A 57,671-nucleotide genomic window follows, 5' to 3' on the forward strand; every position below is an offset into this window, starting at 1 on the left:
ATAAAATTCAAATTAAAGGTTTAGAGGCAATGGGTGCCACACCAACACCATTACCTTTAGCTGAAGTTTATACTGCACTTAATCTTAAAATTATTGATGGTGCAGAAAACCCAATTCCAGTGCTATATGGGCAAAAACACCATGAAGCTGCTAAATTCTTAATTCTAACGGGCCATGTAGAAAACGTAACCAACTTAGTCATGGGCAGCAAAACCTACGCTAAATTACCTGAAAATATTCAGCAGGCTTTAGTTGAATCAGGAAATGAAGCTGGGCAATTTTTAACAGATTTAGTCTTACAACAAGAAAAAGAGATTATTGAAAAAATGAAAAGTGAAGGTGTTACTGTTGTTGAAGTAGACAGAGCGCTCTTCAAAGAAAAATCTAAGCCTTTCTATAATGAATTCCCTGAATGGTCTGCGAATTTATATCAACAAACTCAAGATATTATTAATAATTAACCCTATTACTTGGCGGTTAACACCGCCAATATTTTTACAATACAAATGGTTGACTATTATTCTCGCAAGGATCTTTTATGTTTAAATTTCTGGGGAAATTAAGTGATATAGTGGCTTCGCTTGCCGTTGCCGCTATCGTCATTATTACCATTCTTGCTGTATTCATGCGTTGGCTTCTTAATGACCCTTTAATGTGGAGTGAGGAAGTTTTAATTATTTGCTACATATGGTTGGTTATGATTGGAGCAGCATCCGCTGCGGGTAAAAGAATGCACGTCAGTATTGATGCTATTACCTCTTTATTTCCTGAAAAAGTACAATTAGCTATCGCGGTCATTACGCATATTATGGCCATTATTGCTTTATCAATTTTTGGGTATCTTGGATATGAACTCTCGATTATCGCAGAAGATAAAATAACACCAATTATTGGTGTTTCTTATTACTATATCGACCTTTCTGTTCCCATTGGCGCATCCATCATGGTGTTATTTTCTATCCAACATTTACTGGAAGACATGAGTAAATTAATAAAAGGAGATAAACCATGTCAGTAATTATCGCCTGTATTGTATTAATATTCTGCTTTTTAATTAATGTTCCCATTTTTTTAAGTGTGCTAATTGCATTACTCACTTATTTCTTTTCTGCTGGTGATATATCTCCTCTTATTGCAGTTCAGCGCATTATTGGTGCAGGAGAAAATGTCACGTTACTTGCTATTCCTTTTTTCATTCTGTTAGGTAACCTTTTGAATTACACGGGTATCACTAGCCGAATGTTAAAATTTACTGGCACACTGTCTGGGCACTACCCAGGGGGACTTGCCCAATCTAACGTATTATTAAGTACAATGATGGGCGGGCTCTCTGCATCTAACCTTGCTGACTGTGCCATGTTATCTAAAATGTTAGTACCCGAAATGACCAAATTAGGTTATGGGAAAAGCTTCTCTGCCGCTGTCACTGCTGCAGGATCATTAATAACACCTATAATTCCACCGGGTATTGCATTAATCATCTATGGATTTGTTGCCGATGTCTCTATTGGTAAGATGTTTATGGCTGCAATCATTCCTGGTTTAATGTGCTGCGTTGCTTTAATGGTTACAATTTATCTTATTGCCAAAAAACGTGGATACAAACCTGCTAGAGACAAAGCGCCTACATTTGCTGAAGTTTACCAAACAGGTAAAGGAGCAATGTCAGCTTTCCTCTTAGTCCTCGTTATTATTGGCGGAATTCGCTTTGGTATTTTTACACCGACAGAAGCTGGTGCTATTGCTGTACTTTACGTTATTGTAATTGGTACCTTCTTTTATCGTGAAATGAAGTTAAAAGACATTGCGGCCTCATTTTTAGAAACAGCTCGTTCAACAGCAAGCATAATGCTCATTATTATGACTTGTTCTGCGTTAGCATGGGTATTGACGAACGAGCAAGTGGCACAAGATGTTGCCAAAATGATGACCAGTTTCTCTGATAATCCATATGTCTTCTTAATGATTGTCAATGCGGTGCTTTTAATTCTAGGTATGTTTATTGAAGGTAATGCAGCAATTATTGTCCTTGTTCCATTATTAATGCCTACAGTAAAACTTTTAGGAATTGACCCTATCCATTTTGGGATTGTCATGATCCTTAATTTAGCTATCGGATGTTTAACACCCCCTATGGGAACGGTAATGTTTGTTGCCACATCGATTACTGGTGTACGTATTTCAGACTTTATTCGTGAGGTCATGCCACTGTTCTTTGCATTAATTATCGTATTACTCTTAGTCACTTTTATGCCTGTATTTACGACTTTCCTACCTAGCTTATAAGATAAAATTATATCTCAATGGCAAGTCATTAACTATGACTTGCCATTTTATTATCAATTAATTTTTTATAAATTAAATTTTATTTAATTTCACAAATTAATATTACTTTTGTTTATTGTTAAGTTAATTGATCTTTATCCTTGTCACAATAACATGCACAACAAGAAATACTCAAAAAGATAAACTACCAACCATCAAAAATTACACTTATTACGAGTCAACATAAAGTAATTAGAAAAACAATATCACATTAAATTCATACATATAAAAAAGACACTAATCTCATTAAATATTTTTTTATTTTTAATTTGAAAAAAATATATTTTATATCTAGCATAAAATAACACAGCTAATTTACATTCAGCTGTTAATCAAAGTTATATCACTTTATTTTACTTTGACCTTATGGGGTTAATTATGTCTAGATATATACTACCTCTGTCTTTACTTTCGTTATCTGTTATATCAGGTTCAGCACTTGCAATAACTAACAGTGCTGGAGGAATTATTTCAATTTCTGGAGCAATAAGCGATACAACTTGTACTATTAATGGCGGAAATAGTGCCGATATGACTGTTGTTCTTGACCCAATAACCGTAACAGATGCAGGGACCACTGCCGCGACGGTTATTTCTAAAAATCAAAAACAATTTTCTTTAACTTTCTCTGATTGTGCACCTGCGAGCACTCCTGTAAGTAATCTGAAATTACACTTTTATTCGTCAAGTAATATTTCCCCTTCCGGTTTGTATTTAGTGAATACTTCCGTCAATGAAAATGATGCTTCCGTTGCTAAAAATGTTGGATTTAGTTTATCTAAAACCAGCACTCCAACAACCGCAATTCCACTCAATGTGGCCTTTGATACTAACCTTACAGGGGCTGACACTGGTGGCGCGACAGGCGCTACACTCAATTTAATAGCCAGTTATTATAAAACTAATGCAACTGCTGCCAAAGTCGGTCTTTTGCAATCAAATGTAATATATACAGTTTCCTATTTATAATTATGACTTAGCCAGGCTTTTATTAGCCTGGCTTTAAATGGATACTATTATGAAAACTCTAGTTTTATTACTCACTATTTTATTTTCGAGCTCAACATTATCTAATGTTATTATTACAGGCACTCGAATTATATATCCTGCTGACGCTGATAGTATTACTGTACAATTAACCAATAATAGCAAAACATCGTCTCTTGTTCAGTCATGGATTGATAACGGTGATGAAAATTCCACACCTGAGAACTCTGAAGCGCCTTTTTATTTGTCCCCTCCTATTGTTAAAATTGAAGGTTTACAAGGTCAGCAATTAAAAATAAAAAAAATACCCGGAAAACTTTCTGACAATGTTGAAAGTGTATTTTTCTTAAATGTTTTAGATATTCCTAAAACGCCAGAATCTGCTAAAGGCAAAAATGCAATTCAGCTAGCCACACGCTCACGAATTAAAATTTTTTATCGTCCTATTGGGCTAAATGAATCCCCCGATGAAGTCATTAATCATGCGAGCTACCAGATTAAAAATAATAACATATTAGTTAAAAATAACTCGCAATACCATTTAACTATTGCAGCTATCACATCATCGGATGATAAAAATAATTCATTAATTGATTCTGCGATGATTGCCCCTATGTCTGAAAAAGAATTACCTATTAAAGGAACAATGAAAAGCCACGATCTTATTCTAATGTATGTGGATGACTATGGTGTTTTCAAATCTAAAAACATTAAACTTTAATAGAAGAAATCATCGTGAAAAAAGAAAATTATCTCTACCTCCTAATCTTAATAGGACTACAAAGTCATCAAAAGAACTCAATAGCGGACGAGTTTGAGACTTCCCTATTGGTAGGCAAATCTGCACAAGGAGATATTTCACGATTCTATACCGACAGTAAAATTCCATCAGGTAAACAATTAGCCGACCTTTATGTAAATAATAATTGGAAAGGCCAATTTGAAATTGATATCAATAATGATGGTAAACTGATTAGCCTTGCTGCTGATGATGTGCAGAAATTAAACCTGAATTTATCTTCTGAGGTGATTGAACAAACCAAACAACAGTCATTTATTCCTATTGATGATTTAGTGGCCAATATAAAATATAAATTCAATATCAACGACCTACGACTCGATATTACCGTCCCTCAAGTCGCTCTGAAACAACTCGAAGCTAACTATGTTGACCCCAGTCTCTGGAATTATGGCGAACCTGCAATTATTTTTTCTTATAATGCAAATTATTATAGTTACAAAGAGAAAAAAAACTCTAAAACCAGCAGTGACAATTTTTTTGCTACCTTAAATTCAGGCGTTAATCTAGGCGCTTGGCAATTTAGAGATGAATCCAGCTATCGACATAGCTCTCATAGTAGCCAAAAATGGAAAAACAATACCCGTTATGTTTATCGTCCTCTTAGTACAATCAAATCCGGGTTGAAATTAGGTGATTTTTATACACCCGCAGCCCTATTTAATAGTATTCGAGTTCGAGGGATTGCATTGGCAACAGAAGCTAGTATGTTGCCAAATTCAAGTCAAAATTTTGTACCTATTATACGCGGTGTCGCTCAAACAAATGCCTTAGTCAGCGTGTACCAAAATAATAATCTGGTTTATCAAGAAAGCGTTCCCCCTGGTGAGTTTGCATTTAATGACCTGCAGCCTAGTGCTGGTGGAGGTGACTTATTCGTCGTTGTCCAAGAAGCTGATGGAAGGCAAGAAACCTTTACTGTGCCCTATTCTGCTGTACCTGACATGCTCAAACAGGGCGTTTATAATTACAGCCTTATTGCTGGGCAAACTAAAATCGACAATACCCATTATCAACCCAAATTTACTCAAGGTGAGTTTCACTATGGATTAAATAATTTAGTGACACTTTATGCAGGAATGCTATTTAGCGAAAAATACTATTCTGGCGTTATAGGGAGTGGTTGGAATTTTAGTTTTGGGGCCATTTCAGCTGACATTACGCAAGCAAATACTAAATTGGATTCAGGAAATCACAGTGGGCAAAGCTACCGCCTGACTTATAACAAATATATTAATGCAACATCGACCAATTTAACCTTGGCGTCATATCGTTATTCCACTAGTGGTTACTATAGCTTTATTGATGCCATTTATTCCCAAGATAATTATCGCGCTTGGAAAGCTTATCAAGACCAGTTATCAGAAAAACTCGGCAATAATATTCCACCTGAGCTTTCACTCACTAATTATGACGCTTTACGTGGTTCACGTGCTAAAAACACATTTACGTTGAATTTAAACCAACAATTAGCTGATGGTTATGGTTCGGTATTCATATCGGGTACACACCGTGATTATTGGAATGCAAACGGTAATAGCCGTGAATATCAAGCCGGTTATGCAAACAATTATAACGATATTTCCTATAGTGTGTCTGTTTCACGTGTTCGCAATTACGACAGCGAAGAAGAAACTCGTATTTATGCCAACTTTAGTGTTCCTTTTTCTTTATTTGAAAAACGCGCCAATATTAGTATGGGAAGCTATTTCACCGACTCTCGTTATCAACAAACTACGCTGAGTGTCAGTGGTATTGCAGGTAAAAATGACCAAGTCAATTATACGCTAACTGCAACGAACCAAAGCGGTGGTAATAACTTAGTTGGTGGGAACGTCAGCTATCAGCTTCCCTCTAGCACGCTTTCAGGATCTTACACAGAGGCCAATAATTACCGCCAAACGGGTTTAGGTGCCAAAGGAACTCTGGTTGCTATTCCTGGACATATTGTTTTTTCAGGAGAAACAGGACAGACCTACACCATCATTGATGCTCCAATGGCCAGTGACATGATGGTCAATGCCGATAAAACCACTTTAACTAATCAACAAGGTGTTGTTTTAGTCGCTAACTCCACACCCTATAGAACCAATACCTATACCTTGACAGATACAGAGAAAACCGCAGGCGCTGAGGTGCTCGGTAATATGGCAAATGTAAGTCCATATCAAGGGGCGGTAAATTACATCAAACTCGAGACCGATACTCGACAAACTTATATCATCCGTGGCGCTCTTGCTAATGGCGATAGCTTACCTTTTGGAACAGAAATCACAGATGCTAAACAACAGAGTATTGGTTATGTCGGCCAATCTGGCGTGATGTATATCAAAAGTGAGCAATTACCGATGGCATTACACATAAAGCTTAAAGGGAAACAGACATGTGTTATTGAGCCACTACTCAACACGATGGATAAGAACAAAAACCTCTGTCGATAAAGGAAAATATGATGAAAAAAATCACTTTAGCACTGATGTTTTCCAGTATATTGGCTTACAGCCAGTTTTCCTCAGCACATTGTAGACAAACTTCTACTGTGACGGCTCCCGCTCTTGCTTTTGATTTATCGACAGAGCTCACCAGTACATCGACTCAAGTTAGTAAAAATAGTAGAACCATCTACCCTGGGACTTTTACCTGTACTGCAAGAGGGATACTTTTTCCTAACTCTATTGGTATCGCATCTCCTTTCCAAGGCAGAACCGCCACTATTGGTTTTAATGGTGGAAAGCAGTTTGTCTCAATTACAGTCACTGCATTAGAAAAAGATAGGGTTATCGGCCTTACGGAAGGTGTACATCAAGGTAGTGAACTCGATACAAATTTTACCGTTCAATTTAATTTGCTTGCGACTAAACCCGGAACCAACTATGTCGAAGTATCAGGAAGCACCGCCACAGTTACCCCTATCGTACTCGCCTCTGATGCATCCAGCTTGGGAATTTTACAGTGGCTATTAGATATTGTATCTAAATTAGTCACTTTTCTGTTAACGCTGCAATGGCCAACCAGTGCTGATGATATCTACTTACAACCAATTACCTTAACTTATAATCCAATCCTCACTACCTGTAATTTTGTTAACCAAGGTTTAGTCGTTTCGCTACCCCCAGTAAGCATCAATGCAGTGAAAACTGCAACCAGAGCGGGCTACACGCCATTCACACTTAATTTTACTTGCCAAGACTTTTTAGCAGGCGGTAATGCTTCTCGTGATGTATCTATTTTTTTATCCAGTAGCAATTTGCTCTCAAATGATAAAACAACATTGAATAATACCATTAGCCAAGGCGCTAAAGGCGTTGGCTTCCGATTAGTTAGTGCAAGTAATCTCAATACACCGTTAGTGCTTTCAGATAGCGTGGCAGCTAAAAATGGAGCGACAAATATTTTTACTATCCTCAAGGGAAATCCAATCTCTCCTTCTTTTTCAGTAAATTTAGGAGCTTATTACCATGCATACAACACAAATAGTGTCACTCAAGGGCAAGTCTCAAGTACGGCAACAGTAGTGATGTCATATAATTAACAAGGAAAATACCATGGTGGAATTCATTAAAATTACAGGGTTCGCTACATTACTATTTTTTAGCTTCCAAACAAGTGCAAGTCTTGTTTTGCAAGGAACACGAATTATTTTTCCTAGTGATAAAAAATCCGTCGGAATTCAACTTACTAATTACAGTGAACAAGCCACATTAACTCAAAGCTGGGTGGATGAAGGTAATCCGGACTCGACACCAGAAACGACGAACGCACCATTTATTGTAACGCCCCCCGTCACTAAAATCGCAGCAAATGACGGAGTTCAATTACAAATACGTTTTATTGGTGACAAACTCCCTACGAATAAAGAGTCTGTATTTTATTTAAATGTATTAGATATTGCGCCAAAGCCAAAGCAAATAAATAGTGCCAATATGCTACAGTTTGCCATTCAAACACGAATTAAAGTTTTTTATCGCCCTACAAACCTCACAGAAAAGCCAAACAATGTCATCAAAAACATCCAATTTCATTTAGCTAAAGACGGTATTGTCGTCAACAACCCGACCCCTTATTTTTTAAATATTGCCAATATCTATCTGGCTAATAATAAAAGTCGTTCTATTGCAAAAAGCTCGATGGTAGAGCCATTTTCATCACAAACTTACTTTTCAACCGCTGATATTAATCACGGAGAAAATATAACAATGATTTATATTGACGATACTGGAAAACAAATTCAATACCAAACCAAGCTATAAAATAGGCTTAACCGCTTCTATAACTTGGCAGGTGAATATTAAGATTGAGCCACCACTTTAGGGCGGATAAACACGGCAGGTACAGCGAGAAGAGCCATTAAGTAAAACACCACACCATGATGAGCAGGCACTCGCTCATAAATGTATCCGACAATAATAGTCAGTACGGCTAACCCGCCGCCAGTTGCGAGTGCGGAGTAAACACCTTGTAATGGGATAATTTCATTTTCTTTTCTTGCACTAATAAAGCGCATTGCGGCTAGGTGGCAAATTGTAAAAGTACCACTGTGAAGAATTTGTACCACGATTAATACCGGTAATGCAGTAAACGCTCCCATCAAGCCCCAACGAATAATTCCACAGAAGGCAGATAACAACAGTAAATTTCGAGCGCTCCAACGCCTAAATAAACGGTGGCTTAACATAAATACAATGACTTCAGCAACCACACCGAGCGACCATAAATTACCGATAACTAAATCTGAATAGCCGGCTTCTTTCCAAAATAGGGAAGCAAAACCATAATAAGCCGCATGAGCCCCTTGCAGTAACGTAACACAGATAAGAAACCTAACGACGTTTTTATCCGCAATCAATTGTTTAAACGTAACCTTATTACCACCATCCGCTTTCGCTGCCCCCATTGGCATAATTGCTGGTTTCAGCATTGCGCCTAGTAATAATGCTAAACAGCTTACTATCAAGGCCACCATGATGGCTTTATTTCCCCAAACACCGGCTAAATACCCCATCAGTGAGGAACCAATAATAAAAGCTATCGAACCCCAAACGCGAATTTTGCCGTAGTCAAAGGTAAATTGTTTTTGCCATGTCCCCGCCAGTGAATCACCCAGTGGAACCATTGGTGCAAAAAATAAGTTAAACCCAATCATTACAAACAACAGCCATGCCCAGTGAGAACCCAGAGCAAAACCGACAGAAAAAATAAGTGAAAGCCCTGCGAGTAAGCGTAGAGCAGTAATAAGTTTCGAGGGCTCTTTAACTAAAGGAGTAATAAACATCGCACCAAGGAAACGGGCTGCTAGCCCTACCCCTAACAAAACACCAATCATTTCTGCATCAATTCCCTCACCTTGTAACCAAACTGACCAAAATGGCAAGAAAATACTGTAGGCAAAAAAGTAGGTAAAATAATCAATAGCTAGCCAACGCGTTGATGGAATGACCATCACTCCTCCGTTTTTTCAATGCAAAAAACCCGCTCATACATACATGTAGAAGCGGGTTTCAGTAATTAATAATACGTTATGTTATGCGTAAACTGGGTATTTTTTGCAAATTGCTAATACTTTTTGCTTCACGCTCTCAATGGTCGCTTCGTCATTGAGGTTGTCTAGAATATCACACATCCAGCCAGCTAGCTCACCCGCTTCTGCTTCTTTGAAGCCACGACGCGTAATCGCAGGAGAACCAATACGTACACCAGACGTTACAAATGGGCTCTTAGGGTCGTTCGGTACACTGTTTTTGTTAACAGTGATATTCGCACGGCCAAGTGCAGCATCTGCATCTTTACCTGTAATGTCTTTATCAACCAAATCAACTAAGAATAAGTGGTTTTCAGTTCCGCCAGATACCACTTTGTAGCCACGTTTTTGGAAAACATCGACCATTGCCTTCGCATTCTTAGCAACTTGCTGTTGATAAACTTTGAATTCAGGTTCCATCGCTTCTTTCAGAGCAACCGCTTTACCTGCAATAACATGCATTAAAGGGCCACCTTGAGATCCAGGGAATACCGCTGAGTTGATTTTTTTGTACAACTCTTCGTCACCACCTTTAGCTAAAATTAACCCACCACGTGGACCCGCTAAAGTTTTATGCGTTGTTGTTGTCACAACGTGTGCATGAGGAACTGGGTTTGGATAAACACCCGCAGCAATCAAACCTGCAACGTGAGCCATATCAACAAACAGGTAAGCGCCAATACCATCTGCGATTTCACGCATTTTAGCCCAATCAACGACACCTGAGTACGCAGAGAAACCACCGATAATCATTTTTGGTTTGTGTTTTTCCGCTTGCGCTTTGATATCGTCGTAGTCAATTTTACCGCTTTCATCAATACCGTAAGGCACGATGTTGTACAGTTTACCTGAGAAGTTAACCGGTGAACCGTGAGTTAAGTGACCACCATGTGCTAGGTTCATTCCCAGAACGGTATCACCTGGCTGTAGTAACGCCATGTAAACTGCAGCGTTAGCTTGCGAACCTGAGTGCGGCTGCACGTTCGCATAGTCAGCACCAAATAGTTCTTTCGCACGGTCAATCGCTAATTGCTCTACCACGTCAACATACTCACAACCGCCATAGTAGCGTTTGCCTGGGTAGCCTTCTGCATATTTATTGGTTAGCTGAGAACCTTGAGCCTGCATGACTCGTGGACTGGTATAGTTTTCAGAAGCAATTAATTCAATGTGTTCTTCTTGACGTTGTACTTCTTGCTCCATTGCTTCCCATAATTTCGGATCGTAGTCAGCAATATTCATTTCACGCTTTAACATTCGCTTCTCCTGCCTCAGCAATTCAATAGGTTGAAAATCGATTCATCGCAATGACACACAGTGTAAACTCTTTTTCTCTCTTGAGATAGCCCTAAAGAAAAAATATACGCAAACGATTGCATTAATTTTTTTCACTTCATTTGCTTCTGAAGGCTTCATTATAAAATAGCTCAAATTTTAATTTTTAACGGACAAACATCCAGATTTGCTATTCCCTTCTCATTATGTGCCTAAATCCACCCTATTTTTCCGATTTGAGTCTTTACATAAACACGTAAATATTATAAGTTGTATTTAAAATACATCTTTATAATCACCTTCATCGTTCGCAAAAAAATAGGGGTTAGCTGAGATGAAATAAATTTATCTAACTAATCTACAAAGGAATATTTTTAGATCGCAAAAATTTGCCCTTTGCCATAACTATAATGAGAACATGAAAATAATTCAGGAGCACCTGTATGCTAGATAGCCAAACCATTGCCATTGTTAAATCAACCATTCCTGCCATTGCTGAAACAGGGCCAAAACTGACCGCGCATTTTTATGATCGGATGTTTAAACAGCATCCTGAATTAAAAGATATTTTCAACATGACTCACCAAGTGAATGGGGACCAACGAGAAGCCCTTTTCAACGCTATCTGCGCATATGCTGTGCATATTGAAACTCCTGAGGCTCTTATTTCAGCTGTCGAAAAAATCGCCCAAAAACATGTAAGCTTAAATATTAAACCTGAGCACTATCCAATCGTCGGGGAAAACTTACTCGCGGCTATTGATGAACTCCTCAACCCAGGCCAAGAGGTTCTTGATGCATGGGGAAGAGCTTACGGTGTTTTAGCCGATATTTTTATTGGTAGAGAAGCTGCAATTTACCAAGAAAATGCGGATAAAAATGGGGGTTGGGAAGGCTTACGTGAGTTTAAATTAGCGCAAAAACAACCACAAAGTGATGTGATTACAAGTTTTGAATTTGTTCCTGTCGATGGGCAACCTGTCGCTGATTACCGCCCAGGCCAATATATCACTATTTATGTCAACAACCAGGGATTTGAAAACCAAGAAATCCGCCAATACTCTCTGACCACTGCACCTAATGGCCGTAGCTACCGTATTGCGGTAAAACGTGAAGAACAAGGCTCCGTTTCTAATTTCTTACATCAACAATTAAATGAAGGTGATAGTGTACTGCTCGCACCTCCATGTGGTGATTTCTTTATTGATGTTGATGGTCAGACACCTGTTACCTTGATCTCTGCTGGCGTTGGTTTAACTCCAATGCTGAGCATGTTAAATCATCTAACAGAACAAGGTCACAACGCACAAGTTAATTGGTTCCATGCCGCTGAAAATGGTGCCGTTCATGCCTTTAGGCACGAAATTCAACAACTATTAGCAAAACAGCAAACCAGCCAATCCGCGATTTGGTTTAATCAACCAAGAGAGGAAGATCGTCTCGGGTTTGATTACCAATATGAAGGTTTAATGAATTTAGAATTGGTACGTGAATGGATTGAGCAACCGAATATGCAATTCTATTTCTGTGGCCCTGTTGGGTTTATGCAGCACGTAGGTAAGCAGCTAATTGCAATGGGTGTCGATACCAGTGCTATTCACTATGAATGTTTTGGACCACACAAGGTATTACCCCTCAATTAATTCACAAAAAATGCTCTTCTGTTTAGAAGAGCATTCTATGAAACATATTAACTGAAGAAAATGGGTTAACTAGTTAAATATTCGTAGTTTTCTAATTTAGCGGTAACGGGCTCGCATAATAAATACACAATTCTAATCCCATTCCTGTGTATTTTCCGTTACCGCATTTTCATACAAACTTAATTTATTAAATTGCTTCTTCGTCTTGCTCACCAGTTCGAATACGGATCACTCGAGCGACATCATAAACAAAGATCTTTCCATCACCAATTTTGCCAGTTTGTGCAGTTTGCATAATGGTTTCGACGCAGTTTTCAACGATGTCATCAGGTACTACAATTTCAATTTTTACCTTAGGTAAAAAATCAACCATATACTCTGCGCCACGGTAAAGTTCAGTATGCCCTTTTTGACGTCCAAAACCTTTCACTTCAGTCACTGTCATTCCAGTAATGCCCACTTCTGCCAGCGCTTCACGAACATCATCAAGTTTGAATGGCTTTATAATTGCATCAATTTTTTTCATAAATAATTCCTGTTATGACCAGTTTTTACGGCCAAAACCTGAGGTGATCGGATAACGACGGTCTTTGCCAAAATTGCGCATCGTAATACGTGGCCCAACAGGCGCCTGACGACGTTTATATTCATTAATATCAACAAGGCGCACAACTTTGCGTACCACGTCTTTATCAAAACCAAGTTTGATTAGGTCATTAACTGACAAGTCTTTTTCCACATAGCCTTCTAATAATGCATCTAACACATCATAAGGTGGCAAACTGTCTTGATCTAATTGCCCTGGCGCAAGTTCTGCTGATGGCGGCCTATCAATCACACGTTGTGGGATTGCTGGAGAGATAGTATTACGGTATTTAGCCAACTCAAAGACAAGGGTTTTAGGCACATCTTTTAACACGTCAAAACCACCCGCCATATCACCATACAATGTCGAGTAGCCAACCGCTGACTCACTTTTATTACTGGTAGTCAAAACTAAGCGACGACGTTTATTTGACATCGCCATTAAAATAACGGCTCGGCAACGCGCTTGTAAGTTTTCCTCAGTTGTATCAACCGCGGTTCCTTCAAACATAGGCGTTAACTGTGCCATAAAAGCATCAAACATCGGTTCGATAGATACGATATCGAATTCAACACCAAGCAAATCAGCTTGTTCTTTAGCGTCGTGGATACTCATCTCAGAAGTATAGCGGAATGGCATCATGACCGCTTGAACGTGCTCTTTCCCTATTGCATCAACGGCAATAGCCACTGTTAACCCTGAATCAATCCCGCCTGATAGCCCTAAAATAGCCCCATTAAAACCATTTTTATTGATGTAATCGCGAGTAGACATGACTAAAGCTTGGTATACCTGCGCCACAGGGTCATTCTCAATAAATACGCTACCTTCGCTCACCAATGCAAGTTCATCAAATTGCACTGTGATAACCTGCTCTTTAAATTCTTCCAATTTAAAGGTTTGCTTGCCTTTGTTTGCAATGATTTTTGAGCCACCATCAAACACCAATTCGTCTTGCCCGCCAACTTGATTGAGATACACAATTGGCATATGAGTGCGTTTACAATGATCGACTAATAAATCAGTTCGAATATGTTCTTTATTAATATCATAAGGAGATGCATTGATTGTCAGTAATATTTCAGCGCCAGCCCCTTTTACTGCATCAACCGGTTCGTCATACCAAATATCTTCGCAAATCAATAAGCCGAGCTGGTAACCTTTAAATTCAACAACACAGGTTTTTTCATCTGCGGTGAAATAACGAGGCTCATCAAACACGCCGTAATTTGGTAATTCTTGTTTAAAATAACGTGCATGCAATTTACCTTGATAGAAAAAAGACAATGCATTATAGATATCATCCCCTTCATACCATGGATGACCAACAATAATTGCCGTTTCTTGGCTGGCTTTTTGCAAACGGTCGAGTTGTACTAAACAGCGGTCCTCAAAATCAGCTCGGAAAATTAAATCCTCTGGTGGGTACCCTGTCAAAGACAGCTCTGAAAACATGACAATATCTGTGTTTGGTGCTTGTTCACTCACAACTTGCAACATGCGATCGCAGTTGCCTTCGATGTCACCGACTAACCAATTAAGTTGTGCTAGTGAAATATTAAGCTTACGGCTCATAAGGTGTTTTTTCTCCCGGAGCGTGAATATGAATTGCCTTATTCCACATAATGTAATCGATAACAACTATGTGGTAAATAATTCTTATTTATTCTTTAAAATCATTGGCTTCTAAATCGTGTCGACCAAGTAATTTGTAAAATTCTGTGCGGTTTCGCCCTGCCATTCGGGCAGCTTGGGTGACATTCCCTTTTGTCATTTGTAATAACTTACGTAAATAATTCAATTCAAATTGATTACGAGCTTCAACAAATGTCGGCAAGGCCGTATTTTCACCTTGAAGTGCTTGGCTGACGAGTGCTTCACTGATAACAGGAGACGTTGTTAATGCAACACATTGTTCAATAACATTAACTAATTGACGAACATTGCCCGGCCAACTCGCTGTTATTAAGCACTTCATGGCGTCACTGGAAAAACTACGCACGAAAGGTTTATGCCGTGATGCAGATTCACGCAATAGATGATTTGCTAATAATGGAATATCTTCAGAACGTTCATTTAACGCAGGAATACGCAGATTAACCACATTTAAGCGATAGTAGAGGTCCTCACGAAACTCATTTTTTTCCATCGCTTTAGGCAAATTACGGTGAGTTGCGGAGAGAATTCGCACGTCAATATCTAAATCGCGGTTACTACCTAAAGGGCGAACTTTGCGTTCTTGCAATACTCGCAATAATTTAACCTGCAATGGCATTGGCATATCGCCAATCTCATCTAAAAATAACGTACCACCGCTGGCTGCAAAGAATAACCCTTCGCGGTTACTTACTGCGCCGGTAAAAGCCCCTTTAGCATGACCAAATAATTCAGACTCTAATAATTGTTCAGGTAATGCACCGCAGTTAATGGCAATAAACGGCTTACGTGCCCTAGGGCTGGCTTTATGAATAGCCTGAGCTAAAACTTCTTTACCTGTACCACTTTGCCCATTAATTAGCACGCTAACATCAGATTGTGCCACCATATGCGCTTGTTCTAATAGCCGAATCATTAAGGGGCTACGCGTGACTATACCAGCGCTCCACTCCTCATCGCTAATTGGTGTCGAAGAGAGCGCGAGAGCTTCATCGATTGCTTTATATAATGCATCTTTATCTACTGGCTTAGTTAAAAAACTAAATACGCCTCGTTGTGTTGCCGCGACGGCATCAGGGATAGAACCATGAGCAGTGAGTATGATAACTGGCATGTTTGGATGGGCTTTTTGTATCTCATCGAAAAGCGCCATACCATCCATTTCATCCATGCGTAAATCGCTGATCACTAAATCTAATTTTTCTTTTTGTAAGATTTTTAGTGCTTCAGGACCGCTTTCTGCTGTAGTGACTTTAAAACCTTCACTACTCAAGCGCATACCTAACAGTTTAAGAAGGCTCGGGTCATCGTCAACTAGCAATAAATTTGCTGACTTACGATTCGTCATTTTTGTTCATTCTCCGATGAATTTTGCTCTACTGGAGAAGATGCGCTGCTATCAGGCTTTGGCTCTTCTGAGGAAATAGGCTTATCTCCTTCAACCCCATTCTCTACATCTTTTTCGGTTTCGTTGGTGCTTTTCTTACGAGAAGAAAGCTGGCGTTCAATGTCCGTTAAATTTTCAAGCTTACGGGAGGTTGTATTCAGTTCAAAAGCCAATTTAGCATTATCTTCCTTTAGACGGTCGAGTTTTGTATCCATTTCTTGCTGTAGGCGTTTATAACGAACCCCTACATCTGACAGATTGATAATTTGTACTTGTTGCTCACGCCATAATTGTAATAATGGACGTACCCCTGTGGGAAAATTCAAACTGTACGTATTTATGCTATCAAGCATTTTACGGCGCTCTGCAATAGACGGGTCAGCAGAATTCAACAAAATATTTTGTTGAAATGCACTCGACCAATTTGTTACGTCTATTTTACCTGCATCTTCACGTGCTTGACTGGTTTCCGTGCGATCTGCGCAGTCCATCATTCGTAACCAAAATAATGCATTTTCCCGTGCAGTTGGCTGGTCATTGTTCCAAATAGATTCACATGATGTATAACGGTAGTCTGTGACTTTAACTTCAGGCACAACAACTTGCGCCAGAGTTTCGAGTGGTGACTGACCATTTTTTACTACACATCCACTTAAAATTAGGGAAAATAAAACCGCCCCAAAATTGAGCCCTGTACGTCTCATCACATAAGGTACTCTTTGGTTATATTTACTTAACGATGCGTTACGGTAAAGTACCGCCCAAACACCTGTAGACCGATTTACCATTATTCATTCTCTGCGGTTAGAGGCAGTTCAATTCTAAAACAGACATCTGCTGATTTGTTGGGAACGAGAGAAAGTTCTCCCCCCATTTGTTTAATACAATCTTGCGCAATACTCAGCCCTAGCCCACTTCCTTTGACAGCACCTTTTCTTTGTAGTGAACCTTGATAGAACGGCTCAAAAATCATACTTTGCTCAGACTCAGGAATTGGCGTCCCCGTATTCGCAACTTCAATCAGAAGCTTATTACCTGTTTGGCGACTAGAGATCCAAATATTACCTGATTCGCCACCATAGTGCACCGCATTGGAGTAGATATTATCAATAACTCGTCCTAAAAGTGAGGGTTCGGCTAAACAGCTGTCCACTTTTAAACGCACTTCTGTTTTAATATTTTTAGCCCGTGCCGGTAAATTATGTGCTTTAACAATATCTTCAATGAGTTTTTGTAAATCAACAATTTGTGCTTCTGGCGGGTCATCGACAAGCTTACGATTATAATCAAGTAATTGCTCAATAAGTTGCTGAAGATGCTTACTACTGTGATCAAGAATTTCTACAACTTCTTTTTGAGACACCGTTAATGGCCCTGCCACCTCATCAGCGAGTAATTCTGTTCCTTCACGCATGCTTGCAAGAGGTGTTTTTAATTCATGTGAAATATGGCGTAGAAACTCGTGGCGCTGTGATTCAAGCCATGCGAGTCGTTCACTTAGCCAAATAATCCGCTGTGCGATTGTCCGTAGCTCCCTAGGGCCTTTAAAGCGTTCAATATTATTCGCAATTGTACGCCCAGTACCGAGACGGTTAATCATTCGTTCGATAGCTTTAACTGGGCCAATAATCATCCGAGTAAATAATGCCACTAGCAATGCGCTTAATAAGAATAAAATTAAGCTTTGCCAACCAAATAATTGGCCTTTATTCGCAATCGCTTTTTGCAGCTGTTCCCCACGGCTAAAAATCACATCACGAGTTTCTTGCACTAATGAGGCATTTTCGGCAGAAAATTGTTCTAAAGCCCGTGTGATTTTTTCTGTCGGTTCATTGTTTTCACACACAACCGTTTTAAGTACATCCAAAGTCTTAGTCAATGCAGAAGTGTCTGACGAGGTAGGTAAGATCGTTCGCTGACGTTCAAACATTTGCTGGTAGTCTGCAAACTGTTTCTGATATTGAGTATGCAATGTAGCATCTTGCAAAACACAATATTGACGATAGCTCCGTTCCATTTCTAAGGCGAGGCTACTCATCACTTCACTACGCCGTGCGTCAAGTAACGTGGTTTTATTGATATTGGCAGCTTGGTTACTCAGTTGCTCTAGGCTTTGATATGCCTGATAGGCTAATACTAATAAAGGAAGTAATACAAGCCAGAATGCCATCACAACTAGTTGACGCAAGGAGCGAGGGAAAAAACGCCATTTACTCAATACATTCATCTCATACCCATTAAACGTATTGCAATGGTAGCAGAACTCCCTGTAATGCGAAAAGCACAATCCAAATTCTGTGTCCCATAGCGTTAAAATCAGACTAAGTGTAACAATCAAAAAGCAATGAACGTGCCAAGTTAATTGGTAAAAAATGATAATTTTCAGATAGGTATGTTCAACGCTCCGGATGTTCCTTTTTCGCATAAACGAAAGCATAAAAGAATCGATAGGTCTTACTAAATGAATTCTTTCGTCTTTTCTTTAGTTTTTTCTTTAAAAATAAAACACTAAGCTATGCCCTAAATAATTCGGATTGCAGCTAGGCTGCCAAGTGAAGATATCTCTATGAAACATACAAAAGTATGTGACTAGAGTAGCTGAACGCAGGTAACAACACTGCGGTTCGAAGTATGACGGGCATAGGGCGGCAAGAGAAGATATCTCTAGGAGCATACAAAAGTATGTGACTAGAGTGGCTGAACGCAGGTAACAACGCTGCGGTTCGAAGTATGACGGTCATAAAACAGGAAGGCGGGATGAAGTATTGACCTTCACCCCGCCAGCGATAACAACTTCTATAATGCTTTTTATATGATTATGTCTTTACATTAAAGATAATCATATAGGTGGTGCCTCACTCCACGTGTCGCCCTGTGTTTGATAAGGCCCGAAGGCGAATATCTATGCTGTTGGACGGTAGGCACCTTACTTTGGCGTCATTCTTGGTTTATGTGGTATGTACCCAACTAATTTTGGACCTACATAAGAAGTTGAATGAGCAACTGAATATTATTATGCACAAGCCGTGCCAACTTTTCAAGAAATTTTATATCTACATGATTAAAAACAAAATTTATTTTTAATCCCACTTTAGCTACTTTTTAATACACCGTACCCGCTTACTGTTTTTTCTTAAGTGTCGCTAATTTATGACACCCGATTAGCTCATTTTCAAATACCTTAAATATCAATAAGATAAATGTCGCCTTTTGGAGACACGGCTATAGTGTGTTTGTCTCTTATTTAAGACACTGTCGTTTAATCACACATTAAATATACACTTAATATAAATTAAATTAGAATAATTAATGATTTACCGTAAGGCACTAATTAAGATAGAGAGCAAGACAACAATATATAATTGATATATTTGACTTTGGTTAAATCCATCTATAATAAAAACAGCAGAGATACTTTACCAATCATTATATTTTATTGTTACTTTCTCGTTTAAGGTGTATTCATGAATAAAATGCCCTCATTACCTATGCAGGATCTTCAACCAGCTTTACATATTTTAGAGCAATCTATTGGCTATTTATACCAAGCTGCACTACGTGCCGCGGTGAAACTGCGTATTGCAGAAGCATTACAATCAGGTTCCAAAACAGCTGAAGAACTCGCCAAAGAAACGGGAGCAAATCCCCGAGAACTCACTCGATTATTACGATTATTAGCCACTAAAGATATTTTTAAGCTAACCCCTGATAACAAATTTGACCTCACACCCGCCGCACAATATTTATCTGAAAAGAATACGTTTTCATTACGGCAAGCGGTATTGATGTTTACTGACCCTTCGTTCTGGTTACCCGCAGGCGAGTTACACCGCAGCGCGTTTGAACCCCATTTGTTTAACAGCATGTTTGGAATGAGTTTTTATGAATATTGGGATGAACGAATTACTGATAGTGATAATTTCCACGAAGGCATTTCGTCTGTAAGTAAATTAGAAAATGCATTTGTCGTAGAAAGTTATAGTTTCCCAGATAACGCTCTCGTTGCAGACATTGGCGGCGGCTGTGGTGGGTTACTTTTAGAGGTTATGAAAGCAAATTTAACATTAAAAGGCATATTATTTGATAAAGCCCAAGTATTAGAAAAACATATTTTTAATCAACTAGATGACCCCTCACGTTGGAGTATCCAAGCTGGCTCATTTCTTGAAGCCTGCCCTGAAGCTGATATTTATTTACTCAAGTATATTACTCATAATTGGTCAGATACTGTTGCAATAAAGATACTTAAAACAATTAGAAAGTCGATGAGTCCTAACTCTAAGTTACTAATCATTGAAAATATTGTTACCAACGACAATCACCCCCACTTCAGTAAAAATATGGATTTAGTACAGATGGTTTTATTTGATGAAGGCCATGAACGCACAGAAACTGAGTTCAATTCACTGCTAAATCAAGCAAACTTACAATTAAAACAAATTATTTCAACACAATGTCATATTTCCATTATTGAAGCATACCCCATTTAACGTCCGCTATCCTGCTTTATACAATCAAAGCACTAAAGCAGGATAATGAAAGAAAATACCTGATGAATATCAGAATTTTAAATTATGTTAGTAGCTTATCCCTGTTCGTCTTGCTATAAGATTTGCCAATACCCTACTCATCAAATTGATAAAAATATGATAAAAATCGCGTTAGTTGATGACCATATCGTTGTGCGTTCTGGCTTCGCACAGCTATTAACACTTGAACCTGATATTTCGGTTATCGGGCAATATGCTAATGCTCAAGAAGCTTGGCCTAATTTGCTTAATTTAGATATTGATGTTGCCATCATGGATATTTCGATGCCAGATGAGAACGGCCTGCAACTTTTATCACGGTTGCGCCAAAAAAAGCCGGATTTTCGCACCATTATCTTGAGTATTTATGATACCCCCGCTTTTGTGCAAAGTGCTTTAGATGCTGGAGCCAGTGCGTATTTAACTAAACGCTGTGGCCCTGAAGAATTAGTGCAAGCGGTTCGCTCAGTACACCAAGGAGGCTGCTACCTATGCGCCGATGCCATGAGAGCGTTACGCCACTCACCCCAACAGCAGCAAAGTCTACAAGAACTCACGCCTCGGGAACGGGAAGTGTTTGATTTATTAGTTGCTGGCTTGAGTGTAAAAGTGATCGCAGAGCAACTTGAATTAAGCCATAAAACTGTGCATGTGCATCGTGCAAATATATTAGGCAAATTACAATGCGAAAATACCATCGACCTTGTTCATTACGCGTTAGAGCATAACCTAATATCAAGGTAATTTCGGCATGAATAAAAGCTTACGTTTAACACTGCAGTCCATCTTTCTATTTTTTACCTATTCTCTGTTATGGATTGGGTTGTGGATCATCGGCTTTTATTTAAGTCAAAACAGTTTTCAAGCAACTTTATTTCTTCCACAAGGCTTGCGCCTAGCATTGATGATTATCCTGTGGCGACGTTACTGGCCAACACTACTACTCAGCGAAGGGATATTAAATTTTTGGTTATCATCAGAGCAACTGCTCTTCCAACCTGTTTTACTGTTATCTCCATTATTAAGTCTCGGTGTTGCCTTCGTCATTCAAAACATTTGGTGGCGCTATACGTTATATTGGCAACGATTACTATTATTGCTCGCAGGTGTCGCCGCAAATAGTGTATTACACGCTTTATTATTCAGTGGGTTATCATCTTATTCCATTAGCCAATTATTCCTAACAACATTCACCGGAGGAATACTTCTCTCTCCTTTTGTTTATCTCATTTATGAGTATCTCCACGAGCAGCACTACCAAATGCTCCTTGATTATGGAACGCCAGATAAACAATTACGAACCTCTTTAATAGTTTGGTGTTTTCTATTCTGTGTCGTTGGGTTGAGTGCCCAAGTCTTTTTTGCCCCCGAAATTGAGCGGTTAATTGTCCTACTCGTCTTTATTCCTAATGTTTTTATGGCTTATCGCTATGGTTGGCAGGGCGGCGTACTTTCTGCATTATTAGGCAGTTTAATTATTACTTTTGCACGGCAATTTCACGGTGCCTTTGTTGATTTAGAAGAGCTAGAAATGTTTCTCAGTTCCCAAGCCTTAATTGGCATTGGGCTTGGGATAGCAATTAGCCGACAAAAACAACTGGCGAGTAACCTACAACGCTACCGACAACGCTTAGAGCAAGAGCTAAAAGCGCGACGCGACTTAATGTTACAACTCGTTCATACCGAGGAAGATATCAAAAAAGCGATTGCTCGCGAGTTGCATGATGAAATTGGGCAAAATATTACTGCCATCCAAATTCAGTCAATGCTAGTGAAAAAAACAGCATCTGACGACATCAGCCACCAAGCAGCAAGTCAAATAAATGAACTAGCTCAGCAAATTCACCAATCTACGCGGCAATTATTGCGCCAATTGCGCCCTCCCGTATTGGATGAAATGTCCCTTGAAAATGCACTTAAGCACTTAATTACTGAATTTTCTTTTCCACAGAATAATATTCAATGTCACTTTCATTATGGCTTACAAGAAACGCCGATCAATGAAACGGTTTTATTTACACTTTATCGCCTCGTCCAAGAATTACTTAACAATATCAGTAAACATGCAAAAGCCACACAAATTCACATATCTCTTAAGCAAATAGGTGACTCGATCCAGCTAGTTGTTGATGACAATGGTGTTGGTATTCCATTTAGCAAACGCACGAGTGGCTTTGGTTTGCGCGGTATTGAGGAGCGAGTTCGAGCCTTAGGTGGTGACTGGACATTGACCACACAAAACGGAACACAAATAAGTGTTAACTTGCCCACATTTTGAGATAAAACATCGCAAAACTAGGAATAATTCCTAGTCCCCTAATACCTTCTCTCATCCTTTTTGTTAAAAACTTGATTACATTTTGCCTAACAAGAGAAACCGCCCTATGACAGGTAAAGACACCTTGAGTCTGGATAACACGTATCGTTTTTGGCGTCGCCGCTTAATGCTATCAATGATTATTGGTTATGCCACTTTTTACCTTACGCGAAAGAGTTTTAACTTCGTGATGCCTGTCATGCAAAACGAGCTGTTTCTCGATAAAAGCGATATTGGCTGGATAGCGACTGCATTTTATTTAACCTACGGTATTTCTAAGTTTTTATCGGGAATTTTCCACGATATCACCGGATACCGTTGGTTTATGGGTGTCGGCTTAGTGATGACAGGGCTGCTAAATATTATTTTTGCCTATTGCTTATCGTTTCCGGCGTTATTAATCGTGTGGACACTAAATGGCTTTTTTCAAGGCTGGGGCTGGCCACCTTGCGCACGCATTCTAACGCACTGGTATTCACGCAATGAACGTGGGTTTTGGTGGGGGCTGTGGAATATTTCCATCAACCTAGGGGGAATGTTACTGCCTCTGCTAACGGCATTATTGGCAACCCAGTACAGCTGGCAAATGGCATTAATTGTCCCTGGCGTTATTGGAGTCATCATTGGGTTATGGCTGTGCCGCCAATTACGTGGCACACCACAAGAAGAACAGCTTCCAAGCGTGGGGCAATGGCGACAAGATGTGTTGGAGTTACGCCAAGAGCGTTTGTCCCCTCCCATGCCAATGTTAACGATTTTAAAAGATGCCATTATTTTTAACCGTATGATTTGGTTACTGGGTTTCTCCTATATTTTGGTTTATCTCATTCGCATGGCGATAAACGATTGGGGGAATTTATGGTTAACAGAGAAACATGGCACTAATTTACTCAGTGCAAATGCAACATTATCGTTATTTGAATTGGGGGGATTATTAGGTGCTCTCTGCTCTGGCTGGGGCTCTGATATCCTATTTCGCGGCCAACGAGCGCCAATGATCCTACTGTTTTCTTTGGGGCTTTGTGTCTCAGTTAGCGCCTTATGGTTAACACCAATTCATCACTACGCTTTATTGGCTGTATGTTTCTTTGCTATCGGATTTTTTGTGTTTGGACCGCAAATGTTAATCGGCTTAGCTGCAACAGAATATTGTCATAAAAAAGCAGCTGGGGCGGTAACGGGCTATCTTGGATTGTACGCCTATTTAGGGGCGGCAATTGCGGGATGGCCACTCTCTCAAGTCATTGCACATTATGGTTGGTCAGGGATGTTTTCTTTACTGGCCAGTGCTGCGGCTTTGATGGGATTACTGCTAATGCCTCTATTGATTGCCAATGTCAGCAAGCGAGAGCATTTAGCAGGCACTGTTTCACCCTCTGATAATAAAACCTGAATAAAGGACTGAAAATGAAACTGAAAACTCTCTCTACGCTTATCGCTGCTGGTTTATCACTAGCGGCTATTTCTACCACTGCAAATGCTGCGGGCCGTTTGGTTGTTTACTGTAGCGCCACTAACGCCATGTGCGAAACTGAAACGCAAGCTTTTGCGAAAAAATACGATGTCAAAACCACATTTGTACGTAATGGTTCTGGCAGTACTTTAGCCAAAATTGAGGCCGAAAAACGTAACCCACAAGCTGACGTGTGGTATGGCGGTACATTAGACCCTCATTCACAAGCAGGAGAAATGGATTTACTTGAGCCATACAAGTCGCCAAATCTGTCTGAAATTATGCCGCAGTTCCAAGACCCAGCAAAACGTAAAGGTAACTATTCTTCCGCAGTTTACATCGGTATTTTAGGCTTCGGTGTCAATAAAGACCGCTTAAAAGAAAAAGGTTTGCCGATCCCAACTTGCTGGAAAGATTTAACAAAACCTGAGTATAAAGGCGAAATTCAAATCGCAGACCCACAAAGTTCAGGGACAGCTTATACTGCATTAGCCACTTTCGACCAATTATGGGGAAATGAGCAAGCCTTTGATTATCTAAAAAAATTAAATGCTAACATATCACAATATACCAAGTCAGGTATTGCTCCAGCACGTAATGCGGCTCGTGGTGAGTCGGCAATTGGTATTGGCTTCTTACATGATTATTCATTAGAAGTGGAAAACGGTGCGCCGTTAGAACTCATCGCTCCTTGTGAAGGAACAGGTTATGAAATCGGCGGGATCAGTATCCTGAAAAACGCACGTAATATGGACAACGCCAAATTATTCGTTGATTTCGTCTTATCGAAAGAAGCTCAAGAGCTGAGCTGGAAAGAAGGGAAATCTTACCAAATCTTAACCAACACAACGGCAGAGTCCTCGCCTATTTCATTAAAACTCAATGAGTTGAACCTAATTAATTACGATATGGATAAATACGGTGATGCTGATGTCCGTAAAAACCTTATCAATAAATGGGTTACTGAAGTCAAAATGAGCAAATAGCATTAAGTGCGGCGTTAACTCGCCGCACTGAGCACTTACTTAACTAAAATAAAAAATTAATTTAATTAAGCTTCGAGTTATGAGCGTTGTCACTAGGCGGCAAGTGACGTTATCCCTAGGAGCATACATAAGTATGTGACTAGGGTAACGGAGTGAAGCCAATACCGTGACAGCGCAAAATATGACGAGCTTAGGGGGAACTATGTCTCAAACCCTAACCTTATCGACCCCAACCAAAAAGGATAGCATATTCTTTTGGTTGCTGATTGCATGGCTAGGTTTCGCGTTACTACCTTCTTGGAGCCTAGACTATGGCGTACTTGATTCAACACAAGACGAGATCATAGCGGCTTACGGTTGGAGTAGCCTAAACATTAGTTGGCTTTGGTATTTATTACCTTCTATTTTATTTATTCGCCCGTTAACACCAGCGGATCGTTATCATAGAACACGGCATTACGTCGATATTGGCGTGGCTGTTATCACCGCCGCCGTGGTGATTTTAACCTCCTACTTTGAAGGGAAAGGGTTAGGTTACTCAGCTATTGTGCTATTTATCGCCTTGGGAATGGTGATGACATTGGCGTTAACCCGCCTTGAGTGGCTCGGTGGAGACCAGTTTGTTATTGGCTCACTGATCACCGTTGTTGCTTTAATAACCCTGTTTATTGTGTTCCCAAGTGTCGCTATTTTTATCCCAATGTTTACTGATGGAAATGGAGACTTTGCACCATTCGCCTTTGTGGCAATTTTGACACAATCGCATATTGTCCAAGTTATTATTAACTCTGTATTTTTATCGTTAGCAGTAGGGGCTGGCTGTACTTTCTTTGGTTTAATTTTAGCCATTTATACGACGCGTATTGCTAAACGCTCCGCCATCATTGGCCGTGTTTTTTCTATTTTGCCTATCGTCACTCCCCCATTTGTCGTCGGTCTAGGGGTCACATTGATGATGGGGCGTTCAGGGTATATTACCGAATTCCTTGCGACCTATATGGGCCTTGAAAATACCAACTGGCTATATGGCTTTACGGGAATTTGGTTAGCGCAAGTGCTAGCATTCACCCCGATGTCATTCATGATTTTAGATGGTGCGATTAAAACTATTCACCCATCTTTAGAAGAAGCGTCTTATACATTGCGTGCCAACCGTTACCAAACTTTCTTTAATGTGTTTATGCCATTACTGAAACCTGCTTTGGCAAACGCATTTTTAATCGTCATAGTGCAATCATTGGCTGACTTTAGTAACCCATTAGTTTTAGGCGGAAACTTTGACGTATTAGCGACGCAAATTTACTTCTATATCACTGGGTCACAGTTAGATTATCAAGCCGCCAGTACCTTGGGTGCGTCACTACTAGTGTTCTCACTATTAGTATTCTGCGTTCAGTATATGTGGATAGGCAAACGCTCCTATGTCACTGTGTCCGGGAAATCTTACCGTGGTGATGTTCAGCCGTTACCAACATCGTTAATTGCCACTGTAACGACCTTCTTAGCTATTTGGGTTGCATTTAACATATTGTTATACGGTAGCATTTTCTACGGTAGCTTTACCGTGAACTGGGGTGTTGATTACACATTAACCTTAGATAATTTTATTAAATTATTTGGTCAGGGTATGAGCGATGGTGCATGGCCGTCACTGTTAGATACGCTTCTGTATGCAGGTATTGCGGCACCTATTACCGCGATCCTTGGTTTACTAATTGCCTATATCGTAGTTCGCCAAGACTTCCGTGGTAAAAAGACCATCGAATTCACGACGATGTTGTGTTTTGCTGTTCCAGGTACCGTGGCAGGTGTGTCATACATTTTAGCCTTTAACGACTCACCGTTTTATTTAACGGGAACGGCTGCCATCGTCATTATTTCAATGACCATGCGTAACGTCCCTGTGGGTATCCGTGCTGGTATTGCAGGTTTAGGGCAAATTGATAAATCATTGGATGAAGCGTCACTCAGCTTACGAGCGGGTTCAATGCGTACCATCTTCTTTATCCTATTACCCTTGTTGCGTCCAGCCATTTTATCAGCGTTGATTTATAGCTTTGTCCGCGCGATCACCACTGTCAGTGCGATTGTATTCTTGGTTACTCCAGATACTCGCGTCGCAACGGCTTATATTTTGAACCGTGTTGAAGACGGTGAATATGGTGTTGCCATTGCCTATGGCTCAATCCTGATTGTCGTAATGTTGGCAATTATTTTCTTATTTGACTATTTGATTGGCGAAGCCCGTGTTTCACGTTCCAAAGCCAAAAATGCACAGTAATCATGGAGTAACTGACATGACACAACATCATTTTGTTGAACTAAAAAATGTGACTAAACGCTTTGGCAACAATACCGTCATCGATGATTTAAGTCTTTCAATCCCTCAAGGTAGCATGGTGACCCTACTCGGCCCATCAGGCTGCGGTAAAACCACCGTATTGCGTTTAGTGGCTGGCTTAGAAAAACCGACTGAAGGCCGCATGTTTATTGACGGTGAAGATGTGACAGACCGTTCCATTCAACAACGCGATATCTGTATGGTTTTCCAATCTTACGCCCTGTTCCCGCATATGTCCTTGGGGGACAACGTGGGTTATGGCTTAAAAATGTTAGGATTACCCAAAGCCGAAATAAAAAAACGAGTTGACGAGGCATTAGAATTAGTTGATTTAGCTGGTTTTGCTGACCGCTTTGTCGACCAAATTTCTGGGGGACAACAGCAACGAGTTGCCTTAGCTCGCGCATTGATCCTTAAGCCAAAAGTGCTGTTATTCGATGAGCCATTAAGTAACTTGGATGCAAATTTACGTCGTAGCATGCGTGAAAAAATCCGTGAGTTACAGCAGCAGTTTAATATCACCTCTTTGTATGTTACCCATGACCAAAGCGAGGCCTTTGCGGTTTCGGATATGGTGTTGGTCATGAATAAAGGGAAAATCATGCAACTCGGCTCACCGCAAGAGCTCTACCGCCAGCCAGCGTCAAAATTTATGGCCAGCTTTATGGGGGATGCCAATATTTTCCCTGCGACACTCAGTGCGGATTCCGTGGATATTTTCAATTATCGCTTACCACGCCCAGAACAGTTTGTTACTGATAAAACCGCGGTAACTGTGGGGGTTCGTCCCGAAGCTATCACGCTGAGTTTACAAGGTGAAGACAGCCAACGCTGTACAGTGACTCATGTTGCTTATATGGGGCCTCAATATGAAGTCACTGTTGATTGGCATGGCCAATCAATGTTGCTGCAAATTAATGCCACTCAATTACAACCTTCTGTCGGGGAAAACCTCTATTTGCAGATCCACCCATACGGCATGTTTATTCTTGAGTAATATCCCACTCTTTGAATAATACAAAATGTCATTAGGTAACAAGGGAAACTTAGCATTGTGAATAGCACATTCTCCCTTCGCCCATAAGGGCGGAGGGGGAATGTGCCCCATAAGAAAATAATCACTAAAAGCATATTATCGGTGACTTCAATATCAATTTTTATTTTTTTCTGAAAGTACAATTAACATACTTAACAAAATAAATAACATACCGATTATCATCGAAATTGTCATTGTCTCATCTAAAAGATAGGATGAAATCATCACACTAATGATTGGTGAAATAAGAATTGAGTATGATGAAAGCTTTGCGCCACCATACTCTATCATATAATACCAAAGAACATAAACAATCACGCCATTAGCTATCCCCATATAGATAATTGGTATATATACACTCATAAAAAATTCAGAATGTATATTACTCAATATGTTTAAATCAACATTTAAAAATGGAATTAATAAAATAAAAAAGACAAATGATACTATATTTTGATAAAATACTTTTGAAGTTAGGTTTATTTTCATGGTAATTTTTTCAGATAAAATAGTTCCTAGTGCCCACATAAATGCACTTAATAAAATTATCATTTCACCAATACTTATACCAACTGGTGATATAAAGATAAAAATACCACTAATGCATAACAAAGATACAAATACTGACCGAGTTTCAATATGTTTATTTATTACACCCAATACAACTGTTGCCATTACTGGCATTGTATAAACAAGTACAGATGCCTTTACCGCTTCTGTATACTTTAACGCCAAACTATTTAATATAGGAACTAAAAAAATATTTAAAAAACCAAGTGGGATACTGTTTACAAACTCTCGAAAATTAAACCGACACCGACTAAAAAAGAAAAAAACAAAGCACAAAAAAATAACTGAAATAATTAGGGAGTAGATTCTAAAAGCCCAAACACCTACTTGGTCAATCGCTAGTTTTGATATAGGAAATGCACTCCCCCATATGAATGATATTAAAATAGCACAAAGAAGTACTTTAATTTGCTTCATTATACCTCACAACTAATGCCATTCTTTTACTTGTTCTATTAGATGTCACTGTGGAAACGAAATGTGGGATTTTTCTTTTTTTTGTATCAAAAATTAAAATATTTAAATATGACGGGATAAAAGTATCTAAAATTGTCTTTTTATCCTTATCTAAAATCATCGTTAATCCTCCATAATTTGCTTCCCATTCCTTTGTTAGGTTAATTACAATACCTATCCCATCATCGGAGTCACAATGTGTAGTTAGAAAATCATCTTTATCAAACTTGCTTAAGTACATGTTTGATATAATATTTACTTTACTTCCTGTTAGGTTTTCTAAAAAGTTTTTAAATTTAACATCATTAACAACTGAAATTAAATCAGCAAAAATTATTTTTATTGAATCAGATAAGTTATCTACATTGATAACACTAACATTAGAAAATATTAAATTAAGACAGTCAACGTCAGTAGATTAATAAAAAATAATGCCACATAGATAATAAATATATTGGCAGCACATATTATTTGAATATATATATTTTTTAAATACAATAAAAAACAGCGTCTAAGTTTCCTTAAACGCTGCTTTTAATTGCAGGATTAATTATAAAAACGCTTTATATGGCAGTTCAGGTTCATTTTTGAAAATATCACTAAAGCCGCGGAAATGCTGATAGTGCATACGGTCTTTATCTGTTGGATAAGTATATTTCCCGCCCACTTGCCAGAAGAACGGGGCAAATTTATATTGCAAACGCTCTTTTTTCATATTCCACAAGACTTCAATTTCCCGCGGATCATTTTGGAAGTTAGCCCAAATATCATGGTGGAATGGAATAACACGCTCGCAATCTAATGACTCTGCCGCACGTAAAATATCGGATGAGGTCATTTTATCGGTCACACCACGTGGGTTCTCACCATAGGAAAGCAATGCCACATCAATCTGATAACGGTTACCATGAGCCGCATAATAGTTTGAATAATGTGAATCGCCCGAATGGTAAATAGAGCCACCCGTTGTTTCAATCAGGTAATTCACTGCACGTGAATCCATACCATCTAAAATTTGCTTATCATAAGAAGAAACACCCTGTGGCAATGTCACTAGTGCCGTGCGGTCAAATGAGTCTAACACACGGATTTTCATATCCCCCACTTCCAGTACATCACCGACTTTGGCAACAACGCAACGTTCGGTTGGTACTCCCCATTTTATCCATAAATCCACACAAGCTTGAGGGCCAATAAATTTAACGTGGTCACCACAGTTTTGCATTACCGCAGCAGCGACATTGACATCGATATGGTCAGCATGGTCATGAGAGGCTAAAATTGCATCAACTTCTTTAATCGCAAACGGATCTAAAGGGAAAATCGCAGTACGTAAGTTTGGTTGTAGCGCTTCAACACCGCCCATACGCATCATTTGGTGTTGCTTATTCATGAGTGGATTTTTTTGCGTTTTTTTCCCTGTTCCACACCAAAAATCGATACAAACATTGGTATTTCCCTCACTCTTTAACCAAATACCTGTGCACCCCAGCCACCACATTGAAAAGGTATTGGGTTCAACAACCGTTTTTTCAATTTCTTCATTTAGCCACGTTCCCCACTCAGGAAACGTACTTAAAATCCAAGATTCACGTGTGATTTCATTTACTTTGCTCATAGTAACAATACCTTTTCTAGAATTTTAGATGTAGGGAGCCTGATGCCTTAATCGAGAAATTAAGGCATGGCAGCTGAATTTGTCTATATTAAAAAATCAGGTATTCGACGGAATTAAACCAGTATCACTCGCGTGCCCTGCTCGGCAATCGCTTTGATAACCTCAGCATTGGCATTTCTTCCAGTGATAAGAACATCTATCTTATTAGCTGGGCAAAATAACATTCCCGTTCGATGACCCACTTTGGAACTGTCTACAACAACGACTAATTTATCAATTTGATCAAGCATTTGCTGCTCTGCTACCGCAGTTAACATATCCGCTTTGTATAAGCCAGCTTCCGTTAATCCTTTACCTGAAGTAAACATCCAGTTACCGGCATAGCCCATTAACGTGTTCAAAGCAGGATTCAAAAAAATGTTTTGTGCTTTGTTATACTGCCCACCGATTAAAATGACGTCATCATGGTCTTGGTCAATCAAATAACTCGCTAATGGAAAATAATTCGTCACAATTTGCACGTTTTTACCGCACAACTGCTGCCCTAACATAAACGCGGTTGAACCACAGTTAATTACAGCGCTTTCTCCCGGAAGACAAAGTTCTGCCGCTTTAATTGCGATTTCAGACTTTTCTTCATAGTGCTCAGTACTATTGATGTTTAACGGTGTCCACTTACGCTTTTTATTTTCAATACGTTCTGCGCCATTACGGACTTTTCGCAATTTACCTTGCTCATCTAACTTTGAAATATCACGACGAGCAGTTGCAGGAGACACACTAAATTGTTCGGTTATATGAGAAACATTGATCACTCGATGCGTTTCCAATAACGACAATATTTCATTGTGTCTTTGCACTTCATTCATAATCATCGCCTTATTAGTTAATAATCACGACCATGATGACATATGACTCAAAATGATTACTAGTGATTAGTTTTGATTCTATTTATCTCATCTAATATTGTCAACCTTTGCTTATGCAAAAAAACAATATTTGATTCAAGTAAAAATATCACATTGATATATATGGATACTTTAAATTTTACGTGATCAAGTCGCCATTTATTTATTTTTTTACTGGTAAAAAAACAGACAAATGCAAACAATCATAAAAGAGCAATTCGTGATTACATATGATCACATTTGATTTTTGCGGGATTGTTTAACCCCTTTAAATGATTATATCGCAATAACACCAGATACGATCAATATGAATCATCTCTGACCCAGATAAATTACAAATACAATTTGATTAGAGGTAAAAATATGGATTTTTTATACGACGCTTTCTATATTTTTTACAGCCAAGTAATGACAAAAGCGCCTCTATTATTAGGCTTAGTCACATTTATTGGTTATTGGCTATTAAAGCGCGATGGCACGACAATCCTCAAAGGGACAATCAAAACGATTGTTGGTTTTATGCTAGTTGGCGTTGGAGCCAGTACTTTAGTTTCCAGTTTTAAACCCGTAATAGAAAAAATGTCTGAATACCATGGACTTACGGGCTCAGTTATTGATCCATATACGTCAATGATGGCGACAATGGAAGCCATGGGTGATAACTATTCTTGGGTGGGCTATACCGTTTTATTAGCTCTCGCAATTAATATTGTTTTAGTCCTTTTTCGCCGCGTCACGGGTATTCGTACCATTATGTTGACAGGGCATATTATGTTTCAACAAGCAGGCCTAATCGCTGTTTTCTATTTTGTGCTCGGCTCAAGCATGTGGGAAACCATTTTGTATTCTGCGGTATTAATGGCGCTGTATTGGGGAATTTCTTCCAATATTATGTTTAAGCCAACGCAAGAAGTCACTGGCGGTGCCGGTTTTTCTATCGGCCACCAGCAGCAGTTTGCCTCATGGATAGCAACCAAAGTTTCCCCGAAATTGGGGGATAGAAAAGACAGTGTTGATAATTTAAAACTGCCCAAATGGCTGCATATCTTCCATGACAGTATTTCCGCTACTGCCATTGTGATGACCTTATTCTTTGGTGTGATCTTAATTTCCTTTGGTATACCTAATCTGCAAACCATGGCAGGGACCACCCACTGGACCATTTATATTATTGAAACAGGTTTAAAATTTGCCGTTGCTATCCAAATCATTGTTACGGGTGTGCGAATGTTTGTTGCCGAGCTTTCTGAGGCCTTTAAAGGGATCTCCGAACGTGTCATTCCCAACGCTGTGCTCGCTATCGATTGTGCGGCAATCTACGCTTTCTCACCTAATGCGATGGTGTTTGGCTTTATGTGGGGGGCAATTGGGCAATTTGTTGCCGTTCTGGGTATGTTGGCATTTAACTCGCCAATTATGATTATTCCTGGTTTTATCCCAATGTTTTTCTCCAACGCCACTATTGGTATCTTTGCAAACCATTTTGGCGGCTGGAAAGCGGTTATGAAAGTCTGTTTTGTCATGGGCGTTATCGAGATATTAGGTTCCGCTTGGGCCATTGATCTTATCAATCGACAAGGTACTGAATTTAGCGGTTGGATGGGAATGGCCGACTGGGCATTAGCTTTCCCTGTCATTATGCAAGGTTTGTCTTTCTCTAAAATGTTCTTCTTTGTGGTTGTCGCCCTCTCCTTTGTCTATATGTACTTTGCCGCAAAAAAATTACGCGCTGAAGAAGACGCACAAAGTCCAACCAAAACTGAAATTCAGATCAATGAGAAAGCTGAAGCAGCCCCACTTGAAAATAGCGGCGCTAAACCTGTACGTATCTTAGCAGTTTGCGGTAATGGACAAGGCTCGTCAATGATGATGAAAATGAAAATTGGCCAGTATCTTGAGAAAAAAGGGATCCCACACATCATGGACTCCTGCGCCGTATCTGACTATAAATCAAAATTAACAGCCACTGATATTATCGTTTCCTCTAAGCATTTAAGCTCAGAAATGGACCCCGGTGATGGGAAATTTGTGCTTGGCGTACAAAATATGCTCAACCCTAACTCATTCGGTGATGAACTACTCGATATCATACATACTAATTTTATCGGAAATAAATAGCCTAAGTCATAGGAATAGATATCGCTCATAACGGTATCTACTCCCTTAACGTTGAAAAATAGGAAGGCAATGATGGGATTTAAACAATCACTAATCGACAATAATTCGATACAGCTAAAAGCATCCGCTGATAACTGGCGTGATGCTATTAAGATAGGTACAGACCTGCTCATCGCTTCGGGGGCGATAAAACCCAGTTATCATGAGGCAATCATCAGCAGCGTCGAAAAACTTGGGCCTTATATTTGTATCGCGCCTAATTTGGCCCTTCCCCATGCAAGACCTGAAGATGGTGTACTAAAAACAGCCTTTGCTTTAGTCACTCTAGACAAACCCATTATTTTTGATGGCGAGGATGAACCCGTTGATGTGCTGATCACCTTAGCGGGTAGCTCATCAGATGAACATATGGAAGGCTTGATGGAAGTGACTCGCGTTCTCGATGATGAAAACAGTGAAACCGGTGTCGATCTTGATAAATTACGTCGCTGCCGCACCATTGATGATGTTTATCAGGTTATTGACCAAGCATTATGCTAATTTAATGATAATAAAAAAGAATCATTAATTAGCAATAGAGGTAATCAACTATGTATAACGTATTAGCGCTTGATTTAGATGGCACAGTTTTAACTCAAGAACACACTATCCACCCAGCCGTCAAACAAGCCATTCACAAAGCAGCAAAACAATGCCATGTCATGATAGTCACGGGTCGCCATCATACCGCAGCTCGCCCCTATTATGATGAGCTTGGTTTAACCACGCCAATTATTTGTTGCAATGGTACTTATATTTATGATTACCAAAATGAAAAAGTTCTCACACACAATGCTCTCACCAAAGAGAACGCGCTCACTTTTATTGAACTGGCGCAACAGGACAAACTGAAAATGGTGATGTATATCACCGATGCCATGGTGTATTCAAAAATCGATCCCATCGATTACATGAGCGCGATGGAGCAATGGGCTAACAACCCAACCATGGCCCATCCGCCAAAAATTTATCGCATTGATTCATTTGAAGAACAAGTCCAGCACGCTGACTATATTTGGAAATTTGTCGTCGAAGGTGAACCGGCTACGTTAGAGCGCTTCTTAAACTCACCTTGGATAAAACAAACTTTTAATGCAGAAAAATCATGGTCAAACCGTTTCGATTTTGCTGCGAAAGGCAATAACAAAGGCACGCGTTTAGCTGAGTATCTTCATTCTCTGGGTTATGACTCGAAGCAAGTTATTGCTGTTGGTGATAATCACAACGATATCTCCATGATTAAGCTAGCAGGCTTAGGAGTTGCAATGAAAAATGCTGATGACACCGTGAAGTCCCATGCGGATTTCGTTTGTGCTACCGATAACAATGGTGATGGCCTTGCGCGTCTCATACATGAAAATATTTTAGGACAATCACAATGACAAAGCCTTTGATCCAAATAGCTCTAGACCAAACCAACTTACCGGCTGCACTCGAAGTGGCTGAAAATGTACACACTTTCGTTGATATTATTGAAGTGGGCACAATCTTAGCTTTTGCAGAAGGTATGAATGCGGTCGCGACTTTACGTCAAAAATATCCCAACCACATTCTAGTTTGCGATATGAAAACCACGGATGGTGGAGCCATTTTATCGAAAATGGCATTTGAAGCGGGAGCAGATTGGATCACAGTATCAGCGGCGGCACATATTGCCACTATTGCTGCCTGTAAAAAAGTTGCCGATGAGTTTAATCGTGAAATCCAAATTGAAATCTATGGTAATTGGACTTTTGACGATGCTAAAAATTGGGTTGAACTTGGCATTTCGCAAGCTATTTACCATCGTTCCCGTGATGCAGAACTCGCTGGTATTGGCTGGAGCAATGAAGATATCGAAAAAATGCGCAAACTGTCTGATTTAGGACTAGAACTCTCAATTACAGGCGGGATAATTCCAGAAGACCTGCATTTATTTAATGGTATCAATGCAAAAGCCTTTATTGCTGGCCGTGCGTTAGTGGGTGAAAAAGGCCAAAAAACGGCGGAAGCACTAAGGGAACAAATTGACCGTTTTTGGAAATAGTAATTAGGAATAATTCTGACTCAAAAACCGACCTTTCCGTTTAAAACTCACTCGATTAAAATTCAGGCCAGCAAAATAGCTGGCCTTTTCAACAATCTATCAAACTTGTGATTTATTAACCTAATTGCTTACGTGCGTTACGGAAAATGCGCATCCACGGGCTATCTTCTCCCCAATTTTCAGGGTGCCATGAATTGCTCACCGTACGGAAAACACGCTCAGGGTGCGGCATCATGATCGTTGCTCGGCCATCTTTCGAGGTCACCGACGTAATACCATTAACTGACCCATTCGGGTTAGCTGGATATTGCTCAGTTACCTGACCGTAGTTATTCACGAAGCGCATTGCCACCAGCCCATTATCTTCTAATTGCTGTAAATGTGCGGCTGCACGGGTTTCCACTTGCCCTTCCCCATGAGAAACCGCTATCGGCATACGAGAACCTGTCATATCTTGCAGTAACAGTGATGGGCTTTTTGCTATTTCAACTAAGCTAAAGCGTGCTTCAAAACGTTCAGAACGGTTACGTACAAAACGAGGCCAGAATTCAGCACCTGGGATAAGCGTATGTAAGTTCGACATCATCTGGCAACCATTACATACCCCCAGAGATAAAGTATCAGCACGGTTAAAGAATGTCTCAAATTCATCACGGACTTTATTGTTGAATAAAATGGATTTTGCCCAACCTTCACCCGCACCTAATACGTCACCATAAGAGAAACCGCCACAAGCCACTAATGCTTGGAATTGTTCCAAAGACAAGTTACCTGCGAGTAAATCACTCATATGCACATCAATTGCATCGAAACCAGCACGGTCAAAGGCTGCTGCCATTTCCACATGTGAGTTCACACCTTGTTCACGTAAAACAGCTACTTTAGGACGTACACCTGACAAAATAAATGGCGCAGCAATGTCTTCTTCAATGTCATAAGTCAATTTCACATTCAAACCTGGGTCTTGGTTATCCTGTTTCATTGTATGTTCTTCGTCTGCACACACTTCGTTATCGCGCAAGCGCTGCATTTGCCAAGTCGTTTCAGCCCACCATTGGCGCAATAAACTGCGAGATTCGCGGTAAACAACCGTATCTCGGCTATTGATGATCACGGCATCATCTTGTATTGCAGAACCTAAATAATGAACACAGCCTGCAAGCCCTGCTTGTGCAAAACATTCTGCCACATACTCTCTATCGGCTTCATTAATTTGAATGACAGCGCCTAACTCTTCGTTGAATAATGCTGCGAGCGTGTCTTCATCAAAAGAGCTAATATCAACATTAATACCGCAATGACCCGCAAAAGCCATTTCCACTAAAGTGACGAATAAGCCGCCATCTGAGCGGTCATGATAGGCTAATAATTTTTGCTCGGATAATAACTTCTGAATGGTATTAAAGAAGCCAAGCAATACTTCAGGGCTACGTACATCAGGGGCTTTATTGCCTAACTGACGATATACCTGTGCGAGTGCAGAACCGCCCAGCGCGTTATGGCCTTGCCCGAGGTCAATTAATAACAAGGCATTATCATGACCTGTTTTTAACTCAGGTGTCACTGTTAAGCGGACATCTTCAACACGGCCAAATGCACTAATCACCAAGGAAAGTGGCGACGTCATTTCACGCTCTTCACCATCCTGCTGCCAACGAGTTTTCATTGACATGGAATCTTTACCAACAGGGATGGTTAGGCCTAGCGCAGGACAAAGCTCTTCCCCTACCGCTTTAACCGCTTCATATAAACCTGCGTCTTCCCCCGGATGCCCTGCCGCTGCCATCCAGTTTGCAGACAATTTAACGCGTTTTAAATCTTGCACATATGAACATGCAATATTGGTTAATGCTTCACCCACGGCCATGCGTGCTGATGCAGCGAAATCCACCAATGCTACTGGCGTTCTTTCACCAATAGACATGGATTCCCCATAGTAGCTATCTAAACTTGCAGTCGTTACTGCACAGTCAGCGATAGGAATTTGCCATGGGCCAACCATCTGATCACGAGCAACCATGCCTGTAACTGTGCGGTCGCCAATGGTAATTAAGAATGTTTTTTCAGCTACGGCGGGTAAATGCAGGACACGTTTCACCGCTTCATTTAAATTAATCGCTGTTCTGTCTAATGAATCCGGTTCCGCCTTTAATGTTTTTACATCACGCAACATTTTTGGCGTTTTGCCTAATAAAACATCCAGTGGCATATCAATCGGTTGGTTAGCAAAATGTTCATCATTTAATGTCAAATGACGTTCTTCAGTGGCTTCCCCAATCACTGCAAACGGCGCACGTTCACGCTCACAAATTGCGGTGAACACAGGAAGCTGCTCTGGTGAAACGGCCATTACATAACGTTCTTGAGATTCGTTACACCAGACCTCCAATGGGCTCATTCCTGGCTCATCATTGAGAATCTTACGTAACTCAAAGCGCCCACCACGGCCACCATCACTGACCAATTCTGGCATTGCGTTCGACAAACCGCCTGCGCCTACGTCATGGATAAATAAAATTGGGTTATCATCACCAAGTTGCCAGCAGCTATCGATGACTTCTTGGCAACGGCGTTCCATCTCTGCGTTATCACGCTGTACCGAAGCAAAATCTAGGTCTGCATCTGATTGGCCCGATGCCATTGATGATGCAGCTCCACCGCCTAACCCGATATTCATTGAAGGGCCACCGAGCACAATGAGTTTTGCACCGACCGTAATTTCGCCTTTCTGTACGTGGTCTGCACGGATATTTCCTATGCCCCCCGCTAACATAATCGGCTTATGATAACCACGTAACTCTTCTCCATTGTGGCTATTGACCTTTTCTTCATAAGTACGGAAATAGCCTAATAACGCAGGGCGACCAAATTCATTATTAAATGCCGCACCGCCTAATGGCCCTTCCATCATAATATCCAAAGCGGTCACAATGCGCTCTGGTTTACCGAAATCTTCTTCCCAAGGCTGTTCAAAACCAGGAATACGTAGGTTAGAAACCGAAAAACCGACTAAACCTGCTTTTGGCTTAGCGCCGCGACCTGTTGCGCCTTCATCACGAATTTCACCACCAGAGCCTGTTGCTGCGCCTGGCCAAGGCGAAATCGCTGTTGGGTGGTTATGGGTTTCTACCTTCATTAAAATATGAGCATCTTCTTGGTGATAGCGGTAAGTGCGCCCTTCAGGCTCAGGGAAGAAACGACCAACAGGCGAACCTTCCATCACGGCTGCGTTATCTTTATATGCCGATAAAACGTGGTCAGGTGTTTTTTCAAACGTATTTTTAATCATTTTAAACAGCGATTTAGGCTGCTCTTCGCCATCAATCACCCAATCTGCATTAAAGATTTTGTGGCGACAGTGTTCTGAGTTTGCTTGAGCAAACATGTAGAGCTCAACATCCGTTGGATTACGTTTTAACCCGACAAAGGCCTCTAACAGGTAATCAATTTCGTCATCAGCTAATGCCAGTCCCATTTCCCTGTTTGCTGTTTCCAATGCAATACGACCACCCGCAATCACATCAATAGATTTCATTGGTGCAGGCTGGTGCTGCACAAATAATGCGCTCGCTTGTTCAAAAGAAGAGAAAATGCTTTCCATCATGCGATCGTGCAAAATAGCGATCACTTCATGCCACTGCTCTTGGGTCAGTGCATCACCTTGGACATAATAAGCAACTCCGCGTTCAATACGCTTGACTTGATTAAGACCACAGTTGTGTGCAATATCTGTTGCTTTTGAAGACCATGGAGAAATAGTTCCCGGACGAGGAGTCACTAAAATAAGCTTACCGAATGGGTCGTGCTCTGCCAGAGAAGGGCCGTACTTTAACAAACTGCTCAGTTTGCCTTGCTCACTATCACTCAACGGCGCCGAAACTTCAGCAAAGTGCATATACTCAGCATAGATATCCGTGACAGGAAGCTGTTTTTCTACAAACAGTGCCAAAAGGCGGGTAATACGAAATGCTGATAGAGCAGGTGAACCACGCAAAATTTCCATCGTCTTAATTTCTCTCTTTTAAACGCCAGCCCTGAACATGAAAGCAGGGAAACCGGAACACATTATAGAGCAATGTTCATCAATACGAAACCGTTTGCGTGATTAAAAATAAAGCGATTAGTTAAATATTATTCTGTGCTAAATACGATAATATAGGTTGCACCCTTCCTAAATGTTGAGCAAAATAGCCGACTACTGGAATTATAACCATTACTTAGCCATACTCTTTTATGGACATACAGCACCAGTCAATGCACGAGAAACTATTATTTGAATAACTTAAAAGTTAACTATTTAATTGTCGTGGTCATCGCGCTACTGGCTACTATGGTCATCGGTTTTAACGTCCGTTGGCCCAATACACAAAATTCACAAATTAATAAAATTATTTCTCAAGGTGAATTACGTATTAGTGCCGTTAGCTCGCCACTTATCTATATTGATGAGCAAAAACAGCTGCGTGGGTTTGACTACGAGCTGGCTCAAGGCTTTGCCTCATACCTAGGAGTTAAACTCAAGATAACCATCCGCCCAACATTCGAGCAAATATTCGATGACCTTGAAAATGGTGATGCAGATATCGCGGTAGCGGGCCTGCTGTATAACAAAGACCGTTTAGCCAAAACGAAAACCGGTCCAAGCTATCTTAATGTGACTCAACAACTTGTATATCGCAAAGGAACAAACCGTCCCAAAAATTTCAATGAAATTAATGGCAAATTATTAGTTACCGCTGGCACAGCTCATGCAAGTACACTTAAAGAATTGTCCAAAGAATACCCAGACCTAAAGTGGGAAGAAACTTCAAAATACAATACCAGTCAAATCCTTGAAATGGTTGCTGATGGCGAGGTTGACTACACGTTAGAAGACTCTATCGCGGTTGCACTACAGCAACGTATTCACCCCCAAATTGCCGTGGCTTTTGATTTATTGGATGAACATGCTATCACTTGGTACATGCGACGTAGCAAAGAAAACAGTTTAGACGCTGCGTTACTTGACTTCTTCAATCTCAGTCATGAAACCGAATTACTCGCACGCCTTAATGAAAAATATTTTAGCCATGTAGAATCCTTCGATTATTTCGACACAATGGCATTTATAAAGGCAATTGATAATAAACTTCCCGAGTATCAACCGCTGTTTGAAAAATATGCTCAGGTGATTGACTGGAAATTATTAGCAGCTATCGCATGGCAAGAGTCCCATTGGGACCCTTTAGCGACTTCGCCTACAGGTGTACGTGGGCTAATGATGTTAACCAAGCCAACGGCAACAACAATGGGTATTGCTGACAGGTTAGACCCGGAAGAAAGTATTAAGGGTGGTGCCGCTTATCTTGCTTATATTATGGAACGTTTACCTGAAACCATCGAAGAAGATGACCGTATCTGGTTCGCCCTTTCTGCCTATAATATGGGATATGGGCATATGCAGGATGTACGTAAATTAACTGAAATGTTAGGCGGAGACCCTAACCGGTGGTTAGATGTGAAAGCCCGCTTGCCTTTATTGACACAGAAAAAATATTACTCACAACTCACTTATGGTTATGCACGTGGCCACGAAGCTTATCGTTACGTTGAGAATATTCGTCGTTATCATCAAAGTTTAGTTGGTTACTTACAAAGTCAAGAAAGAAAACAGCATGCACTTGATATTGCACAAAAATCACTTATTTATTTAATTTCACCAGAAAACCTGACAGCAGCTGAGTCTCAAACGATTCAAAATCAGTCCCCTATTCCTGAAAAAGTGAGTACTACACATTTAGGGAAAATGAGTTCTGCAACGCAACCACCTAAAACACTTGAAGAAAAAAGACTACCATTAGGAAAGTATTTGCTTTCACTACATCCATCGCAAAATACCGATGAAACCGATGATAAAACGCCCATCACACCACTAAAAGCACCTGAGAAGCCGTTATAAATCATGCTGAAATAAAATGGGAGCGCTAAAATTTACCATATTAGCGCTTTTGTTCTTTTTTTTGGGCTCTACGCAGCTTAAAAAAAGCACTCAGCATTGAAGAACATTGCTGTTCTAGAACACCACCAGTAACATCCACATAATGATTTAACCCTGCTTGCCCCATGATATCTAGGTAAGAACCACAAGCTCCAGTTTTAAAGTCCTTAGCACCATAAACTACACGGCTAATACGGCTGTGGATCATTGCACCTGCACACATAATACAAGGCTCTAACGTGACATATAAGGTGGTATCTAATAACCGATAATTTGATAGCTCTTGCCCTGCTTGTTGCAAAGCCATAATCTCAGCATGTGCAGTCGGATTGTGGTCAATAATAGAACGATTCCACCCCGAGGCAACCAAATGGTTATCTTTCACTAAGACCGCACCGACAGGAATTTCGCCAAGATCTTGTGCTTTTAGCGCAAGTTCAATGGCTTGTTGCATCCAATACTCATCAATTTCTATTTGTGTCACTCTTACCTCTAACCAATGCGTTTACACGTGATTATCCTTAAATGTTAGAATGACCGCAATTAAAATGCTTTTGCCTTTATAATAACAACCTAATTTTAATTGCTAAAAATCGCTAATTTAGCTGCAAAACCCATAAAGAAAGCGCCTACCGTACAATTTCCAAGTTTTGCAAGGAGCTGCTTTTCACGTAAAAAACGAGCTATCAAGTAACCACTAAAAATCAATAAGCTTAAGTATAAAAAACTGACTAATTCTAAGATCGTCGCGAGTACAAGATAAGGCACCCATGCATGAGAGTAATTAAAATCAACAAATTGTATAAAGAAAGAAATATAAAATAGAATTGCTTTCGGGTTTGTTAAGCTCAGCACTAAGGCTCGAGTAAAATGGTTTTCTGTTTTAGTTTTAATTGAAATAGTGTCAGTGCCGTCTTGATTCGACTTCTTATGCATAAATGTGCTATATAAAATCTTACAACCTAAATATAGTAAATAAGCAGCCCCTAAATAGCGCACTATCATAAATAATGTTGGAGAAGCTTTGATTACCGAAGCTACACCAATGAATGACAGGAAAATTAATATCCCATCCCCAGTAAATACCCCTAGAGCAGCCCGATAACCAAACCGAGCCCCACTCGAAGTGCTTGTTTTTAATACATATAATGAATTAGGCCCTGGCACGATAATGATTAAAACAAGCCCAGCTAGGTAAGTCCAAAAGTTAAGAACACCAAGATTTTCGAACATATTTTCAACCCTTTATCTTTTTTATTATTTTTATCACAACTTTCAATCTTTGTGAATATTTATTCTATTTATTAGATATATGAAATGAACTAATAATAAAGATTATTTTAAATCTAACTTATTTATTTATGATAACTAGGCAATCAAATTATTATTCATTATTAATAGTAAAAGGAATAAATATATGGCTATCATTAGAAGATTGGTACAAGACGGTTCATTTGAAGAGTTTTATCCAACAACAATGACATTCAATGCCGCAAAGCGTAATTATTTTTTAGGCCATTCAAAAGATAAAACTTACGTTGTCTATGCCATGGCTGATAACGGTAAAATTGAACCAAATGCTCCTGCGCAAAAAGGAAAATTAAGATCCTACCTTGGTAATATTCAAGCATTTTATGATACAGTAGATAATAAACAATACTTATATGGATATAATTTAAGCGAGAAAATCGTCGAATTATATGAAATTGACGATAAAGCTGGCATAAAACTACTCTATGTTGATGAATTTACTGTTGGAAGTACAATTCAATCGGCAACTCTATTTATCGCCAATGGCCTTATCCATATATTCAGTCAAGCTGAAAAAGATAAAAGCTGGAAAACCCATAGCTATAGCATCATATAATACCTTCCTTATATTACGTATATTTTATGACACCTTAAATTAGTCACAAGGGGTATTAATTTGCCCCTTATTTAAATAATCAACTTTAAAATCATATTTTAATAAAGAAAGAAAAGCGGTATAAGATCATCAACATTAAAACTTCACCACACTATTAACATTAGGTCTATTTAAATAGATAATCTTATCTTTCACCCTAGTTTCGATTATTTAGCATAGGTATATTTACATTCTTATCTTAATTCACTTTATTATTACATTCTAGTTTACTGATTATTTAAAAATAGAAAATAACGATCCAGATGTGAATACAATAACAGAAAAGGATACCAATATTCTGGTATAGCAAAAAATTGAACGCTAAAAACACAAATTTATCATTTAAATGATGTAAAACATCTACACTATGATTTGTTGTTACTTTTTTCAGGCTTTGCAGGTAAAATACATGGCATAAAAATATAAAAACCAAACGAAAGTAACGAATAGGTGCAAGGTATAAGTTACTAGTTTTTAACTTAATACAATGTAAATCACTGATATGTCTTTATTAATTACAAAACGCTGTATCAATTGCGATATGTGTGAACCCGAATGCCCAAATGATGCAATATTTATGGGTGACGAAATTTACGAAATTGACTCAACACTATGTACTGAATGTGTAGGCCATTACGACAAACCTACTTGCCAGTCCGTTTGCCCAATTACTAATACAATCATCACAGATCCTCAACATATCGAAACTGAAGAACAGCTTTGGGATAAGTTTGTTGCAATTCATCACGCCGATAAAATTTAGGTTTAACTTCACTTATATCCAATTATTTATCTAGTTATCCTTAAATGCTGCCAGTGATTTTTACTGGCAGCTCGGTATTACATTGATTCAAGAAATACTTTCTATGATAACTGTAGCAGATGCATAGTGACGTTCATCGGTAATAGAAACATGGTAATGCGTAACTTTTAACCGATTCGCCAGCTCCAATGCCTCCCCAGTTAAACTTAATAATGGTTTTCCCAATTTATCATTGGTTACTTCAAATTGGTTAAAGGCTAAACCATTACGGATCCCTGTTCCTAATGCTTTTGCTGCGGCTTCTTTGACAGCAAACCGCTTTGCTAAAAAACGAGCTGGCTTTGATTGCTGTTGATATTGGGCTAATTCAGTCTCAGTTAGAATTCTTTTCGCTAGACTATCACCTGTTCGTTCAAGCACCGACTCAATTCGAGCAATCTCAACAATATCCGTTCCTAATCCAACAATGGCCATTATTTACGTGCTTCTAATAAGATTTTTTTCATGTCAGTAACCGCTTGAGCTAACCCACTAAACAAAGCACGACCAATAATTGCATGGCCAATATTAAGCTCATAAATTTCAGGTAACTGTGCAATACGTTGAACGTTATGGTATGTCAAACCATGACCCGCATTAACTTTAATGCCTTTACTCGCCGCATATACGGCACCATCACGAATACGGCGAAATTCTAACTCTTGCTCTTGTTCTGATTTAGCATCAGCATAAGCCCCTGTGTGAATTTCAATAAATGGTGCACCACACTCTTGTGCTGCATCAATTTGCTGATGATCCGCATCAATAAATAATGAAACAAGAATGCCCGCGTCAGTCAGACGTTTTACAGCATCAGCCACTTTCTGTTTTTGGCCCGCAACATCTAAACCACCTTCAGTGGTTACCTCTTCACGCTTTTCTGGCACTAAACAGCAGAAAGTAGGTTTGATGCGGCACGCAATTTCAACCATTTCATCGGTTACCGCCATTTCAAGATTCATACGTGTTTGAATAGTTTCATTCAACAGAGTGATATCTCTATCTGTAATATGGCGTCGATCTTCGCGTAAATGCACTGTAATGCCATCAGCGCCTGCTTGCTCCGCAACAAATGCAGCTTGTACAGGGTCTGGATATTGAGTTCCTCTTGCATTTCTAACCGTTGCAATATGGTCGATATTTACGCCTAACAAAAGCTCTGCCATTTTTTATTCCCCATTAATAAACACTAACAAACTCATCTGCCTACTATCCTACTGTAATTTTCTCCTTTGAGGGAATAAATCTCTCACCATTCGAAGCAAATTCCAATCTGTATATCCTGTTTCAGTATTTGTATTTTATTTTTGCGAAGCGCTTCGTAAGATTTTGTACCAGTGAAATAAATGTATTGTCTGAAAGAGCCAGTTCCGCTAAAAAGACACATGAGAAAAGGATATATTGTAGTAATCGAGGTGTAACAAACTAGATAAAAAATAAAATGAAAAACAATTTTAGCTCTGTTTGTTATGTGTAACTGGCGAGTAAGTAAACTGTCGAAATAATTCTCTGCTTTTTAAAGGTTTACCGCCTAAATATGGTTTTAAAGCAAGTCGGGTAAAACGTTTTGCTGCTTTGAGCGTATCTGCGTCAGGAAATTCTCGACTCGCCAATGCCTTAAGTTGTTTACCCGTAAAACTAAGCTGGTCAACAACCAAGCTACCAATAAACCCTTTTTCTTCTCTATACCGGTAAGTCATTGTGTCAGAAACGGGCTCTCCGCTGCCAGCGCAATGTAAAAAATCAACACCATAACCAAGGTAAGAAAGCAGAGCCAATTCAAACCGACGCAATGCAAATTCAGGGGTGTGTTCACTTGCGGCAAGGATTTGTAAGCATGAGAGGTAATCAAAAAATAGTGAGGAGTATGGTGTACCAAATTCTAATACACGTGCGGTTAATTCATTAAGGTATAAACCACTATATAGAACGGTTCCCGTTAAAGGGAGAGCCAAAGACACAGGGTCGGCATTGATTAAGGTTTTGATTTCACCTTTGCCTCCCCAACGGATTAACAAAGGTGTGAAGGGCTGTAAGCAGCCCCTTAATGGTGAGCGATTACGGCGAGCACCTTTTGCAAGTAAACGTATTTTGCCTTCGCCTTCAGTAAAAAAATCGAGCAATAAACTCGTTTCACTGTAAGGCCTTGAATGGAGTACAAACGCACGCTGCCAACCACTCACTTTGCCACCTACTATTTTAGGTCGTCAACATAACCCAGGCTACGTAATGCTCTTTCGTCATCAGCCCAGCCAGATTTAACCTTAACCCAAAGCTCAAGGTGTACCTTGTTATCAAACATTCTTTCCATATCGATACGAGCTTCGGTACCAATGGTTTTCAGTTTGCTCCCTTTGTTACCAATAACCATTTTCTTTTGACCTTCACGCTCAACAAGAATTAAGCCATTGATATGGTAAATACCCGCTTCTGTTACCTTAAATTGTTCAATTTCAACTGTTACTGAATATGGCAGTTCATCACCTAAGAAACGCATCAGCTTTTCACGGATAATCTCAGATGCCATAAAACGCTGAGAACGGTCAGTAATATAGTCTTCAGGAAAATGATGAATAGCTTCAGGTATATGTTGTTTAACAATTTTAGCAATTGTATCCACACCAGTACCTTTTTCTGCACTGATAGGAACAACATCTAAAAAATTCATTTTCTGACTGATCATACTGATATGTGGCAACAGTATCGTTTTATCAGTCACATTATCAATTTTGTTAATTGCCAATATAACAGGGCAACGTAAGCTAGATAACTTAGTCAGTACCATTTCATCATCAGCGGTCCAATTAGTTCCTTCAACAACAAAAATAACTAATTCAACATCACCAATTGAACTGGATGCAGCGCGATTCATTAAACGGTTAATTGCACGTTTTTCTTCAATATGAAGTCCTGGGGTATCAACATAAATAATTTGGTAATTATCTTCTGTGTGGATCCCCATAATACGATGGCGAGTCGTCTGTGGCTTTCTCGAAGTAATCGAAACTTTTTGCCCCAGTAATTGATTCAATAATGTCGATTTACCGACATTTGGCCGTCCAACTATGGCAACAAAACCACAGTGGGATTGTAATTCACTCATTCAAGCTCCAAAATTTTCAATGCTTGCTCTGCTGCTGCTTGCTCCGCTTTACGACGGCTTGAGCCAACGCCATTAATCGGTTGGTCAATACCACTGACTTGGCAGTGGATCGTAAATTCTTGATCATGAGCTTCACCTTTGACCTGAACAACCAAATAATTAGGTAGTGGTAAATGGCGCCCTTGCAGATATTCTTGTAACCTTGTTTTCGGGTCTTTTTGCTTATCACCCGGACTGATCTCAACCAGTCTACTTTGATACCAATCTAAAATAATTCTTTCGATCGTTTGGATATCACTATCTAAAAAAATACCACCGATCAGTGCTTCAACAGTATCAGCAAGGATAGATTCGCGACGAAAACCACCACTTTTTAATTCCCCCGGCCCTAAACGTAAACATTCACCGAGTTCAAATTCGCGTGCGATTTCTGCTAATGTATTTCCGCGTACAAGCGTTGCCCGCATACGACTCATATCCCCCTCGTCTACCTTTGGAAAACGGTGGTATAAGTCATTTGCAATCACAAAACTCAAAATCGAGTCACCTAAAAATTCTAAGCGCTCATTATGTTTGCTGCTTGCACTTCTATGTGTCAATGCTTGGATTAATAACTCGTTCTGTTTGAATTGATAACCAAGCTTACGTTGTAATCTTTCTATTAAAGAGGGGTTCATGTGCGCCCAACCATTTTTATTTGATAAAAAAGCACACGCAACAGACCTGTAAAATGCACCATTTTACAAAACTGTTGCGTTTGCACTGACTCCGAATCCTCTCGCATTTTTTGCAGCTCAGTGAAACTAATTATAAAAATCCATTAGTTACAATAAGTTAAAATGGGAGAGTTAATAATTGGGGAGCCAATAATATTAATTAATCTATATTGTACACTGGGTAAAACAATAATGCTTCGGATAATACGGGTTTTCAAACGAAAACCCGTATTTGTAGCATTTAGCTAGACCCACTAACCAAATTATAGTGGACCAATTCGACTAAAGCGAATACCTGTCGGCCATTCATTTTCTTGCTTATCAAGACTTAACCAAATAAATACCGCGCGACCAACTAAATTCTCTTCCGGCACAAAGCCCCACATACGGCTGTCAGAGCTATTATCCCTGTTGTCACCCATCATAAAGTAGTGCTTTTCAGGAACAATCCATTCATTCTTCGGCATACCTGGTTGCAAATATTTTGCTTCCGTAATTGCTTGACGAATAATCAAAATTTGATGCTCAACCGTATCCAATTTTTCACTACGTTCGTATTGACGCAATGCATTTCTTGGTAGAGGTTGGTCTAATGGAATTTCATAATTGCCCTTTTGGTTATCAACAACAGAACCGATATCAAGGAACATTGTCCATTCACTCGGCGCCAGAGGACCATAAACAATAGGTAAGGTCTCTGTACATTTGTTATCTGCACAATTAGGGTAAATTGTGAGTTCCTTTGCATCTGGGTTATAAATAATTTTATCACCCGGCATTCCAATAACTCGTTTTACAAAATCAACATTAGGATCTTTTGGGTATTTAAAAACTGCGATATCACCACGTTTCGGTTTACCTGTTTCGATTAATGTCGTTTGTGTGATTGGATCTTTCAAACCATAAGCAAATTTCTCAACCAACATAAAATCGCCAACTAACAACGTTGGCATCATTGACCCTGAAGGTATTTGAAATGGCTCATAAATAAATGAACGCACAATCAGTACAATCGCTAACACAGGGAAAATAGACGACCCTGTTTCAAGCCATGATGGACGGCGGACAGCATTTGCCACATCCGCCTCACTCACTGCGCCATTTGTTGCATCCTGTAACTGCTTAAGTTTTGCTTTACGCGCAGGTGCAAATTTAAACTTGTCTAAACACCATATAATCCCAGTGATTAATGTTGCCAGTGTTAGGATCAAGGCAAAGGTGTTAGCCATTGAGACTCCTTGTAAACTTAGTCTTTACCAACATGCAATATAGCAAGGAACGCTTCTTGTGGTAGCTCAACGTTACCAACTTGCTTCATGCGTTTCTTACCATCCTTTTGCTTCTGTAACAGTTTTTTCTTACGGCTAACGTCACCGCCATAACACTTAGCAAGTACGTTTTTACGCAGTTGTTTAACTGTAGAACGAGCAATAATGTGGTTACCGATCGCAGCTTGAATCGCAATATCGAACTGCTGACGCGGGATCAACTCTTTCATTTTTTCAACCAGTTCACGGCCGCGATATTGAGAATTCGCACGGTGAGTGATCAAGGCCAAAGCATCTACACGCTCATTGTTGATAAGAACATCAACACGCACCATGTCTGATGCTTGGAAACGTTTAAATGCATAATCTAAAGATGCATACCCACGAGACGTTGATTTTAAGCGGTCGAAGAAATCCAATACCACTTCTGCCATTGGGATTTCATAAGTCAACGATACTTGATTACCATGATAGACCATATTGGTCTGAACGCCACGTTTCTCAATACAAAGTGTAATAACGTTACCTAAATATTCTTTAGGCATCAGCATATGACACTCTGCGATTGGTTCGCGTAATTCTTCAATATTGTTCAATGCCGGTAGCTTTGATGGGCTATCAACATACACGATATCACCATTGGTCTGCTGCACTTCATACACTACAGTTGGCGCAGTGGTAATCAAATCAAGGTCATATTCACGTTCTAAACGTTCTTGAATGATTTCCATGTGCAGTAAGCCAAGGAAACCACAACGGAAACCGAAACCTAGCGCAGTAGAAGTTTCTGGCTCATAAAATAAAGACGCGTCATTTAGACTTAACTTACCTAGTGCATCACGGAATGATTCATAGTCATCAGAACTGACTGGGAATAAACCAGCGTAAACCTGTGGTTTAACCTTTTTAAAACCAGGTAATGCTTTATCTGCTGGATTACGAGCCCCTGTTAGCGTATCCCCAACTGGGGCACCAGTGATGTCTTTAATTGCACAAACTAACCAGCCCACTTCACCGCAACTCAAAACATCACGGTCGATTTGCTTAGGTGTGAAAATACCGAGGCGATCTGCATTATATACTTGCCCGGTGCTCATCACTTTAATTTTATCGCCTTTTCTCAATGTTCCGTTTTTAATACGAATCAATGAAACAACGCCTAAATAGTTATCAAACCACGAGTCAATAATAAGTGCTTGCAAAGGCGCATCCGCATCCCCAATCGGAGGTGGGATCTCTTTAACAAGGCGTTCAATCACATCTTGAACACCAATACCTGTTTTTGCAGAGCAGCGAACTGCATCATGCGCGTCAAGGCCAACAATATCTTCTATTTCATCAGCAACACGCTCAGGATCTGCAGCGGGTAAATCAATTTTATTTAAAACCGGAACCACTTCTAAATCCATTTCGATAGCGGTATAGCAGTTTGCCAAGGTTTGAGCCTCAACACCTTGCCCTGCATCAACCACCAGCAAAGCACCTTCACAGGCGGCTAATGAACGAGATACTTCATAAGAGAAGTCAACGTGACCCGGGGTGTCAATGAAGTTTAATTGGTAAGTTTCACCATCTGACGCCTTATAATCAAGCGTCACGCTCTGTGCTTTAATAGTGATCCCACGCTCACGCTCTAAGTCCATCGAGTCTAAAACTTGTGCCGCCATTTCGCGGTCGGTTAAGCCACCACAAATTTGAATAATGCGATCTGACAAGGTCGACTTACCATGGTCGATATGAGCAATGATGGAAAAATTTCTTATATTATTGATTTTCAAGGTAATATCTTCTTTTAAATTGCCTTACAAAATCAGCTTTGTGCAAGTATCGCGACAAAACTAAAATGCTATGATTATCACAAGATTGTTAATTAGCAGCATTTTACATATAAGAACCCGCTAACACAAAGATTCAATGTAAAACAACTGTAAACCTGCATCAGGTTAATAGGTTAGTCGTCATAATTCATCATTAATACAAACCACATCAACCACGCTTATAGCCATAATCAATCTATTGTAATTTCTAACTCAAAACAGACAAAATATGTTAATGACTTTATTAGCCATAATACTATTTGTATGTTAATTAATTCTAATCCACAAAAAAGGGAAACATATGTTCCCCTTTCTATTGATAATATCAAATTAACCTTCTAACTCAACATATTGAAATTTAGCAATTAATTTGTACTGAAAGCTCGCTCGGAGGCAACCCTATTTGTAAAACAACAGGTTGAAAAGCTTCATCATCGCGCAAATTTGACGCTAGCCTACGCGCAACATAAAAACCAATAATACCACCAATTACACCTGAAATCGCTATCCAGAACTGCTCAAAATCAAACGCCTGCGCTAAGCCTGCAAAAATAAACAACCCCAAAATGGGTGTTAAGTAAACTAACAGCGCTGAGCGAATTAAACTCCCCTCAGGGATGCCCACTTCAATTTTCTGCCCTTCAACTAGTGGTTGTTCAATTGCGATTTCTAATTCATGTTCCGTATTTGGCCCAATTTTGCTTAAAGCATAAGAACCACAGGTTTTACGAGCACCGCAACTACCACAGCCGGATGAAGAACCATAGCGCAATAAAGCCCTACCGTTTTGCCAACGGACTACTGTTGCCCACTCTTTTACCATAATTTACTCCCGAAACTGAATACTACCTGCTACCACTTGTGCTGTTGCTAATGGTAATTCACCAATGATAGTGATGACATTTTGCTTTTGCGTCATTGTGTAAATAGTTCGACGCCCATTTTGAAGCGGTTGATCGAGTAACGGGCCTTTAGTCGATTTTGTCACATTTACAGAAAAGGTAAATAAACCATCACTAAACATTGCGGTTTCTACCACGTCATCTTCAGCTAATTTTCGCGAAGAACGGGATATTTCTTCAAAACCAGGTGGTAACATGCCAACTTGCCACTTAAAGGAAGGATTTCCATTTTTAGGGGAAATCAATAATGGTGGCATATTCACCTTACTTAACGCAAGTAATGAATCCTTAACTGTTTGGCTATCTAGCACCGTCGAGATCACACGAAATTGTTCTAATGTTTGGCTATTATTATCGAGAAGGTCGATACGTAATGGCAATTTCGTTTCTTCATCGATCAATACTACATAGTTAAACCGAGAATTGTCTTTCGATATTATGCGAATTACTAATGCTGGCCTATCGCCAATGTGGGTCCGCCCTGCATCAATAAAATTATAATAAGGTTTAATCTGTTGATAATTGGCAAAAACTACTGATGGTAAATTATCAACTATATATTTACCATTTAAGCTGAATGCATCAAAACCAGGTTCAAAGTAACTGATGCTATTGCCTTTTTGAACAATTTCACGACGCGATGAATCCATTTGGATCATTTGTGAAACAGGTTCACCATTAATGATGGCATGGCGGTAACGTACAGGTGTTATTGATTGAGGACTGAATGTCATATAAGACATTTCGTAAGAGAGGTTCTGGGCAGCATTTCCCATTTCTTTAAAAAGAACATCGGCATCTAGTTCAGATGCCGAAGCTTGATTAGAAATAATCAGGCTGCCCGTCAGGCAGATGACGGATAACCATTTGTTCATTATTGCAATTTAACTCCTGCTGAAGACGCAGGTTTTACAGACTCTTGATATTGCTGGTTAAGCATCGAGCGTCTTTCAATTTCATACTGTTGCAGCATCGCATTAATACGTTGATTTTGTTGCTCAACTTGTTGAATTTGCTGCTCATTACCAAATAATTGATTATCTGAGATATTTAAGCTAACTGGCGCCCCGCTGCCAACAGGAATAGTATTAAACATTGGCTCATCAACCGGTGAGTCAACGGTATTACTTTGGTTGTATTGTTGAACCCCAACAATAACCGCCAAAGACACACAAGCTGCAACACCAATTTGAGTCAGCTGGCTCGCCCAAGGACGAATTTTACCCCAGAATGGGAAAGCCCCCCAAGTCGCAGGCTCTGGCTGCGATTCGACAACTACCTGAGGATTAATACGCACAGCTTCATTCTCTAATGCTGCCGCAACTTTACTTGCAATATCGAAGTGCATGACTTCATTAGTATCGTTACGCAGAGTATCACGAATAAGATGATAGCTCTCCCAACGTTGTTTTAACGTTGAATCACGTGAAATAGCGTTGACCAGTTCTAAGTCTAGTACTTCGCCATCCATCATTGCGGAAAGTTTCTCTCTTTGCATGCCCAATTACCTTCAGTTAATTGCATCACAATTATATTTAATTGACTGATTTAACAGACTAATACTGTTGAATCAGAGGCTGAACTTTATTATCAATCGCTTCCCTTGCCCTAAAAATACGAGAACGTACGGTGCCAACTGGGCAATCCATTATTTCTGCGATTTCTTCATAGCTCAAACCATCTAACTCGCGGAGAGTAATTGCCATTCTAAGATCTTCTGGCAGCGATTCGATGGTCCGGAAAACAACTTTCTTTAATTCATCAGACAACATTAAGTTCTCTGGGTTCGAAATTTCTTTTAAGGCACCAGCGGTTTCAAAGTTTTCTGCATCACTCGCTTCCAAGTCCGACGCAGGTGGGCGTCTATCTTGGGCAACTAAATAATTTTTAGCTGTATTTACCGCAATCCGATAAAGCCAAGTATAAAATGCGCTGTCACCACGAAACGAACCAATGGCGCGATAAGCTTTTATAAATGACTCCTGCGCAACGTCAGGCACATCTGCTTGCGGTACATAGCGGGATACTAAGCTTGCGACTTTATGCTGATATTTTATCACCAATAAGTTGAAAGCTTGTTGATCGCCTTTTTGTACCTTTTCAACCAAAATCTGGTCGGTCAGTTGCTCGCTCATTCCAGGAAGTATCTCCCGAATTCAGGCCGATAATATGTTAACTTGATCATGTTCTCCCTTCCTAAAGCAAGCACTACTTTGAGTAGTAGAACTCGTTGAAGTTCAATTTAATCTAAAAAAATAGTCAAAAATTTACAAAACTGATAAAAAAATTACTGAGATGATCTTAAAGATCCTTATTAAAACAACTGCCTATAATATTCTTTCAGGCCTATAAGACAGCATACAGATTTTAGGCGCGAATGCGATAGCTATCACACTAAAAGCATTTGAATACGTAAATAGCGCTAGGTCAATATACTGTGCATTAACAACCATCCACTAATAGCAATAGGACACTCGATAGGCTAACATAAAAAACTCAATACATACTATTATATACATGCAAACACTTATGAACGAATCCACACAGCATTACACTGATATTTTAATCATTGGGAGTGGTGTCGCAGGACTTTCAGCTGCCTTACGGCTCGCCCCTTTTCATCAAGTGACCATTCTCAGTAAAAGCAGCCTCAGCGAAGGGGCATCATATTACGCACAAGGTGGTATTGCCGCCGTTTTTGATGACACTGACAGCATCGAATCCCATGTAGAAGATACGCTAATTGCTGGTGCAGGTATCTGCCAGAAAGAAGCTGTTGAGTTTATTGCCTCCAATGCGAAACATTGCGTGCAATGGCTTATCGACCAAGGTGTTTTATTCGATACTGAAATTACCGAAAGCGGTGAAACACAGTATCATTTAACCCGTGAAGGTGGCCATAGCCATCGACGGATCCTCCATCATGCTGATGCCACAGGAAAAGAAGTTGAAACCACGTTAGTTGACCTCGCTTTTGCCCACCCAAACATTCATATTAAAGAACGCTATAATGCCGTCGACCTTATCCTTTCTAATGAGGCTGAATCGCCACGAATTTTAGGCGCTTACGTATGGAACCGCCAAAAAGAGCAAGTTGAAACCATTCGAGCGAAAACGATTGTTCTAGCAACGGGCGGCGCGGCTAAAGTTTATCAATATACCACGAATCCAGATATTTCTTCTGGTGATGGTATCGCAATGGCGTGGCGGGCTGGCTGCCGTGTTGCTAACCTTGAATTTAATCAATTCCACCCAACGTGTTTATTTCACCCACAAGCACGTAATTTTTTATTAACTGAGGCATTACGTGGTGAGGGGGCTTACCTCAAGCGTCCTGATGGTAGCCGATTTATGCCAGATCACGACGATCGCGGTGAACTTGCTCCTCGCGATGTTGTTGCACGAGCTATTGACCATGAAATGAAACGCCTTGGTGCTGATTGCATGTATTTGGACATTAGCCATAAGCCTAGCGATTTCGTTAAAAACCATTTCCCGACTATTTATGCGAAATTGATGACTTTAGGGTTAGACCTCACTCAAGAGCCCATCCCTATCGTCCCAGCGGCCCATTACACATGCGGTGGTGTAATTGTCGATGAAACGGGTATGACTGATATCACGAATCTCTATGCAATTGGCGAAGTGAGCTACACTGGCTTACATGGTGCAAACCGTATGGCATCCAATTCACTATTAGAATGCTTGGTATACGGCTGGGCGGCGGCTGAAAATATTAATAAAACGATCAAACAGATCGACGAAATCCCCTATTTATCTGAATGGGATGAAAGCCGAGTACATAACTCAGATGAACAGGTTGTTATTCAACATAACTGGCATGAATTACGCTTATTTATGTGGGATTACATGGGAATTGTGAGAACCACAAAACGGCTTGAGCGCGCACTGCGTCGCATCCATCTATTACAGCAAGAAATTCACGACTACTATGCAAATTTCCGCATTTCAAATAACTTACTTGAATTACGTAACCTAGTTCAAGTCGCTGAATTAATGGTTCGTTGTGCATTAGAACGCAAAGAAAGCCGTGGATTACATTACACCTTGGATTACCCAGAACCACTTCCTAATTCAGGCCCCACTATTTTAAAACCTGAATAACATGAGCTAGGGCCGGCCTTTGAGCCGGCTTTAATATTTCACATAAAATGGCTGAATTAGTTTACGAAATTCATCGGTATACTCACCCTTTTCATCTTTGAGTGCCAGCGATGTCACTTGTGTTTGTATCTCTTGCAGTTGAATGCCCAATAGCATGCGATGGTAGACTGTTGTAGGTTTATCACTAACATTGACGCGAAAAGCGGTAAACCAACCTGAATTCTCAGCCATCTTCTGTATTTTTTCACCAACTTCATAGGGCAGCACTAAACAAAATAGTCCATGAGATGTAAGACAGGATTTTGCACTTTCGAGTAATACATCATGAGTTAATGTCGCGGTATATCTCGCTTGGTCTCGTTTTTCATCCCGACACGCAACCGCAGGTTCAAAGTAAGGTGGGTTACTAACAATCAAATCATATTGAACCGATGACAACTGGCTGTAACTCACAATGTCTTGATTGATGACATGTAAACGAT

At 39.8% G+C, this 57,671-nt stretch carries 50 protein-coding genes (2 of these 50 running past the window's edge); 24 read left to right on the top strand and 26 right to left on the bottom strand.

Annotated features, from left to right (window positions below; genetic code table 11):
- The 8 genes from SJ312_RS06830 to SJ312_RS06865 form a co-directional block, all read left to right on the top strand.
- Positions 1-461, top strand: the final stretch of a protein-coding gene (locus tag SJ312_RS06830; RefSeq protein ID WP_004264923.1) for a C4-dicarboxylate TRAP transporter substrate-binding protein. 544 nt of this gene lie to the left of the window's left edge; the window shows 461 of its 1,005 coding nt (coding positions 545-1,005); its start codon lies off the left edge, out of view; it ends in the stop codon at positions 459-461.
- 77 nt (positions 462-538) lie between these two features.
- A complete protein-coding gene (locus tag SJ312_RS06835; RefSeq protein ID WP_004264924.1) occupies positions 539-1,018 on the top strand; it encodes a TRAP transporter small permease in 480 nt (159 codons plus the stop codon).
- Positions 1,009-2,286 (top strand): TRAP transporter large permease, encoded by a 1,278-nt coding sequence (locus SJ312_RS06840; RefSeq protein ID WP_004264925.1) that lies wholly within the window; start codon positions 1,009-1,011, stop codon positions 2,284-2,286. Before SJ312_RS06835 ends, SJ312_RS06840 begins: the two co-directional genes overlap by 10 nt.
- Positions 2,287-2,703: 417 nt before the next feature.
- The gene (locus tag SJ312_RS06845; RefSeq protein WP_036958998.1) at positions 2,704-3,294 is read left to right on the top strand and encodes a fimbrial protein; all 591 of its coding nucleotides are present in this window, start codon (positions 2,704-2,706) and stop codon (positions 3,292-3,294) included.
- 37 nt (positions 3,295-3,331) lie between these two features.
- Entirely contained in the window at positions 3,332-4,033 is a 702-nt protein-coding gene (locus SJ312_RS06850; protein ID WP_319867280.1) for a molecular chaperone, read from the top strand.
- Positions 4,034-4,047: 14 nt separating this feature from the next.
- On the top strand, positions 4,048-6,552 hold the full coding sequence (locus SJ312_RS06855; RefSeq protein WP_319867281.1) for a fimbria/pilus outer membrane usher protein: 2,505 nt from the start codon (positions 4,048-4,050) through the stop codon (positions 6,550-6,552).
- Between the two features lie 11 nt (positions 6,553-6,563).
- A complete protein-coding gene (locus tag SJ312_RS06860; RefSeq protein WP_153673980.1) occupies positions 6,564-7,643 on the top strand; it encodes a fimbrial protein in 1,080 nt (359 codons plus the stop codon).
- A 13-nt stretch (positions 7,644-7,656) separates the two neighbouring features.
- On the top strand, positions 7,657-8,361 hold the full coding sequence (locus SJ312_RS06865) for a molecular chaperone (RefSeq protein ID WP_110591967.1): 705 nt from the start codon (positions 7,657-7,659) through the stop codon (positions 8,359-8,361).
- 38 nt (positions 8,362-8,399) lie between these two features.
- Here the strand turns inward: SJ312_RS06865 and SJ312_RS06870 are convergent, their stop codons facing one another.
- Both SJ312_RS06870 and glyA read right to left on the bottom strand, forming a co-directional pair.
- Positions 8,400-9,551, bottom strand: a complete 1,152-nt coding sequence (locus tag SJ312_RS06870) for a 3-phenylpropionate MFS transporter (protein ID WP_094961706.1) — start codon at positions 9,549-9,551, stop codon at positions 8,400-8,402.
- A gap of 81 nt (positions 9,552-9,632) precedes the next feature.
- Complete coding sequence (gene glyA / locus SJ312_RS06875; protein WP_004264933.1) at positions 9,633-10,886, bottom strand: serine hydroxymethyltransferase; 1,254 nt, start codon at positions 10,884-10,886, stop codon at positions 9,633-9,635.
- A 461-nt stretch (positions 10,887-11,347) separates the two neighbouring features.
- Here glyA and hmpA point away from each other — a divergent pair, with 461 nt between their 5' ends.
- Positions 11,348-12,547: an NO-inducible flavohemoprotein gene (gene hmpA, locus SJ312_RS06880; RefSeq protein WP_004264934.1), complete on the top strand. Its 1,200-nt coding sequence runs from the start codon at positions 11,348-11,350 to the stop codon at positions 12,545-12,547.
- 187 nt (positions 12,548-12,734) lie between these two features.
- Here the strand turns inward: hmpA and glnB are convergent, their stop codons facing one another.
- The 5 genes from glnB to SJ312_RS06905 form a co-directional block, all read right to left on the bottom strand.
- Positions 12,735-13,073, bottom strand: coding sequence for a nitrogen regulatory protein P-II (gene glnB / locus SJ312_RS06885; protein ID WP_004912721.1), 339 nt, complete (start codon positions 13,071-13,073; stop codon positions 12,735-12,737).
- Between the two features lie 12 nt (positions 13,074-13,085).
- Positions 13,086-14,708 (bottom strand): NAD+ synthase, encoded by a 1,623-nt coding sequence (locus tag SJ312_RS06890; RefSeq protein WP_004264936.1) that lies wholly within the window; start codon positions 14,706-14,708, stop codon positions 13,086-13,088.
- A gap of 88 nt (positions 14,709-14,796) precedes the next feature.
- Positions 14,797-16,137 carry a two-component system response regulator GlrR gene (gene glrR, locus SJ312_RS06895; protein WP_004264938.1) on the bottom strand — a complete coding sequence of 447 codons (1,341 nt, stop codon included), beginning with the start codon at positions 16,135-16,137 and terminating at the stop codon, positions 14,797-14,799.
- Complete coding sequence (qseG, locus tag SJ312_RS06900; RefSeq protein WP_319867284.1) at positions 16,134-16,964, bottom strand: two-component system QseEF-associated lipoprotein QseG; 831 nt, start codon at positions 16,962-16,964, stop codon at positions 16,134-16,136. Before qseG ends, glrR begins: the two co-directional genes overlap by 4 nt.
- Positions 16,964-18,403, bottom strand: a complete 1,440-nt coding sequence (locus SJ312_RS06905) for a sensor histidine kinase (protein ID WP_153673946.1) — start codon at positions 18,401-18,403, stop codon at positions 16,964-16,966. Before SJ312_RS06905 ends, qseG begins: the two co-directional genes overlap by 1 nt.
- Positions 18,404-19,640: 1,237 nt before the next feature.
- On the opposite strand from SJ312_RS06905, the gene SJ312_RS06910 reads away from it, so the two are divergent.
- The 7 genes from SJ312_RS06910 (at position 19,641) to fbpC (ending at position 28,799) form a co-directional block, all read left to right on the top strand.
- A complete protein-coding gene (locus SJ312_RS06910) occupies positions 19,641-20,666 on the top strand; it encodes a methyltransferase (protein WP_165879565.1) in 1,026 nt (341 codons plus the stop codon).
- A 156-nt stretch (positions 20,667-20,822) separates the two neighbouring features.
- The gene (locus SJ312_RS06915) at positions 20,823-21,449 is read left to right on the top strand and encodes a response regulator transcription factor (RefSeq protein ID WP_096863439.1); all 627 of its coding nucleotides are present in this window, start codon (positions 20,823-20,825) and stop codon (positions 21,447-21,449) included.
- A gap of 7 nt (positions 21,450-21,456) precedes the next feature.
- Positions 21,457-22,983 carry an MASE1 domain-containing protein gene (locus SJ312_RS06920; RefSeq protein WP_110591969.1) on the top strand — a complete coding sequence of 509 codons (1,527 nt, stop codon included), beginning with the start codon at positions 21,457-21,459 and terminating at the stop codon, positions 22,981-22,983.
- Positions 22,984-23,089: 106 nt separating this feature from the next.
- Positions 23,090-24,415: an MFS transporter family glucose-6-phosphate receptor UhpC gene (gene uhpC, locus SJ312_RS06925; protein ID WP_036959008.1), complete on the top strand. Its 1,326-nt coding sequence runs from the start codon at positions 23,090-23,092 to the stop codon at positions 24,413-24,415.
- A gap of 14 nt (positions 24,416-24,429) precedes the next feature.
- Positions 24,430-25,461, top strand: a complete 1,032-nt coding sequence (locus SJ312_RS06930) for an ABC transporter substrate-binding protein (protein WP_094961702.1) — start codon at positions 24,430-24,432, stop codon at positions 25,459-25,461.
- Positions 25,462-25,663: 202 nt separating this feature from the next.
- Positions 25,664-27,742: an iron ABC transporter permease gene (locus tag SJ312_RS06935; RefSeq protein WP_319867289.1), complete on the top strand. Its 2,079-nt coding sequence runs from the start codon at positions 25,664-25,666 to the stop codon at positions 27,740-27,742.
- A gap of 16 nt (positions 27,743-27,758) precedes the next feature.
- On the top strand, positions 27,759-28,799 hold the full coding sequence (gene fbpC / locus SJ312_RS06940; protein WP_036959014.1) for a ferric ABC transporter ATP-binding protein: 1,041 nt from the start codon (positions 27,759-27,761) through the stop codon (positions 28,797-28,799).
- 153 nt (positions 28,800-28,952) lie between these two features.
- On the opposite strand, the gene SJ312_RS06945 is transcribed toward fbpC, so the two are convergent.
- The 4 genes from SJ312_RS06945 to ulaR form a co-directional block, all read right to left on the bottom strand.
- Positions 28,953-29,825 (bottom strand): DMT family transporter, encoded by an 873-nt coding sequence (locus SJ312_RS06945; RefSeq protein WP_153673945.1) that lies wholly within the window; start codon positions 29,823-29,825, stop codon positions 28,953-28,955.
- Positions 29,812-30,105, bottom strand: a complete 294-nt coding sequence (locus SJ312_RS06950) for a 2OG-Fe(II) oxygenase family protein (protein ID WP_094961698.1) — start codon at positions 30,103-30,105, stop codon at positions 29,812-29,814. The genes SJ312_RS06945 and SJ312_RS06950 overlap by 14 nt, the downstream gene beginning before the upstream one ends.
- Positions 30,106-30,414: 309 nt before the next feature.
- Entirely contained in the window at positions 30,415-31,482 is a 1,068-nt protein-coding gene (gene ulaG, locus SJ312_RS06955; RefSeq protein WP_004264959.1) for an L-ascorbate 6-phosphate lactonase, read from the bottom strand.
- 113 nt (positions 31,483-31,595) lie between these two features.
- On the bottom strand, positions 31,596-32,351 hold the full coding sequence (gene ulaR / locus SJ312_RS06960) for an HTH-type transcriptional regulator UlaR (protein ID WP_164455448.1): 756 nt from the start codon (positions 32,349-32,351) through the stop codon (positions 31,596-31,598).
- A 402-nt stretch (positions 32,352-32,753) separates the two neighbouring features.
- Here ulaR and SJ312_RS06965 point away from each other — a divergent pair, with 402 nt between their 5' ends.
- The 4 genes from SJ312_RS06965 to SJ312_RS06980 all read left to right on the top strand — a co-directional run bounded on the left by SJ312_RS06965 (position 32,754) and on the right by SJ312_RS06980 (position 36,573).
- The gene (locus tag SJ312_RS06965) at positions 32,754-34,508 is read left to right on the top strand and encodes a PTS ascorbate-specific subunit IIBC (protein ID WP_004264961.1); all 1,755 of its coding nucleotides are present in this window, start codon (positions 32,754-32,756) and stop codon (positions 34,506-34,508) included.
- A 72-nt stretch (positions 34,509-34,580) separates the two neighbouring features.
- Positions 34,581-35,048, top strand: coding sequence for a PTS sugar transporter subunit IIA (locus SJ312_RS06970; protein ID WP_036959017.1), 468 nt, complete (start codon positions 34,581-34,583; stop codon positions 35,046-35,048).
- A 50-nt stretch (positions 35,049-35,098) separates the two neighbouring features.
- Positions 35,099-35,929 carry a Cof-type HAD-IIB family hydrolase gene (locus tag SJ312_RS06975; protein ID WP_096863436.1) on the top strand — a complete coding sequence of 277 codons (831 nt, stop codon included), beginning with the start codon at positions 35,099-35,101 and terminating at the stop codon, positions 35,927-35,929.
- On the top strand, positions 35,926-36,573 hold the full coding sequence (locus SJ312_RS06980) for a 3-keto-L-gulonate-6-phosphate decarboxylase UlaD (RefSeq protein ID WP_096863435.1): 648 nt from the start codon (positions 35,926-35,928) through the stop codon (positions 36,571-36,573). The genes SJ312_RS06975 and SJ312_RS06980 overlap by 4 nt, the downstream gene beginning before the upstream one ends.
- A 115-nt stretch (positions 36,574-36,688) precedes the next feature.
- On the opposite strand, the gene purL is transcribed toward SJ312_RS06980, so the two are convergent.
- On the bottom strand, positions 36,689-40,576 hold the full coding sequence (gene purL, locus SJ312_RS06985) for a phosphoribosylformylglycinamidine synthase (protein WP_319867295.1): 3,888 nt from the start codon (positions 40,574-40,576) through the stop codon (positions 36,689-36,691).
- A gap of 270 nt (positions 40,577-40,846) precedes the next feature.
- Between purL and mltF the strand changes: the two genes are divergently transcribed.
- Entirely contained in the window at positions 40,847-42,511 is a 1,665-nt protein-coding gene (mltF, locus tag SJ312_RS06990; protein WP_050763803.1) for a membrane-bound lytic murein transglycosylase MltF, read from the top strand.
- A gap of 40 nt (positions 42,512-42,551) precedes the next feature.
- Here the strand turns inward: mltF and tadA are convergent, their stop codons facing one another.
- Positions 42,552-43,034 carry a tRNA adenosine(34) deaminase TadA gene (gene tadA, locus SJ312_RS06995; RefSeq protein WP_004264969.1) on the bottom strand — a complete coding sequence of 161 codons (483 nt, stop codon included), beginning with the start codon at positions 43,032-43,034 and terminating at the stop codon, positions 42,552-42,554.
- A gap of 95 nt (positions 43,035-43,129) precedes the next feature.
- Complete coding sequence (leuE, locus tag SJ312_RS07000; RefSeq protein WP_140172294.1) at positions 43,130-43,783, bottom strand: leucine efflux protein LeuE; 654 nt, start codon at positions 43,781-43,783, stop codon at positions 43,130-43,132.
- Between the two features lie 184 nt (positions 43,784-43,967).
- On the opposite strand from leuE, the gene SJ312_RS07005 reads away from it, so the two are divergent.
- Positions 43,968-44,417: a hypothetical protein gene (locus SJ312_RS07005; protein WP_004264971.1), complete on the top strand. Its 450-nt coding sequence runs from the start codon at positions 43,968-43,970 to the stop codon at positions 44,415-44,417.
- Between the two features lie 541 nt (positions 44,418-44,958).
- Complete coding sequence (locus SJ312_RS07010; RefSeq protein ID WP_036959019.1) at positions 44,959-45,219, top strand: YfhL family 4Fe-4S dicluster ferredoxin; 261 nt, start codon at positions 44,959-44,961, stop codon at positions 45,217-45,219.
- Positions 45,220-45,306: 87 nt separating this feature from the next.
- Here SJ312_RS07010 and acpS read toward each other — a convergent pair whose 3' ends face one another.
- From acpS to rpoE, 11 genes are all read right to left on the bottom strand, one after another.
- Positions 45,307-45,693: a holo-ACP synthase gene (gene acpS / locus SJ312_RS07015; protein WP_153673942.1), complete on the bottom strand. Its 387-nt coding sequence runs from the start codon at positions 45,691-45,693 to the stop codon at positions 45,307-45,309.
- Positions 45,693-46,424 carry a pyridoxine 5'-phosphate synthase gene (pdxJ, locus tag SJ312_RS07020; RefSeq protein ID WP_094961689.1) on the bottom strand — a complete coding sequence of 244 codons (732 nt, stop codon included), beginning with the start codon at positions 46,422-46,424 and terminating at the stop codon, positions 45,693-45,695. The genes acpS and pdxJ overlap by 1 nt, the downstream gene beginning before the upstream one ends.
- Positions 46,425-46,712: 288 nt before the next feature.
- Positions 46,713-47,441 (bottom strand): DNA repair protein RecO, encoded by a 729-nt coding sequence (recO, locus tag SJ312_RS07025; protein WP_004264975.1) that lies wholly within the window; start codon positions 47,439-47,441, stop codon positions 46,713-46,715.
- 11 nt (positions 47,442-47,452) lie between these two features.
- Positions 47,453-48,361 (bottom strand): GTPase Era, encoded by a 909-nt coding sequence (gene era / locus SJ312_RS07030; RefSeq protein WP_004264976.1) that lies wholly within the window; start codon positions 48,359-48,361, stop codon positions 47,453-47,455.
- Positions 48,358-49,038, bottom strand: a complete 681-nt coding sequence (gene rnc, locus SJ312_RS07035) for a ribonuclease III (RefSeq protein ID WP_004264978.1) — start codon at positions 49,036-49,038, stop codon at positions 48,358-48,360. The genes era and rnc overlap by 4 nt, the downstream gene beginning before the upstream one ends.
- A 302-nt stretch (positions 49,039-49,340) precedes the next feature.
- Complete coding sequence (gene lepB / locus SJ312_RS07040; RefSeq protein ID WP_004264979.1) at positions 49,341-50,306, bottom strand: signal peptidase I; 966 nt, start codon at positions 50,304-50,306, stop codon at positions 49,341-49,343.
- A gap of 17 nt (positions 50,307-50,323) precedes the next feature.
- Entirely contained in the window at positions 50,324-52,117 is a 1,794-nt protein-coding gene (gene lepA, locus SJ312_RS07045; RefSeq protein WP_036959062.1) for a translation elongation factor 4, read from the bottom strand.
- 403 nt (positions 52,118-52,520) lie between these two features.
- Positions 52,521-52,985, bottom strand: a complete 465-nt coding sequence (rseC, locus tag SJ312_RS07050; protein ID WP_004264981.1) for a SoxR-reducing system protein RseC — start codon at positions 52,983-52,985, stop codon at positions 52,521-52,523.
- 3 nt (positions 52,986-52,988) lie between these two features.
- Entirely contained in the window at positions 52,989-53,939 is a 951-nt protein-coding gene (gene rseB, locus SJ312_RS07055) for a sigma-E factor regulatory protein RseB (protein WP_004264982.1), read from the bottom strand.
- The gene (gene rseA / locus SJ312_RS07060; protein WP_004264983.1) at positions 53,939-54,562 is read right to left on the bottom strand and encodes an anti-sigma-E factor RseA; all 624 of its coding nucleotides are present in this window, start codon (positions 54,560-54,562) and stop codon (positions 53,939-53,941) included. The genes rseB and rseA overlap by 1 nt, the downstream gene beginning before the upstream one ends.
- 58 nt (positions 54,563-54,620) lie before the next feature.
- Entirely contained in the window at positions 54,621-55,199 is a 579-nt protein-coding gene (gene rpoE / locus SJ312_RS07065; RefSeq protein ID WP_004264984.1) for an RNA polymerase sigma factor RpoE, read from the bottom strand.
- Between the two features lie 394 nt (positions 55,200-55,593).
- Here rpoE and nadB point away from each other — a divergent pair, with 394 nt between their 5' ends.
- The gene (nadB, locus tag SJ312_RS07070) at positions 55,594-57,189 is read left to right on the top strand and encodes an L-aspartate oxidase (protein WP_165879569.1); all 1,596 of its coding nucleotides are present in this window, start codon (positions 55,594-55,596) and stop codon (positions 57,187-57,189) included.
- A gap of 30 nt (positions 57,190-57,219) precedes the next feature.
- On the opposite strand, the gene trmN is transcribed toward nadB, so the two are convergent.
- Positions 57,220-57,671, bottom strand: partial view of a tRNA(1)(Val) (adenine(37)-N(6))-methyltransferase TrmN gene (gene trmN / locus SJ312_RS07075; protein WP_136134234.1) — the 3' portion only. Its footprint extends 283 nt past the window's final position; 452 of the gene's 735 nt are visible here — the last part of the coding sequence; its start codon lies beyond the right edge, outside the window; the stop codon is at positions 57,220-57,222.

This window comes from Providencia sp. CIM-Carb-044, from assembly GCF_033901115.1.
GTDB lineage: Bacteria > Pseudomonadota > Gammaproteobacteria > Enterobacterales > Enterobacteriaceae > Providencia > Providencia hangzhouensis.

Coding starts and splice junctions, on each gene's coding strand:
- SJ312_RS06835 (WP_004264924.1), top strand. CDS start 539: ATGTTTAAATTTCTGGGGAAATTAAGTGATATAGTGGCTTCGCTTGCC.
- SJ312_RS06840 (WP_004264925.1), top strand. CDS start 1,009: ATGTCAGTAATTATCGCCTGTATTGTATTAATATTCTGCTTTTTAATT.
- SJ312_RS06845 (WP_036958998.1), top strand. CDS start 2,704: ATGTCTAGATATATACTACCTCTGTCTTTACTTTCGTTATCTGTTATA.
- SJ312_RS06850 (WP_319867280.1), top strand. CDS start 3,332: ATGGATACTATTATGAAAACTCTAGTTTTATTACTCACTATTTTATTT.
- SJ312_RS06860 (WP_153673980.1), top strand. CDS start 6,564: ATGAAAAAAATCACTTTAGCACTGATGTTTTCCAGTATATTGGCTTAC.
- SJ312_RS06865 (WP_110591967.1), top strand. CDS start 7,657: ATGGTGGAATTCATTAAAATTACAGGGTTCGCTACATTACTATTTTTT.
- SJ312_RS06870 (WP_094961706.1), bottom strand. CDS start 9,551: ATGGTCATTCCATCAACGCGTTGGCTAGCTATTGATTATTTTACCTAC.
- glyA (WP_004264933.1), bottom strand. CDS start 10,886: ATGTTAAAGCGTGAAATGAATATTGCTGACTACGATCCGAAATTATGG.
- hmpA (WP_004264934.1), top strand. CDS start 11,348: ATGCTAGATAGCCAAACCATTGCCATTGTTAAATCAACCATTCCTGCC.
- glnB (WP_004912721.1), bottom strand. CDS start 13,073: ATGAAAAAAATTGATGCAATTATAAAGCCATTCAAACTTGATGATGTT.
- SJ312_RS06890 (WP_004264936.1), bottom strand. CDS start 14,708: ATGAGCCGTAAGCTTAATATTTCACTAGCACAACTTAATTGGTTAGTC.
- glrR (WP_004264938.1), bottom strand. CDS start 16,137: ATGACGAATCGTAAGTCAGCAAATTTATTGCTAGTTGACGATGACCCG.
- qseG (WP_319867284.1), bottom strand. CDS start 16,964: ATGGTAAATCGGTCTACAGGTGTTTGGGCGGTACTTTACCGTAACGCA.
- SJ312_RS06905 (WP_153673946.1), bottom strand. CDS start 18,403: ATGAATGTATTGAGTAAATGGCGTTTTTTCCCTCGCTCCTTGCGTCAA.
- SJ312_RS06910 (WP_165879565.1), top strand. CDS start 19,641: ATGAATAAAATGCCCTCATTACCTATGCAGGATCTTCAACCAGCTTTA.
- SJ312_RS06915 (WP_096863439.1), top strand. CDS start 20,823: ATGATAAAAATCGCGTTAGTTGATGACCATATCGTTGTGCGTTCTGGC.
- SJ312_RS06920 (WP_110591969.1), top strand. CDS start 21,457: ATGAATAAAAGCTTACGTTTAACACTGCAGTCCATCTTTCTATTTTTT.
- uhpC (WP_036959008.1), top strand. CDS start 23,090: ATGACAGGTAAAGACACCTTGAGTCTGGATAACACGTATCGTTTTTGG.
- SJ312_RS06930 (WP_094961702.1), top strand. CDS start 24,430: ATGAAACTGAAAACTCTCTCTACGCTTATCGCTGCTGGTTTATCACTA.
- SJ312_RS06935 (WP_319867289.1), top strand. CDS start 25,664: ATGTCTCAAACCCTAACCTTATCGACCCCAACCAAAAAGGATAGCATA.
- fbpC (WP_036959014.1), top strand. CDS start 27,759: ATGACACAACATCATTTTGTTGAACTAAAAAATGTGACTAAACGCTTT.
- SJ312_RS06945 (WP_153673945.1), bottom strand. CDS start 29,825: ATGAAGCAAATTAAAGTACTTCTTTGTGCTATTTTAATATCATTCATA.
- SJ312_RS06950 (WP_094961698.1), bottom strand. CDS start 30,105: ATGTACTTAAGCAAGTTTGATAAAGATGATTTTCTAACTACACATTGT.
- ulaG (WP_004264959.1), bottom strand. CDS start 31,482: ATGAGCAAAGTAAATGAAATCACACGTGAATCTTGGATTTTAAGTACG.
- ulaR (WP_164455448.1), bottom strand. CDS start 32,351: ATGAATGAAGTGCAAAGACACAATGAAATATTGTCGTTATTGGAAACG.
- SJ312_RS06965 (WP_004264961.1), top strand. CDS start 32,754: ATGGATTTTTTATACGACGCTTTCTATATTTTTTACAGCCAAGTAATG.
- SJ312_RS06970 (WP_036959017.1), top strand. CDS start 34,581: ATGGGATTTAAACAATCACTAATCGACAATAATTCGATACAGCTAAAA.
- SJ312_RS06975 (WP_096863436.1), top strand. CDS start 35,099: ATGTATAACGTATTAGCGCTTGATTTAGATGGCACAGTTTTAACTCAA.
- SJ312_RS06980 (WP_096863435.1), top strand. CDS start 35,926: ATGACAAAGCCTTTGATCCAAATAGCTCTAGACCAAACCAACTTACCG.
- purL (WP_319867295.1), bottom strand. CDS start 40,576: ATGGAAATTTTGCGTGGTTCACCTGCTCTATCAGCATTTCGTATTACC.
- leuE (WP_140172294.1), bottom strand. CDS start 43,783: ATGTTCGAAAATCTTGGTGTTCTTAACTTTTGGACTTACCTAGCTGGG.
- SJ312_RS07005 (WP_004264971.1), top strand. CDS start 43,968: ATGGCTATCATTAGAAGATTGGTACAAGACGGTTCATTTGAAGAGTTT.
- SJ312_RS07010 (WP_036959019.1), top strand. CDS start 44,959: ATGTCTTTATTAATTACAAAACGCTGTATCAATTGCGATATGTGTGAA.
- acpS (WP_153673942.1), bottom strand. CDS start 45,693: ATGGCCATTGTTGGATTAGGAACGGATATTGTTGAGATTGCTCGAATT.
- pdxJ (WP_094961689.1), bottom strand. CDS start 46,424: ATGGCAGAGCTTTTGTTAGGCGTAAATATCGACCATATTGCAACGGTT.
- era (WP_004264976.1), bottom strand. CDS start 48,361: ATGAGTGAATTACAATCCCACTGTGGTTTTGTTGCCATAGTTGGACGG.
- rnc (WP_004264978.1), bottom strand. CDS start 49,038: ATGAACCCCTCTTTAATAGAAAGATTACAACGTAAGCTTGGTTATCAA.
- lepB (WP_004264979.1), bottom strand. CDS start 50,306: ATGGCTAACACCTTTGCCTTGATCCTAACACTGGCAACATTAATCACT.
- rseC (WP_004264981.1), bottom strand. CDS start 52,985: ATGGTAAAAGAGTGGGCAACAGTAGTCCGTTGGCAAAACGGTAGGGCT.
- rseB (WP_004264982.1), bottom strand. CDS start 53,939: ATGAACAAATGGTTATCCGTCATCTGCCTGACGGGCAGCCTGATTATT.
- rseA (WP_004264983.1), bottom strand. CDS start 54,562: ATGCAAAGAGAGAAACTTTCCGCAATGATGGATGGCGAAGTACTAGAC.
- rpoE (WP_004264984.1), bottom strand. CDS start 55,199: ATGAGCGAGCAACTGACCGACCAGATTTTGGTTGAAAAGGTACAAAAA.
- nadB (WP_165879569.1), top strand. CDS start 55,594: ATGAACGAATCCACACAGCATTACACTGATATTTTAATCATTGGGAGT.